The organism is Ellagibacter sp. (assembly GCF_048412355.1).
In the GTDB taxonomy this organism is placed as follows: domain Bacteria; phylum Actinomycetota; class Coriobacteriia; order Coriobacteriales; family Eggerthellaceae; genus Ellagibacter.
Genome location: NZ_DBFSAP010000047.1, coordinates 1 through 57,671 on the forward strand (window position 1 = coordinate 1; position 57,671 = coordinate 57,671).

At 60.6% G+C, this 57,671-nt stretch carries 44 protein-coding genes (1 of these 44 running past the window's edge); 14 read left to right on the top strand and 30 right to left on the bottom strand.

Features of this window, described 5'->3' with window-relative positions; translation table 11 throughout:
* Nucleotides 1-244: 244 nt before the first annotated feature.
* Both yihA and ACMRQN_RS06810 read left to right on the top strand, forming a co-directional pair.
* A complete protein-coding gene (yihA, locus tag ACMRQN_RS06805; protein ID WP_418734351.1) occupies nucleotides 245-832 on the top strand; it encodes a ribosome biogenesis GTP-binding protein YihA/YsxC in 588 nt (195 codons plus the stop codon).
* A 76-nt stretch (nucleotides 833-908) separates the two neighbouring features.
* The gene (locus ACMRQN_RS06810; RefSeq protein WP_418734352.1) at nucleotides 909-2,135 is read left to right on the top strand and encodes a glycosyltransferase family 4 protein; all 1,227 of its coding nucleotides are present in this window, start codon (nucleotides 909-911) and stop codon (nucleotides 2,133-2,135) included.
* A 177-nt stretch (nucleotides 2,136-2,312) separates the two neighbouring features.
* Here the strand turns inward: ACMRQN_RS06810 and ACMRQN_RS06815 are convergent, their stop codons facing one another.
* From ACMRQN_RS06815 to ngr, 3 genes are all read right to left on the bottom strand, one after another.
* Nucleotides 2,313-3,830, bottom strand: coding sequence for an IMP dehydrogenase (locus ACMRQN_RS06815; RefSeq protein ID WP_297153523.1), 1,518 nt, complete (start codon nucleotides 3,828-3,830; stop codon nucleotides 2,313-2,315).
* Between the two features lie 234 nt (nucleotides 3,831-4,064).
* On the bottom strand, nucleotides 4,065-5,540 hold the full coding sequence (locus ACMRQN_RS06820) for a lipopolysaccharide biosynthesis protein (RefSeq protein ID WP_418734353.1): 1,476 nt from the start codon (nucleotides 5,538-5,540) through the stop codon (nucleotides 4,065-4,067).
* A gap of 263 nt (nucleotides 5,541-5,803) precedes the next feature.
* Complete coding sequence (ngr, locus tag ACMRQN_RS06825) at nucleotides 5,804-6,412, bottom strand: nigerythrin (protein ID WP_418734354.1); 609 nt, start codon at nucleotides 6,410-6,412, stop codon at nucleotides 5,804-5,806.
* 225 nt (nucleotides 6,413-6,637) lie between these two features.
* Between ngr and ACMRQN_RS06830 the strand changes: the two genes are divergently transcribed.
* Entirely contained in the window at nucleotides 6,638-8,083 is a 1,446-nt protein-coding gene (locus tag ACMRQN_RS06830; protein ID WP_418734355.1) for an aminopeptidase, read from the top strand.
* Nucleotides 8,084-8,306: 223 nt separating this feature from the next.
* Here the strand turns inward: ACMRQN_RS06830 and ACMRQN_RS06835 are convergent, their stop codons facing one another.
* Nucleotides 8,307-9,677 carry an ATP-binding protein gene (locus ACMRQN_RS06835; protein WP_418734356.1) on the bottom strand — a complete coding sequence of 457 codons (1,371 nt, stop codon included), beginning with the start codon at nucleotides 9,675-9,677 and terminating at the stop codon, nucleotides 8,307-8,309.
* 658 nt (nucleotides 9,678-10,335) lie between these two features.
* Complete coding sequence (locus ACMRQN_RS06840) at nucleotides 10,336-10,878, bottom strand: metallophosphoesterase family protein (RefSeq protein ID WP_418734357.1); 543 nt, start codon at nucleotides 10,876-10,878, stop codon at nucleotides 10,336-10,338.
* A gap of 523 nt (nucleotides 10,879-11,401) precedes the next feature.
* Here ACMRQN_RS06840 and ACMRQN_RS06845 point away from each other — a divergent pair.
* Both ACMRQN_RS06845 and ACMRQN_RS06850 read left to right on the top strand, forming a co-directional pair.
* Nucleotides 11,402-11,851 (top strand): Hsp20/alpha crystallin family protein, encoded by a 450-nt coding sequence (locus tag ACMRQN_RS06845; protein ID WP_158048917.1) that lies wholly within the window; start codon nucleotides 11,402-11,404, stop codon nucleotides 11,849-11,851.
* 170 nt (nucleotides 11,852-12,021) lie between these two features.
* Entirely contained in the window at nucleotides 12,022-12,651 is a 630-nt protein-coding gene (locus tag ACMRQN_RS06850) for an NUDIX hydrolase (RefSeq protein ID WP_418734358.1), read from the top strand.
* A 126-nt stretch (nucleotides 12,652-12,777) separates the two neighbouring features.
* Here the strand turns inward: ACMRQN_RS06850 and ACMRQN_RS06855 are convergent, their stop codons facing one another.
* The 4 genes from ACMRQN_RS06855 to ACMRQN_RS06870 all read right to left on the bottom strand — a co-directional run bounded on the left by ACMRQN_RS06855 (nucleotide 12,778) and on the right by ACMRQN_RS06870 (nucleotide 15,619).
* Nucleotides 12,778-13,071: a YerC/YecD family TrpR-related protein gene (locus tag ACMRQN_RS06855; protein ID WP_158048874.1), complete on the bottom strand. Its 294-nt coding sequence runs from the start codon at nucleotides 13,069-13,071 to the stop codon at nucleotides 12,778-12,780.
* Nucleotides 13,072-13,075: 4 nt separating this feature from the next.
* On the bottom strand, nucleotides 13,076-14,665 hold the full coding sequence (cimA, locus tag ACMRQN_RS06860; protein ID WP_418734359.1) for a citramalate synthase: 1,590 nt from the start codon (nucleotides 14,663-14,665) through the stop codon (nucleotides 13,076-13,078).
* A 185-nt stretch (nucleotides 14,666-14,850) separates the two neighbouring features.
* Entirely contained in the window at nucleotides 14,851-15,342 is a 492-nt protein-coding gene (locus tag ACMRQN_RS06865) for a hypothetical protein (protein ID WP_418734360.1), read from the bottom strand.
* Between the two features lie 58 nt (nucleotides 15,343-15,400).
* Nucleotides 15,401-15,619 carry a hypothetical protein gene (locus tag ACMRQN_RS06870; RefSeq protein ID WP_276996357.1) on the bottom strand — a complete coding sequence of 73 codons (219 nt, stop codon included), beginning with the start codon at nucleotides 15,617-15,619 and terminating at the stop codon, nucleotides 15,401-15,403.
* 1,164 nt (nucleotides 15,620-16,783) lie between these two features.
* On the opposite strand from ACMRQN_RS06870, the gene ACMRQN_RS06875 reads away from it, so the two are divergent.
* A complete protein-coding gene (locus ACMRQN_RS06875) occupies nucleotides 16,784-18,454 on the top strand; it encodes an RNA-binding domain-containing protein (RefSeq protein WP_418734361.1) in 1,671 nt (556 codons plus the stop codon).
* A gap of 172 nt (nucleotides 18,455-18,626) precedes the next feature.
* Here ACMRQN_RS06875 and ACMRQN_RS06880 read toward each other — a convergent pair whose 3' ends face one another.
* On the bottom strand, nucleotides 18,627-19,415 hold the full coding sequence (locus ACMRQN_RS06880; protein WP_418734362.1) for an ADP-ribosylglycohydrolase family protein: 789 nt from the start codon (nucleotides 19,413-19,415) through the stop codon (nucleotides 18,627-18,629).
* A gap of 458 nt (nucleotides 19,416-19,873) precedes the next feature.
* Between ACMRQN_RS06880 and ACMRQN_RS06885 the strand changes: the two genes are divergently transcribed.
* On the top strand, nucleotides 19,874-20,245 hold the full coding sequence (locus ACMRQN_RS06885; protein WP_418734363.1) for a hypothetical protein: 372 nt from the start codon (nucleotides 19,874-19,876) through the stop codon (nucleotides 20,243-20,245).
* A 78-nt stretch (nucleotides 20,246-20,323) separates the two neighbouring features.
* Here ACMRQN_RS06885 and ACMRQN_RS06890 read toward each other — a convergent pair whose 3' ends face one another.
* The 3 genes from ACMRQN_RS06890 to ACMRQN_RS06900 form a co-directional block, all read right to left on the bottom strand.
* On the bottom strand, nucleotides 20,324-22,561 hold the full coding sequence (locus ACMRQN_RS06890) for a carbohydrate-binding domain-containing protein (protein WP_418734364.1): 2,238 nt from the start codon (nucleotides 22,559-22,561) through the stop codon (nucleotides 20,324-20,326).
* A 2-nt stretch (nucleotides 22,562-22,563) separates the two neighbouring features.
* The gene (locus ACMRQN_RS06895; RefSeq protein ID WP_418734365.1) at nucleotides 22,564-23,262 is read right to left on the bottom strand and encodes a DUF4956 domain-containing protein; all 699 of its coding nucleotides are present in this window, start codon (nucleotides 23,260-23,262) and stop codon (nucleotides 22,564-22,566) included.
* Nucleotides 23,263-23,381: 119 nt separating this feature from the next.
* Nucleotides 23,382-24,203 (bottom strand): VTC domain-containing protein, encoded by an 822-nt coding sequence (locus ACMRQN_RS06900; RefSeq protein ID WP_418734366.1) that lies wholly within the window; start codon nucleotides 24,201-24,203, stop codon nucleotides 23,382-23,384.
* A gap of 395 nt (nucleotides 24,204-24,598) precedes the next feature.
* Here ACMRQN_RS06900 and ACMRQN_RS06905 point away from each other — a divergent pair, with 395 nt between their 5' ends.
* From ACMRQN_RS06905 to ACMRQN_RS06915, 3 genes are all read left to right on the top strand, one after another.
* The gene (locus ACMRQN_RS06905; protein ID WP_418734367.1) at nucleotides 24,599-25,300 is read left to right on the top strand and encodes a response regulator transcription factor; all 702 of its coding nucleotides are present in this window, start codon (nucleotides 24,599-24,601) and stop codon (nucleotides 25,298-25,300) included.
* Nucleotides 25,301-25,330: 30 nt separating this feature from the next.
* Nucleotides 25,331-26,719: a sensor histidine kinase gene (locus tag ACMRQN_RS06910; protein ID WP_418734368.1), complete on the top strand. Its 1,389-nt coding sequence runs from the start codon at nucleotides 25,331-25,333 to the stop codon at nucleotides 26,717-26,719.
* Nucleotides 26,720-26,962: 243 nt separating this feature from the next.
* Nucleotides 26,963-28,594, top strand: coding sequence for an S-layer homology domain-containing protein (locus ACMRQN_RS06915; RefSeq protein WP_418734369.1), 1,632 nt, complete (start codon nucleotides 26,963-26,965; stop codon nucleotides 28,592-28,594).
* Between the two features lie 180 nt (nucleotides 28,595-28,774).
* Here ACMRQN_RS06915 and ACMRQN_RS06920 read toward each other — a convergent pair whose 3' ends face one another.
* From ACMRQN_RS06920 to ACMRQN_RS06930, 3 genes are all read right to left on the bottom strand, one after another.
* On the bottom strand, nucleotides 28,775-30,115 hold the full coding sequence (locus tag ACMRQN_RS06920) for a coproporphyrinogen III oxidase family protein (protein WP_418734370.1): 1,341 nt from the start codon (nucleotides 30,113-30,115) through the stop codon (nucleotides 28,775-28,777).
* Nucleotides 30,116-30,273: 158 nt separating this feature from the next.
* A complete protein-coding gene (locus ACMRQN_RS06925) occupies nucleotides 30,274-30,783 on the bottom strand; it encodes a hypothetical protein (RefSeq protein ID WP_418734371.1) in 510 nt (169 codons plus the stop codon).
* Complete coding sequence (locus ACMRQN_RS06930) at nucleotides 30,783-35,936, bottom strand: InlB B-repeat-containing protein (RefSeq protein WP_418734411.1); 5,154 nt, start codon at nucleotides 35,934-35,936, stop codon at nucleotides 30,783-30,785. Before ACMRQN_RS06930 ends, ACMRQN_RS06925 begins: the two co-directional genes overlap by 1 nt.
* An 858-nt stretch (nucleotides 35,937-36,794) precedes the next feature.
* Between ACMRQN_RS06930 and ACMRQN_RS06935 the strand changes: the two genes are divergently transcribed.
* Nucleotides 36,795-37,220 carry a hypothetical protein gene (locus ACMRQN_RS06935; RefSeq protein ID WP_418734372.1) on the top strand — a complete coding sequence of 142 codons (426 nt, stop codon included), beginning with the start codon at nucleotides 36,795-36,797 and terminating at the stop codon, nucleotides 37,218-37,220.
* A 2-nt stretch (nucleotides 37,221-37,222) separates the two neighbouring features.
* Here the strand turns inward: ACMRQN_RS06935 and ACMRQN_RS06940 are convergent, their stop codons facing one another.
* The 7 genes from ACMRQN_RS06940 to ACMRQN_RS06970 all read right to left on the bottom strand — a co-directional run bounded on the left by ACMRQN_RS06940 (nucleotide 37,223) and on the right by ACMRQN_RS06970 (nucleotide 46,671).
* Nucleotides 37,223-38,140, bottom strand: coding sequence for a thiamine pyrophosphate-dependent enzyme (locus tag ACMRQN_RS06940; protein WP_296059038.1), 918 nt, complete (start codon nucleotides 38,138-38,140; stop codon nucleotides 37,223-37,225).
* On the bottom strand, nucleotides 38,140-39,420 hold the full coding sequence (porA, locus tag ACMRQN_RS06945; RefSeq protein ID WP_418734373.1) for a pyruvate ferredoxin oxidoreductase: 1,281 nt from the start codon (nucleotides 39,418-39,420) through the stop codon (nucleotides 38,140-38,142). The genes ACMRQN_RS06940 and porA overlap by 1 nt, the downstream gene beginning before the upstream one ends.
* Nucleotides 39,417-40,388: a 2-oxoacid:acceptor oxidoreductase family protein gene (locus ACMRQN_RS06950; protein ID WP_418734374.1), complete on the bottom strand. Its 972-nt coding sequence runs from the start codon at nucleotides 40,386-40,388 to the stop codon at nucleotides 39,417-39,419. Before ACMRQN_RS06950 ends, porA begins: the two co-directional genes overlap by 4 nt.
* A 273-nt stretch (nucleotides 40,389-40,661) precedes the next feature.
* The gene (locus ACMRQN_RS06955; protein ID WP_418734375.1) at nucleotides 40,662-41,576 is read right to left on the bottom strand and encodes a formate dehydrogenase accessory protein FdhE; all 915 of its coding nucleotides are present in this window, start codon (nucleotides 41,574-41,576) and stop codon (nucleotides 40,662-40,664) included.
* Nucleotides 41,577-41,751: 175 nt separating this feature from the next.
* Nucleotides 41,752-42,525, bottom strand: a complete 774-nt coding sequence (locus tag ACMRQN_RS06960; protein ID WP_418734376.1) for a cytochrome b/b6 domain-containing protein — start codon at nucleotides 42,523-42,525, stop codon at nucleotides 41,752-41,754.
* Nucleotides 42,518-43,462 (bottom strand): 4Fe-4S dicluster domain-containing protein, encoded by a 945-nt coding sequence (locus tag ACMRQN_RS06965; RefSeq protein WP_296059048.1) that lies wholly within the window; start codon nucleotides 43,460-43,462, stop codon nucleotides 42,518-42,520. The genes ACMRQN_RS06960 and ACMRQN_RS06965 overlap by 8 nt, the downstream gene beginning before the upstream one ends.
* Nucleotides 43,463-43,476: 14 nt before the next feature.
* Complete coding sequence (locus tag ACMRQN_RS06970) at nucleotides 43,477-46,671, bottom strand: molybdopterin-dependent oxidoreductase (RefSeq protein WP_418734377.1); 3,195 nt, start codon at nucleotides 46,669-46,671, stop codon at nucleotides 43,477-43,479.
* Nucleotides 46,672-47,222: 551 nt separating this feature from the next.
* Between ACMRQN_RS06970 and selD the strand changes: the two genes are divergently transcribed.
* Complete coding sequence (selD, locus tag ACMRQN_RS06975) at nucleotides 47,223-48,302, top strand: selenide, water dikinase SelD (RefSeq protein ID WP_418734378.1); 1,080 nt, start codon at nucleotides 47,223-47,225, stop codon at nucleotides 48,300-48,302.
* 2 nt (nucleotides 48,303-48,304) lie between these two features.
* Here selD and ACMRQN_RS06980 read toward each other — a convergent pair whose 3' ends face one another.
* The 5 genes from ACMRQN_RS06980 to ACMRQN_RS07000 form a co-directional block, all read right to left on the bottom strand.
* Complete coding sequence (locus ACMRQN_RS06980) at nucleotides 48,305-49,537, bottom strand: aminotransferase class V-fold PLP-dependent enzyme (RefSeq protein WP_418734379.1); 1,233 nt, start codon at nucleotides 49,535-49,537, stop codon at nucleotides 48,305-48,307.
* A 54-nt stretch (nucleotides 49,538-49,591) separates the two neighbouring features.
* Nucleotides 49,592-50,032, bottom strand: coding sequence for a hypothetical protein (locus tag ACMRQN_RS06985; protein ID WP_418734380.1), 441 nt, complete (start codon nucleotides 50,030-50,032; stop codon nucleotides 49,592-49,594).
* Entirely contained in the window at nucleotides 50,025-50,486 is a 462-nt protein-coding gene (locus ACMRQN_RS06990) for a SufE family protein (RefSeq protein ID WP_418734381.1), read from the bottom strand. The genes ACMRQN_RS06985 and ACMRQN_RS06990 overlap by 8 nt, the downstream gene beginning before the upstream one ends.
* Nucleotides 50,487-50,600: 114 nt before the next feature.
* Complete coding sequence (locus ACMRQN_RS06995) at nucleotides 50,601-52,148, bottom strand: hypothetical protein (protein WP_158048896.1); 1,548 nt, start codon at nucleotides 52,146-52,148, stop codon at nucleotides 50,601-50,603.
* A gap of 117 nt (nucleotides 52,149-52,265) precedes the next feature.
* A complete protein-coding gene (locus tag ACMRQN_RS07000) occupies nucleotides 52,266-53,858 on the bottom strand; it encodes a PucR family transcriptional regulator (RefSeq protein WP_418734382.1) in 1,593 nt (530 codons plus the stop codon).
* A gap of 427 nt (nucleotides 53,859-54,285) precedes the next feature.
* On the opposite strand from ACMRQN_RS07000, the gene ACMRQN_RS07005 reads away from it, so the two are divergent.
* A complete protein-coding gene (locus ACMRQN_RS07005) occupies nucleotides 54,286-55,626 on the top strand; it encodes an MFS transporter (protein WP_417062451.1) in 1,341 nt (446 codons plus the stop codon).
* Nucleotides 55,627-55,711: 85 nt separating this feature from the next.
* On the opposite strand, the gene ACMRQN_RS07010 is transcribed toward ACMRQN_RS07005, so the two are convergent.
* Nucleotides 55,712-55,987 (bottom strand): DUF3343 domain-containing protein, encoded by a 276-nt coding sequence (locus ACMRQN_RS07010; protein WP_418734383.1) that lies wholly within the window; start codon nucleotides 55,985-55,987, stop codon nucleotides 55,712-55,714.
* The gene (gene yedF, locus ACMRQN_RS07015; protein ID WP_418734384.1) at nucleotides 55,987-56,601 is read right to left on the bottom strand and encodes a sulfurtransferase-like selenium metabolism protein YedF; all 615 of its coding nucleotides are present in this window, start codon (nucleotides 56,599-56,601) and stop codon (nucleotides 55,987-55,989) included. Before yedF ends, ACMRQN_RS07010 begins: the two co-directional genes overlap by 1 nt.
* A gap of 274 nt (nucleotides 56,602-56,875) precedes the next feature.
* Between yedF and selA the strand changes: the two genes are divergently transcribed.
* Nucleotides 56,876-57,671, top strand: the 5' portion of a protein-coding gene (selA, locus tag ACMRQN_RS07020; RefSeq protein ID WP_418734385.1) for an L-seryl-tRNA(Sec) selenium transferase. The gene runs 665 nt beyond the window's last position; the window shows 796 of its 1,461 coding nt (coding positions 1-796); it begins with the start codon at nucleotides 56,876-56,878; its stop codon lies beyond the right edge, outside the window.

The following is a 57,671-nucleotide window of genomic DNA, read 5'->3' on the forward strand; positions in this document are numbered from 1 at the left end:
CTTTTCCTCCATGCTTCTTCCTTTCTCTCGGGAGGGCCTTCGGCCCTCGCCTCCAGAAAGGAATTCTCGAACTCAGCCGGACATGTCCGGCTGAGTTCGAGAACGAAACTTAAGTGTTCGGATGAACTTGCAAATTAACCCTCGCTTTGTGGACGCCGCCGAAGAGCCCTCGATCGGGTTGCGAGGTCAAGGCGCGGCCGCTTTCTGATACCATGAGTGCATACGCGTAAAGAGAGGCATCCCCATGAATTATCACATCGCATCGTTCAAGGCAGCTTACGGCACCTCGTCGCAGATTCCCGAGTCGACCCGCCCCGAAGTCTCGTTCGCCGGGCGCTCGAACGTGGGGAAATCATCCCTTTTGAACAAACTCATGTACCGAAAAGGCCTGGCCAAGGTGTCGCAAACGCCGGGCAAAACCGCCACGATCAACTTCTACGACGTCGACGGCACCGATTTCGTCGACCTGCCCGGCTACGGCTACGCTAAGGTAGCGAAGTCGGAGAAGGGCCGCTGGTCGGAGCTGATCGAAGGCTACTTCAACCAAGACCGACGCTTCGCCTTGGTTGTGTCACTTGTCGACATCCGCCACGACCCCTCGGCGCTCGACATGCACATGGCGAAGTTCCTCTGGGAAAACGACTTTCCCTTCGCGATCGCCCTCACGAAAGCCGACAAGCTCTCGAAGCAAGCGGCAGGGAAACAGGCGTCTGCCATCCGCAAGAAGCTCGATTTGCCGAAGGACATCCCCTTCGTGGTAACGTCCTCCTCAAACGGCACAGGCATCGATGAGCTGCGACACCTGATCGATTCCTACGTCGCCGAAGCTTAGTCACCGAGGGGCGCAACAAAGATTACGTGAGCGGACGACCGCAGAGGGTTGCCGCGCTTTTGGGAGGAAACGCCGCATGAAAATCCTGGTCATCACTGCGCAAAAGCCCGACAGCACCGGAAGCGGCGTCTACGTCGCCGAAACGGTGCGCGCATTTTCGTCGGCGGGACACGAAGTGACGCTCGTTGCCGGCATCGACATTTCCGACAACGTGACTCTCCCCGAAGGCGTCGCCTTCCATCCCGTGCGCTTCCGCACGCCCGAGCTGCCCTTCCCCGTGTGCGGCATGAGCGACCAGATGCCATACGAGGCGACACGCTATCGCGACATGACGCCCGAGATGTGCGAGCGGTTCAAACGCGCTTTCGACCAGGCGATTCGCGAAGCATGCGAGGAGAAGTTCCCCGACGTGGTGCTCTGCCACCACCTGTATCTGGCGTGCGGCGTCGCCGTGCGCTGTGTGCGCGAGGTTGCCGAGGCGCGGGGGTTCACGTGCCCGAACGTGCGCGGCATCTGCCACAGCACCGATTTGCGCCAGATGGGAAAGCACTCGCTCGAACGCGAGTTCATCGTCGAAGGCGTGCGCGCACTCGACTGCATCTTCGCGCTGCACGAACCGCAGAAGCGCGAGATTGCGGAAATGTACGGCGTACCCGAGAAGCGCGTGCGAGTTGTGGGCTCGGGATACAATGATGAGCTCTTCAACCCGACAGGCCGCACGCCTCACGTTGAGGGCACGCCCACCCGCTTCCTCTACGTCGGCAAGATTTGGCGGAAGAAGGGCGTGGAAAGCCTCATCCGCTGCGCGAAACTGTTGGAAACGGCACCGTCCGATATTACGTTCAACCTGGTCGGAGGCTATAACGACGAGCACGAATATGCCGAGCTGCGCGAGCAGGCCGATGCGTCGCCTTATCGATTCGCCTTCCCAGGAAAAGTCGACCAAAACCAGCTTGCCGGAATATATCGCAACTCCGACGTGTTCGTGCTGCCGTCGTTTTTCGAGGGCTTGCCGCTCGTGGTGATCGAGGCGCTCGCCTGCGGATGCAAGGCCGTGGTGACCGACCTGCCCGGCATCCGTCCGTGGATTTCTGCGAGCATCCCCGCGGCGCCCGTGTGGTATGTCGAGCCCCCGCGCATGGAGAGCGTCGACGAACCCATAGCGGACGACCTGCCCGCTTTCGAGCAGCGTCTGGCCAAAGCGCTCGACGCCGCTGCAGCGGCACCTGCGCCGAGTGCCGCCGATTTCGCGGGAATCGAGCGCGTGACCTGGGCAGGACTCGCGGAGAAGCTCATCGCGTAGCAGCGAGCCAAAACGCACCGTTTTCGTGTCATGGCATAAAGAAAGCGACCAGGAGGTCGCTTTCTTTATGCCTCAGCGGACCGCCGGCTCGCCGACAATCCGCCATCTTGTCAAGACCGCGGAATAGGCTCCCTCGCGGCAGCCTATTCCGCCGATCAAAGGCCCGATGATGCTCGCTTACCTCATGTTAGAAGCGTAGGGAGCCTTGTCCTTCAGAAGGACGTCGTGCGCGCCGCCCTCGACGATGGACGTGGAGCTGATCACCGTGAGCTTGGCCTTGTCCTGGAACTCGGGGATAGTGAGCGCGCCGCAGTTGCACATGGTCGACTTGATTTTGAGCAACGTGACCGCGATGTTGTCCTTAAGCGGGCCAGCATAGGGCACGTAGGAATCGACACCCTCTTCGAACGACAGGCTCTTCTTGCCGCCCAGGTCGTAACGGCCCCAGTTGCGGGCGCGGGCGGAACCCTCGCCCCAGTATTCCTTCATGTAGGTGCCATTCACCATGACCTTGGCCGACGGGGACTCGTCGAAGCGCGCAAAGTAACGGCCGAGCATGACGAAGTCTGCACCCATGGCCAGGGCCAGTGAGATGTGATGGTCGTAGACAATACCGCCATCGGAGCAAATCGGCACGTAGATGCCGGTCTCCTTGAAGTACTCGTCGCGCGCTTTGGCAACTTCGATGGTCGCCGTCGCCTGACCACGGCCGATGCCCTTGGTCTCGCGCGTGATGCAGATGGAGCCGCCGCCGATGCCAATCTTCACGAAGTCCGCACCCGCCTCGGCCAAGAAGCGGAAGCCCTCGCCGTCGACGACATTGCCGGCGCCGATCTTCACGGAGTCGCCGTAGTGCTCGCGCACCCACTCGATCGTCATCTTCTGCCAATCGGAATAACCCTCGGAAGAGTCGATGCACAGCACGTCGGCGCCCGCCTCGACCAGCGCGGGAATGCGCTCGGCGTAGTCACGGGAGTTGATGCCGGCGCCCACGATGTAGCGCTTGTGGGCATCGAGCATCTCATTGGGGTTCGACTTATGGGAGTCGTAGTCCTTGCGGAACACCATGTAGGCGAGCGTGTCGTCGTCGTTCACGAGCGGCAGCGAGTTCAGCTTGTGATCCCAGATGATATCGTTAGCAACCTTAAGAGAAGTGTCCGCCGGCGCCACAATCAACTTCTCGCGCGGGGTCATGAACTCGGAAACCTTCTCGTCGCCGCTCATGCGAGAAAGGCGGTAATCGCGCTCGGTGACCACGCCGAGCAGCTTACCGTGCGCCGTACCGTCATCGGTGACGGGCATGGTGGAGTGGTCGGTGGCCTCCTTCAGCGCGACGACCTCATTGAGCGTCATGTCGGGGGAAAGGTTGGCGTCGGACTCGACGAAGCCTGCCTTGTAGTCCTTCACGCGCTTGACCATGGCGGCTTCCTGCTCGATGGTCTGGTTGCCGTAGATGAAGGAAAGGCCGCCCTCGGTGGCAAGGGCCACGGCCATGTTGTCGTCGGAGACGGCGGCCATGATAGCGGACACCATCGGGATGTTCAGCGAAAGCGGGCACTCCTCTTCGCCCTTGCGATACTTGACGAGCGGCGTTTTCAGGCTGACCGACGCCGGAATGCACGTAGCAGGCGTGTGACCAGGCACCAAAAGATACTCGTTGAACGTGCGTGACGGCTCGTCATAGTAGTAAGCCATGGGGAATATGCTCCTTCGCGAACGGGGACGACTATAGTGTTGTTCGACATTATAGACACCCCGCCGCAGCTTGCGCAGGACGCAGCGGCGAAATACCTACGTTTTCGGAGAAATTCCCCAGCCCTTAACGCGCGAGCAGGAGAAGGCGACGCGGAGTGCGAGGAGAGCTTTGAGACGGGAGCTTGGGGGCGTGCGGCCGGCCTGCCGGCGAAAGGAGGGGCCCGCGGCTCAAGCTTACCGGCGCGGCGTGCGAGATGTGCGCAACTCGGCGGAGGCGTCGCGGGAGCGACGCTGACGCTCGGCGGGATCATCCTCCGTCGGCACGACGCGCCCGACCACGCGCGTTGCGTGCGCGGCGGCCGCCTGCTTGTCGCGCTCGGCCAAAGCCATGCGAACCTTCCCGTATTCCCAAACCAGAAGCACAAGCAGGATGCACATCACGATGAGGTACCCGATGATGGCGCCCGGCAGCCCCGTGAAATTCACCAGCAGAATCGGAACGAACAGCGAGAACCCGAACGTGATCAGGTAAAGCTTCGTCACCGTACGCTGCTGGCGCAGCACCGTGACCACCTGATAGAGGAAGTCGATGCAGGCAGTGACGCCGCCGGCAGCGAGCATGATGAACACAAGCCCGCGGAACTGCTCGAAGTCCACGCCGTAGAGGAAGCTCATAATCGTGATGCCAATCCAGCCCATGATGAGCGCCATCACGACGGTGATACCCACGATCACCGCCACGATCACGACGATGATCATGTCGAAGCGCTTGCGCTTCTCGGGATCGGCCCACACGGCGGCCATCTTCACGAGCATCGGCTTGTAGATGAGCTGCGCGGTGAGCAGGATGCCCATGGCCGGGAAGTAGAGCACGTTGTAATAGAGCTGGTTGTCGTAGGAAAGCACGCCCTCCATAACGAACTTGGGCATGTTGTCGATCAGCGAATAAAGGAACAGCGCGACGAACAGCGGGGCGCACTGCTTGAAAAGCACGACGACACTGTCGAAGTTTGCGCGCGCCGACGTGGGCGTTTCCCAAATCGCGAGCGGCAAGGTGAGCACGATGAACGAAATGCCCGCAGCAACGGCCATTGCGATGCAGGAAACACTGACGCTGCGCGTGACGAACAGCGCGATGGAGAACACCACGAGCACGAGCACCGAGCGGAACGCCTGGGAGATGCCCGCGAGATAGAGCTTGTCCTTCTGCTGAAGGCGGCCCTCGTAGACGTCGGCTAAGCCATCGACCATCTTGTAGACGTACACGCCCATGCTGATCGTGAACATCTCGTCCGCATAACCCCTGATGGCGCAATATATCCACCCGACGATGAGCATCGTCGCGCAGGTGAGCCAGCGGTTGAGCTGATAATCCGAGAACGAGTGCGCCTCGTCCAGGTCGGAAATCTGGTAGGTGCGCACGCCGTAGTTCGCGAGGATCATGAGCAGCGACCCCGTGACAAAGGCGAGCGAGAACATGCCGGCGAGCTCTACGCCCGCGATCTGCGTCACCACGATGGTGAGGACGGGGAACACCATGCCCCATGCGCTCGTGCCGAGCGTGTTGCATATATAGTCGCGCGTGGTGCGGTGCGAAGCATACTCGGCCGGCTGATCGGCGAGCTCGCCTTCCGTCACCGCGCCCAGAAGGCGATTGCACCACCCGTTGACGGCGCGTGTAAGGAAGAATTTATTCGGGTCGAATGCCATGGAATCGCGCGTGCTGTCCCTTCGTGTCGTGTCTCATCCAAGGATTATAGAGTCGCTCTTCCGACGGGTTGCCAATTTGCACAGAAAGTGAAGAAGCCGAGCCCCGAAGGACTCGGCTTCGCATGTTTCACGTGGAACGCGCCGAAGCGCACTCGCATGATGCTGCGGCGGTCGGCCCACATTCCGCAACCGCGCGGAAGACGCCCGCCTTCCGCAATGCGCGGGAATCGCTCGCCGCAAGCCGCACACATCACCGCGAAGAACTAGAAGCGCTGGAACTTCGCCTTCGGAACGCCGCAGATCGGGCACTTCTCGAAGTCCTCGCCCTTGTGGATGTAGCCGCAGCCCGGGCAGAGGTAGTACGCGTCGTCATCGGCAGCGTCGATGTTGTTGTACGCCTCGAGGTACTTCTCGGCATGGACGGCCTCGGCAAGCTTTGCCCTGGTGAACACCTTGACAGCCTTGGCGTGGCCCTCTTCCTGCGCCTTCTTGATGAAGGTGGGGTACATGTCGGAGGTCTCGAAAATCTCGCCGTTGGCGGAGGCGATCAGGTTAAGGTCGATGGCTTCGGGAGCCGGAGCCTCGGCGATCGGGCGGGTGTAGGAGGGATCTTCGGCCTCCACGAGGGAAGCTTCGAGGTTGATGTGGATCTGCTCGGCAGCAGAAGTTGCCTCCCACAGACGTGCGAGCTGGTCGAAGCCCTGCTCTTTGGCGGCCTTGGCGAAGGCGGCGTACTTGGCGGAAGCGCCGGTCTCGCCCGCAACGGCGGCCTTCAGGTTCTCGAGCGTGGTGCCCGCCTTGGTGGCGGCGTCGGCGACAGCGTTGAAGTTGCTGGAGTTCTCAGCGGTGGGAAGTTCGGTACGAAGGTTCATAACGTGCCCCTCTCAATTGTTTTTGCTAACTGTTTTGTTAACCTCATCTTATTGAGAATTTATCTCAATAAGGAACTATAACGAGTTGCCGAACCTTATGCAAGTCGCCTCCTCGCATTCCCCGCCGCAATTCGCAGAACGTTCACATCCGCCGAGGCGCGGGCGTCGTGCACTATAATTGGCCGCATCACGATACGCCTTGGGCAACACGAAAGGTCGAAGGACATGGAACACGAAGTAGCTTGGAAGAAGTACGACGAAGTGGACCTCGAGGCCCTCGAAGGCCTGGCCAGCAACTACATCGACTTCATTTCGGAGAACAAAACCGAGCGCCGCTGCGCCGCAACCGCCATCCGCATGGCCGAGAAAGCGGGCTACATCTCGCTCGCCGACGCCGTCCGCGAGAGGCGCGCGCTTTCCACGGGCGACAAGGTGTGGGCGCATTCCCACGGCAAGGCGCTCATCCTGGTGCAGCTGGGAAGCAAGCCCCTGAGCGAGGGTATGAACATCCTGGGCGCGCACATCGACAGCCCCCGCCTCGATTTGAAGCAGAATCCGCTCTACGAGAGCAACGGGTTCGCGCTTCTCGACACGCACTACTACGGCGGCATCAAGAACTATCAGTGGGTCACGCTCCCGCTCGCCATGCACGGCGTCATCGCCAAGAAGGACGGCACGGTCGTGGACATAAACGTGGGCGACGACGAGGGCGATCCCGTTTTCTGTGTGTCTGACCTGCTTATTCACCTTGCAAGCCAGCAGATGGACAAGAAGGGCAACAAGATCGTCGAGGGCGAGGACCTCGACATTCTCATCGGCAACCGCCCGCTTTCCCTCAATGGCGAGGGTGCGGAAGGCGAAGGCGCAGACGAAGGCGGCGAAGACGCGAAGAACAAAGACGCCGCGAAGGAGCCGGTAAAGGCGTTCGCGCTGAAGCTTCTGGCCGACAAGTACGGTATCGAGGAGGCCGACTTCCTTTCCGCGGAAATCGAGATGGTGCCGGCAGGGCGCGCCCGTGAGCTGGGCTTTGACCGAAGCATGGTCATCGGCTACGGCCAAGACGACCGCGTGTGCGCCTACACCTCGCTCATCGCGCAGCTCGAGGCGCCGGCGGATTTGGCGAAGACGGCGGTCACCGTGCTCGTCGACAAGGAGGAGATCGGCAGCGTCGGCGCGACCGGCATGGCGTCGAACTTCTTCGAGAACACCATCGCCGAGATCATGGAGCTTGCCGGCGAAGGCGGCATGCTCCCGCTACGACGTGCGCTTTCCGCATCGAGCATGCTCTCCTCCGACGTGTCGGCTGGCTTCGACCCCGCCTACGCGAGCGTCTTCGAGCCGAAGAACGCGGCGTTTCTCGGGCGCGGACTCGTGTTCAACAAGTACACGGGCGCACGCGGGAAGAGCGGCAGCAACGACGCGAGCGCGGAATACGTGGCGCGCGTGCGTCGCGTGATGGACGATGCAAGCGTGTCATTCCAAACCGCTGAACTGGGCAAAGTCGATGCAGGTGGCGGCGGGACGATTGCGTATCTGCCCGCGAAGTACGGCATGGACGTCATCGACTCGGGCGTGGCCGTGCTTTCCATGCACGCGCCTTGGGAAGTGACGAGCAAGGCCGACATCTACGAGGCCTACAAAGGTTACCTGGCGTTTTTGAAGAACGCATAAGGACGAGAAGGCGGGCGACAGCTGGCGTTCCCAGAGCGAGGTGGCTGCTGACAGCTGGCGCCCGCAAAGCGAAATGACTGGCGGCGGCGAGCAGCCGCGCCCGCAGAACGAGGGGGTTGCCCAAATATCGATCAACCCCCTCGCATTCACAGAGGCGAGCGAGCGAACCGCAATAATCGCCCGACTCGCATTCACTCGCCTACTTGAAACGTGAGGAGCTCCTTTAAGCGCCAAGCATCGCTGCAGGAATCACACACACGCCGTCGTCGCGCCGATATGCTACGCTTCCACGGCCAACTACCACTGCCAAAAATGCTGGTTCTGCGTTTTTGGCTGCGGGGTTCGACGCAACCTTATCACGAAGCGAAAGCAGGGACTTCGCCCCCTCGTCGGCTTTGGTGTCAGACAGCTTGATCTCGACGCCTCCCCAGACGCCACCGCACTCCACGATTGCATCGACTTCAAGACCAGTATTATCTCGGTAGTAGAATAGTTCGTTTCCTATACCCGAATAAGAGGAGAGGAATACGCGCAAATCGCGGATGACCAAATTTTCGAATAGCATTCCGAGCGTTTGAGTGTCTCGTAAAAGCCTCGTGGGCTCAGCTCCTAAAAGAGCCGCCGCCAACGATGGATCGCAGAAGTAACGCTTCGGCTTTACTCGAGCGCGCGCCTTTCCACGCATGGGAGGCGACCAACCGCGCAGCTCTTCCGTTATGCTCAACCGATCGAACAGCTCGAGGTATGACGCTATCGTCTCATCGGTCGGCACGGCCTCTCCATTCGACATGTCTTTTGCGAGGGTTTTGTAAGTAACAGCCTGACTCTCGTTAAGCGCGAGCGCTCGCATGAGAGCGAGCGCAGTTGCAGGTGATCTGCCTTCCTCGATTACATTGACGTCAAGCACTGACTGGATATATTGCGATGCAGTCTCGCCTGCGGCCTCGTCGGAAAGACCGAGGTTTGCCGGCCAACCGCCACGACAGCACCACCGAGCAACATCAAGGAGCCCCGACTCTTTTCTTGCGGGGACAACCGCTTCGCCGTTGAGCAAGGACGAAAGCGACACCATCGCCTCGCCCTCACCTGATTCGCATAATGCCATGGGGCGCATTGACAAGCGAGCAATTCTACCAGCTCCTGAATGGCGGACCTTTTGCCGCTCATCCTTCTTCAAGGCGGTTGAGCCCGTAAATAGAAGGATTCCACGCTTATAGCCCGACTCGTCCACGAAACGACGCGCAGCGTCCCAAACCTCAGGCACCTCTTGCCATTCGTCAACGAGATGCGGGGGGTCACCAAGCAACGCAAGCGTTGGGTCAAGTTCAGCCGCTTCCCGTTGCGCAGGGTCATCGAGCTTGGTCATGCTGGCGCTTCGCGACATTGCTGTCCACGTCTTCCCGCACCATTTAGGACCATTAACCTCAACGCAGCCAAATGCTCCCATTAATGAGTCAAGCCGTCGCTCGATCAAACGAGGCCTATAGCCTTCCGGCGTGAGGGTTTTTGTTCTGCTCATAACGCCATCCTTAGCCGTTGATGCTCGATTTTGGCCTTTCCGAAATTCCAAGTAGCTATTGTACCGCATTGTCATTCGGTATTTTGCAATGTTTTCAACCGCGGTTTTGCAATTTTTTCATTCGGCATTTCGCAATATTTTCAACCGGAGTTTTGCATAACGAGGATGGGGTTGATCGCGCAGTCTCTGCACCCCGCGTCCCTAGCCCCACGAGTCGATTCTCGCCCTTCCGTCCCCCGTCCCACGACTGAGACAAATCGCCCGACCCATCCTAGGAAGCGAGTCGACCATCCCCAGACAGCCGGCCGCGCTCCAAGATCCCAACGCACGCGCAGCAGCTACTGCTGCAGCAACCATAGCCCCGCGAAAGTCGGCCTTCATTCGCCCGGGAATAATTCTCAATTGTTCAATAAAATGCCCTCGGGGGGAGCACACCCCCGAGTTCGTGGTCAGTTGGACGAGTTGTGCGACGTTTCGATCGCGGAAAGTCGGCGTTTTCGCGCTCCTGGAAGCCGGCTGGGAAGCCCTTGCTGGGAAAAGGCCTGGTCGCGATTTTTCCACGCGAGCGCGAGGAGAGAAGCAGGGGCGCACAACTCGCTCAGTTGACCACGAACTCGGGGATGTGCTACAGGAGTGAGGCGAATCACCCGATCCCGTCCCGTTCGTAGACCCCGATGGACCGCGCCCCACACGCTTTCGCCGCAAAGCCCCGCGAGCGCGAAAGCAGCCGGCTTTACGCGAAGTCGCGGCGCAGCACGACCGCACCGCAATGGGGGCCACGCGTGGTCCGCTCGACCCAGGCGCGCAGAATGCGGCCCTCCCACACGTCGATCTTCGCCACGCATTGCGGGAACCCCCCGCGGGGGCTGGTGGGCGAGCCGGGGCAGAGCAGCAGGTCGGCCGGGCGCGCTTCCTTCCCCACCACGATCTCGGGCACATGGGTATGCCCATGAACACACACGTTCGGCAGCGGATCGCCCGGCGCGAGCGCGCCCGACCCCGCAAACGTGATGCGCACATCCCTCGGGTAATGCGCCACAAGAAAGCGCACGCCGTCGATGACGGGCCGGGCGTAGCGGCGCACCGAGGTGCCGTACTCGTTGAAGTCGTTGTTGCCGAGCACGGCTGTCACAGGCGCAAGCGTTTGCAGATCGCGGATAATCTCGGGGCTGCAGATGTCGCCCGCATGGATGATATGCTCGCAATCAGCGAGTGCATTGAATGCCTCAACAGGCAAAACGCCATGCGTATCGGAAATCACGCCGATTCGAGCCATGCCACACCCCGCTTCCTTTCGCCCTTTGCTCCCCAAAGCATACTCGTTTGATGAGCGCTCGAGAATACCTGTTCGCGATTGCAATACGAAACGGGTCGCGCCGCTATCGCGGCACAGGGCGGAATGACGGAGGAAACCCAAGATGCGAAGCGCGCATTAAGACGCGGAAGGGGCGCAAGCGACGTGCTGAGAACGAGCGAACACCCTGCCCCTTCCCCTTCTCTTCGGCATCGCCTTTCAATTATCTAAGCGTAGTCCACTCAAGTTACCTTCTATCAAATGTGTCAGGTTTGTGACGAACTAGCACTCTCCATTGACGAGTGCTAACGAGGAGTCTATAACGATAGTCGAACCAAGAAGGGACGCCGAGAAGAAGCGAAGGCAAGGCGCCGCAGGGTTTTAGCCCACTGCAGGCGGGCACGACAACGTTGCCGCCCACCGCTAAAGCGAGCGAACAACCTCGGCAGCAGGCTTCCGCCGATTCCCAAAACAGAGCGCCCCCCGTTATTAGGAGATGACAATGATGACCATGCTTATGCCGACTCGTAGGAATTTCTTTAATGACCTGATGGCCGATCCGTTCGACGCATTCTTCAACACCCCGTTCACCCCGGCGCCGAAGTCTTCCTCCACGCTGATGCGCACCGACATCAAGGAGCATGACGACGGTTTCGAAATGACCATCGATCTGCCTGGATTCAAGAAGGAAGACGTTCAGGCCGAGCTTAAGGACGGCTACCTCACCGTAAACGCCGAGACCAAGACCGAAACCTCCGAAGGCGACGAGAAGAAGGGCACCTGGGTACGCAAGGAGCGCTTCGAGGGCAAGTGCAGCCGTACGTTCTATGTAGGCGAGGATGTCAAGGAAGAGGACATCAAGGCTCGCTTCGAGAACGGCACGCTCGTGATCGACGTCCCCAAGCCGCAGCCGCAGCCCAAGCTTGAAGAGAAGAAGACCATCGCCATCGCGTAGCCTTTCCTCTCGATTTTCCTTTCCCTCTCTTTTTCTCCGATTGACGCCGGGCGCGTCCGATAAGCCCAGCGCGAAAGCCCGTAAGGATCCTCCCCTTGCGGGCTTTCTTTTTCTCGCCCCGCACCTGGTGTATCATGGCGCCGAACAACAGCGAGGCAAAGGATGGGCAGATGGACGCAGCAACGACCCGCGGCATTCCGCGACTGAAGAACATCGAGCAGGTCAGCGAGGGGTGGATCAACAAGTACATCCTCACCTACGAGCTGCCCGACGGCACCGACTACGTATACGAGAGCACGTCGCGCAAGAAGCTGGAAGCATACCGCGCGGGCCTTATGGCGAATGCCCGCGGCGAGGCACCGCGCGTGGACGCCGTTTGCATCGTGGGCGAAACGCGCGAAGGCACGCTGCTCATGATCCGTGAGTTCCGCTACCCGCTTAATTCCTGGTGCATCGCATTCCCCGCAGGTTTGAAGGAACCTAACGAAGGCATCCTCGAATGCGTTGACCGCGAGCTGCGCGAAGAGACGGGATACCGCCTGCGCACCGATGTCGATGAGCCCGTCCGACTTTTGCCCCAGGCGGGATTTTCGTCGACAGGGCTGACCGACGAGACAATCCAGATTGTATTTGCCCAGGTGGAGAAGGTGGGCGATGCGCAGCCCGAGGAAAACGAGCTCATAGCGCCCTTCCAGCTTCCCCTAAGCGACGTGCGCCGGTTCCTCAACGAGAACACGACGCTCATCGGGACGCGTGCCCAGCTCATCCTGGAAGTATTCGCCGCGCGCGCCGAGCGCTAGGCGATTTGCGAGAGCCCGGCGCCCGTTCGCTTCGGCGGACGCTGCAAGTACGCCGGGCGCCTTGGGCGTCAGGCGGCTTGCGCCAGCGCGCCGAGCACCTCGCCGAGCGTCAGGGCGGCTTGCGGGCTATTCTTTCTTGTCACCAAGCGCTTCGAGCGCGGCGGCGTAACCGCCCGACCCGTAAGAGAGGCACTTCGACACGCGGGCGATGGTCGTCGCCGAGGCGCCTGTTGCCTCCTCGATCGCAGAATAGGGCTTACCGGAGGAGAGCAGACGGGCCACAGCCAAACGCTGCGAGGTTTCGCGAATCTCGCGAATCGTGAACAAGTCCTCGAGCAGGGCAAATACTGTGTCGTTGTCGTTTAGCTTGGCGAAGACGGACAGCAGGTTCTCGACTTCGGGGGTTCTCAGCTCGCTCATTTCACTACCCTTCTGCTCGTATGAGGCCGTACTCGATGGAATCGACAAGCGCGTTCCACGATGCCTCGATGATGTTCTCGCTCACACCGACCGTGCCCCAGCTGCCGCGCTTATCGCTCGTCGTGATGATGACGCGCGTCGTAGCGCTCGTGCCGGCGCCTTCCTCGTCCAAAATGCGCACCTTGTAGTCGGTGAGCTCCATGTTCGCCACCTGGGGCAAGTACTCAGTGATCGCCATGCGAAGCGCCGCGTCGAGCGCGCCGACGGGGCCTGTGCCCTCACCCGTGGCGACGATTCGGCGATCACCCACATGAATCTTGACCGTAGCCTCGCTCGCCGCATCCTTCGCGAGGGCGCCCGTGTCTTCCCGATCGTCCACGATGACGCGGAAGCTCTCCAGCCTGAAATGGGGCTCGTATAAGCCGAGGTGCCGCCTGATCAGCACCGCGAGCGATCCGTCAGCCACCTCGTAGGAGTAGCCGTGCGCTTCGCGTGCCTTCACATCGTCTAAGATCGCCTGGAGCGTGCGCGCATCGCCCGAAAGGTCGATTCCCAGGCTCTTGGCCTTCGCGGCAAGCGACGCCTTCCCCGCAAGCTCGCTCACGAGCATCCGCGTCGCGTTGCCGACGTTTTGGGGGCTCGTGTGCTCGTAGGCTTCCGGGAAGCGCGCGATGGCGCTCGCATGGAGGCCGCCCTTGTGCGCGAACGCCGAGGCGCCCGTGTAGGGATGGTGCGCGGGAACGGACAGGTTGCACGTTTCGGCGACGAACTGGGCGGTCCGCGTAAGGTCGCGCAGGTTGTCGGAGCCGACGCAGCGGAGCCCCATTTTGAGCTCCATGTCGGCGATGGTGGTGAGCAGGTCGGTGTTGCCCACGCGCTCGCCGATGCCGCCGACGGTGCCCTGGACCTGCAGCGCGCCCGCGCGGACGGCGGAAAGCGCGTTGGCCACCGCACAGCCGGAATCGTCGTGACAGTGAATGCCCAGCTGCTGGTCGGGAAGCGCACGCGCAACGACGCCGACTATCTCCTCCACCTCGAAGGGAAGCGCGCCGCCGTTCGTCTCGCAAAGATCGATGGAGTCGGCACCGGCCTCGCTTGCCGCGCGGATGCACGCGAGCGCGTAGTCGGGATTTGCCTTGTAGCCGTCGAAGAAGTGTTCGGCGTCGAACACGACGGTGAGCCCGTGGGCCTTCAGATACGCGACCGAGTCGGCGATCATGCGCAGGTTTTCCTTGAGCGTGGTCTGCAACGCGCGCGTGACCTGGGCATCCCATGTTTTCCCCACGATGGTTGCCACGGGAGCGCCGCACTCGACGAGGTCGGCGAGCCCTTGATCTTGATCGGCCGGCATGCCCTTCTTGCAGGTGGACCCGAACGCGGCGATGCGCGCATGGGCAAGCGGCATCTCCTTCACGCGGCAGAAGAACTCGATGTCCTTCGGGTTCGACGCGGGGAAACCGCCCTCGATGAAATCGATGCCGAACGCGTCGAGCCGCTCCACAATGCGCAGCTTGTCGTCGAGTGAAAGCGAGATGCCCTCGCACTGCTCGCCGTCGCGCAATGTGCAGTCGTATGTGAAGATGTGCTGAGCCAAACCCCGCCTCTTCCCGGCGAAAACGCCGATTGAATAGCCGTTCGTCCACGGGCTATTCTACTCCAACAGACTAGAGCGGAAGAGCGCTTTTCGGGAAAGGTTCCGCCGCCAAACACGAAGTGCGGTTGAGCTGGCTATACCGCCCGCCGACCCAACCCATAGGCGCGGACGGATGCGTTTGGCGCTTACTTCGATCCACCGCCACCAAGCCCGATGAGCAGATAGAGAATCCAACCTGCGGCAATGATACCGTACCTAGCCTTTTTGCTCATGTCTTCCTTGTTCAGCATGATAATCGTGAGCGGAACGGGGAAAATGCAGATCCACCCCAGAACCCACAACCACGTTTTGCGCTTCTTCGGGGGCTCTTGAGAGGCTGGCTGGTAAGAGGCCTGCTGGGGTTGGGAAGAAGCTTGAGGCTGGATAGTTGGCTGGAAGGCTGGTTGATAGCAGGCCTGCTGAGGTTGGAAAGACGCCTGTGCCGCTTCCGCCTGCGCCCTTTGACGGCCCTTCTCGAATTCGTACCCAGCCTTCTCTGCCCCGTCGAGCTGGACTTTCTGAATCTCAACATCCACTGGCAGGGCGGCACCGCAATAGCTGCAGAAAGCCATTTTCCTATCCATGTCGACTTCAAGCCGGGCGCCGCAGCCTGGGCAGGTAGGGTTGACGATCTTCACGAAAATCCCTTTCGCATCACGAGCTCCGAGACGAAAATCAGGAAATCGAGCACCAGCTTCATTGCGAACCGTTCTCACTTCTTTCCCTGTCCTCGCGAATGAGCCGCTTCAGGTATGACGACATGCTTTCCTCTCGATTCCTCGCGAATTCGTACAAATCGTAATCGGGCGGAAAGAAATTGCACTGGATCTTCTTCTGCTTCGCCTTCTTGTACTTGTTTTCCGCCGCGCGCTGCGCATCGGTGCGCTTCACGGCACGCTTCTTCGGTTCCGGCATCGCAAACCCTCCCTAGAAAAACGGCGAAGTCAGGGTTGTCCTGCACGTTCGGGGAGACACCTGCGGAGGGCGTTGGCCCCAGGGCCCGCGCGCTGAGATTGCCGCGCGGGGAGCGCTTAATGACTCGCTACCTCTTCGCCGCGCCCTTTGTTGGGTTCACTATACTCAGCCCGCAGTGATTGCATGTCCCCACCATAGTACAGGTGTGAAAACCGTCCGTCTGGCACGCATCGTCCCTGAATGGAGTTATTGCGGCCGCCCTATACGACGGCATAAAAGAAGCCTGCGAGCTGTTCATGCGCGACGGCTTCGACAACTAGCAGGCCGTATCGCTCCGCCGCGCCTGTGCGCAGCGGGGTGCTGGGGAAAGCATACTACGGGAAACATGGACGAACGATCCCGCACCATAAGATCATCGGTCGCGCTGACGCGCTGCGAAGCCAAGATCGGGCGACGATGCGAACGCCCCAACCTGCCAGAAATCGGGCGGTTTTCATCAACGAGCGGCCCTTGGAAGGCGATACCCGCGCCCTGCGGCAGGTCACCGCGAACGGCATGCCAGCATAAGGCCAGGTCGGCGAATGCCGCCGCCCAAGTCACCTTCCCCGACTTCCCGCGTTCGCTCCCCGAGATGATGAAGAGCGCCCAATTTCTGGCATGTCCCCCTCCCGAAACGCGCACCTTGCCGAGGGGGGGCGAACTCTCGGCCTCGGCCGACCCGCACCGCGCCGCGAAAGAGACGCGACTCTCGACCTCGGCCGACCCGCATCGCGCCGCGGAGTTGCGCCTTCACCGAGTTGTTGCCTTCTTCCTGTGCCTCATCCGTAGGCCCTTCCGCAGAACGAACCATCGAGGGTCGCGGCGACGAGGCCCGCGCGGCTATAGGGAATAGGGGAAACGCAGAACGTGGGACTAGGAACATGAGCCCCGTGGGGCGTGCGCGATAGAAACGCATATCCCCCCGCGAGGGCGCTAGGGAAACGCGTTCGCGGGGACGTGGTGCCCCAAAGCCGCCGCCGGGCGAAGCTACCTTTGGGCGGCTAAGGAGAAGTAATTATGAACGAATCAAATTGCGGATTCAATGACGAGACGCTATGTGAATCAAACGCACGATAGACTAAAATGAAATAGAATTAGTCTATCCTCTAGTCTATGGGGGACATCATGATTAGACCTCTTAATGAAATGCCGTCTCTGATCAGGTCACTGCTTGTTGATGTCGAAACCGAAGTAGTCGAATATAAGGAAGCCAAGCAAAACTTCGACTTCGACAACATCGGCAAGTACTTTTCCGCTCTCAGCAACGAGGCGAACTTGAGGAACGCTGAATGCGGATGGCTCCTTTTCGGAATCACGAACAAACGGGGAGTATGTGGCACCGCCTATCGAAAAGAAGCGTCCCGTCCAAGCGTTGGGTTGAGGAAGCTCAAACAGGAGGTCGCCCAGCATCTCAATGCGGGAATGACTTTCGAGGAAATTTACGAGTTCGACCTCGATGAAAAGAGAGTTGTCGCATTCCAAATACCGCCGTGCGAGTTCGCAACCCCCACCACATGGAAAGGCGTCCCCTGGTCACGTGAGAATGAGTCACTCAAAGAGATGCCCAGGTTCAAACTGGAGGCCATATGGGGGCAGTCCCGCCCAGACTGGTCTAAGCAGATTTCCTTCGAGGCGAATATCGACGACCTTGAACCTGAAGCCGTAGAGTTCGCCTGCGCCAAGTTCATCGAGAAGTACGGCACAAGCCAGCCGGCAATCGAACGTCTCTCACAAGAAGAGAAGCTACGCAAGATGGGGTTCATAATCCACGGAAAGGTAACCAACGCTGCACTCGTCCTCTTGGGTCGCCCCGAATCCACGGCGTTCCTTAGCGGTTCGGCGCCACGAATCACCTGGACCCTTTACTCTTCGGACGGCAGGCCTGAAGCGTACGAGCATTTCGATCCGCCCTTCATTCTCCAGGCAGACAAGGTCCTGAAGAAAATCAGAAATGAACGCTATCGCTATTTCAACAGCGAGGCCACTTTGTTTCCGACACTTGCCAACAAGTACGAACCCGAAGTCATTCGTGAGCTGCTACACAACGCCATAGCCCACCAGGACTACCGACGCACTGGCAAGATCAACGTGCTCGAATATGAAGATCGGATCGTATTCATTAATGAAGGATCGTTCATACCCGGGAGCATCGAAAAAGCAATAGAGCCCGGTTACAGGCCACCTTACTACCGAAACAGGCTGCTGTCTGACGCAATGGCAAAAACCAGCATGATCGACCAAAACGCCATCGGTATACGAAACGTCTACGAAATTCAGAAAGGACGGATGCTCCCTCTTCCGACCTATGACCTGCTGGACTCCAATAGGGTGAGCGTCACTATCTACGGCAAGGTTTTGGATGAATCGTATACCCAGCTATTGGCGGCAGATCCGAATATGGACCTTGGCACAGTGTTTCTCCTCGATCTCATTCAAAAAGGAAGGCCCATCGGCAAAGATCAGGCGAAGATGTTGCGAAATCGCGGATTGGTGGAAGGCCGCTATCCGAACCTCATCGTCTCTTCGAAGGTCGCTGGAATCATCGGGACCCATGAGGAATACGTCAGGCAGAAGGGCCTGGATACGAGCATCTGCAAAGAGCTTATCGTCAAGCTGCTCAGGACTCGACCTTGCACACGCGCGGAAATTGTGTCAGCCATCGATCACGCTCTCCCCGACGGGATGAGCAAGGACCAGAAGAGGAAGCACGTGAGTTACCTCCTCCAAGAGCTCAGGAAGGACAAGCGCATCGAACCCGAAGGTAATAGGGGGAGCGCCGTTTGGACTCTTCGCTAGATAGACTAACCGTTTAGTCTATCTAGTTTAGGAATTAGTCTATAAAGGGCTGTCTAACGCCTTGCCCAAGCTCCATGAAAAGGTTCCGAATAGCGCTTGGGTTTACTAAGTTAGCCATCTGGCTCGCCGTCAGACTCAAGTTAACCAAGCGTTGCCACGCGCCAGGTCGACCTCAGAATAGGCAGCGCTCGATGACGTCCTTGCCCCTGAGGGCTTCGAGCCATTCGGCGGGTATCCCGTCCACCCCGTAGACTATGCCGGCGAGCGCACCAGCGACGGCGCCTGTCGTGTCGGTATCGTCGCCAAGGTTGACGGCAAGAAGCACGCAGTCGCGATAACTCGTCGTGTTGGCAAGGCACCACAGCGCCGCTTCGAGCGTATGGCGCACGTAGCCACTTGAACGAATGGCGCTTCGGGGCCTATCCGGATCGACACCATAAGCCAAGGCCACTTCTCTCGCCTGCTTGCCCGAGATAAGGGAGCGGGCGGCGCCGACCATCCCTACGCAGGCTTCGGTCGACGTAGCGTGAGCATGCGTGATGGCAGACACGGCCCGCACCTCATTGTCGGTGGCTTCGGTGAAGGCCAGTGGCACAGTTCGCATGAGAGAGCCGTTGCCGTTATCGCGCTCGCCGGAAAGACCATGGCCAAGCCTTAAGGCCGTGGCAGTAGCGTTGCCGATGTCGAACAGACCGTCGCAGGAATACGCGCCATCCCGATACCAGGCGAGAAACTTCTCGCGAATGTCGGCGACGTCGATACACCCAAGCTCACGATAGCTATCGCATATCGCGAGGGCCATCGACGTGTCGTCGCTCCATGTGCCCGGCGGCTGGTTGTGCGTGCCGTAACCGACCATGCCGATACACTCGAACGTATCGCGAGGCATGAACTCGTAGGGCACGCCCAGGGCATCGCCAACGGCCTGACCGTAGATGCAGTCTCGAAGCATTGCAACCATGATGAGCTCGCTCGCTTTCCTTCGCGCCTTCTGTTGCGCCCACTATACCCAATTCGGAGACGTCGTATGTCCTGACCATAGTACAGGTACGGGAAATTGCGCTACTGCGCACTCGCAAGGGGGGCTGACAATTTGAACGCCCCAACCTGCCAGAAATCGGGCGGTTTTCATCAACATGAGGCCCTTAGGAGACGTTGTTCGCGCCCTGCGGCGAGCCACTGCGAACGGCATGCGGGCATAAGGCCAGGTCAGCGAATACCGACACCCGAGTCGCATTCCCCGACTTCCCGCGTTCGATCCCCGCGATGATGAAGAGTGCCCGATTTCTGGCATGTCCCCCTCTCCAAAAGCGCACTTCTTCCCGCAAGAACCAACCCGTAAAGAACTTGCACGCACCTTCTAGATTTATTGATAACATTTCTATAGTATTTATCCTCAAACAGAAAGGATAATCCCATATGATTACGACTAGGCGGGTCGTACTTCCAGCGCTTCTTGTCGTCGCGATTGTCGTAGCAATCGGCGCGGCAATCGCCGTCATGCAGCCAACCGCTCGCTATGTCGCTTTCACCCTGCAAATCGTAGATGCGTCAGAACAGCCCATACCCTATGCGGAGGTCGACAGCACTCCTTGGGACTGCCCCAGCCATGAAGCCATGGATCGGCAATTCGCCGACGAAAACGGCCGTCTCGCTATTCCGAAAGCACTTGTCTGCACGCACACCATAGATATCTGCTCTGGTGATACTTGCTTATTGTCACAATACGAACTTCAGATAACGAAAGAAATGGACGGGGGAACCGTCACCGTTGTCGCGGGCGGAGAGTAAGCATCCCCGCCCAGTAAGGCTCGCCCGTCAAAAGGGGGCGGCGTCCTCTCCTCGTCAGAAGCGCCGCCCGCCAGTCATTTACCGACCCCGCGCCCCAGGCCCCGATCCCATGCCTCCTACGCTCGACGAAGGCGTGGTGCTCGCGGTTGCAGAAATCGAGCTACCGCCCGTAACGGTCCCGGAATCGGTATAGCCATGCGCATCTGCGTTCCTCAGCGTCCCGCCTATCACCAGGGAATATTCCCCACCTTCGGTAAACTTGGGGCTGCTTGCCAGCACCATGCCGAATTGCTTGGTTGCCGTTATCGACGCAATCACATTGCCATTCGCGTCCACAATTGCGACCGTCTCGCCCGCGCTGCCGCTCACGTTCGCGGTGTAGAGAAACGGCTGCGTGCCGCTCGAGAAACTCTGCGCCATGCGCGATGAGCCGATCATGAGCACCGTACCACCCGAGACGGTCGCCTCGCTATCGTAGTCAAACGCGCCATCGCCATCGTTCGACGGGCCGTTGACGAGCACCGCACCACCTGTGATCTCCACGCTGCCGTTGCTGTCGATGGCATCGCCCGCCGAGTCGAGCACGAGCGTTCCGCCGTTGATCTGGATAAGGCAGTCGGAAGAACCTGCGCCAGGGGCACCGCCCTGATTGCCAGCACCCTGGGGAGAGCCACCTTGGCCGCCCTGGGGAGCATCGCCCTGGCTGCCAGCCTCCTGGGAGGGCCCGCCTTCACCTTGCATGCCGCCTTGGTCACCCCGCGGTGCGTCACCTTGGGCCGCTTCGCCTTGAGGGGTGCCGTTCTGAGCCTGCTCCTCGCCCTGCCCCTGGGCACTGCCTTGTGGAACCTGGCCACTCCTCGCTCCACCCTGGTCACCGCCTTGGAAGCTGCCACCATCCGCAGGACTTCCACCCGCTGTGGGCCCGCCTTCGCCTGGCGTTTTTCCATTGACAGCAATACCGTCCTCGCCAGGAGCGCCACTATCATTAGCTTCCTCATCATCAGCCGAGCTATCCGAGAGGTCGGCAGCGCTTGAGTTCACCGCGTCATCGGACGCCACGATGGAAGTATCGCCGCCGTTCACGTACACTTTTTCGGCCTCGAGGCCTTCATAGCAGCTGGTCACGTTAATGGTACCGTCGTCGACCGTGAGCTCGGTTTCCGCATGGAAAGCGTCATCGCCCGCGCTCACCGTGAATCCACCGCCCGCAATCGCCATCTGCAAGTCGGAATGGAACGCGTCATCGGCCGAGGTCACGCTGAACGTTCCGCCCGTAATTCCGATATAGGTCTTCCCCTGCACCGCGTCGTCGCCCGCATTGATCGTGAAGGTACCGCCCGTAATGCTCACGAACCCTTGCGTGGCCTTCGTGTCCTTGTTCGACTTGATGCCGTCGCCGCCCGCCACCAGGTTGAACGTGCCGTCAGCGATCTTCACGCAATCGCGACCGCGCAGGCAATCCTCGACTGCCGTCACGTTCAGCGTGCCACCCGTGACAACCAAGTCGTCCTTCGAGCAGATGCCGTGGCGATAATTCGCCGCCACGTTGAGGGCCCCCGTGCCGTTGATGGTGAGGTCGCAGCGGCAAAAGAGCGTCGCGTATGGCTCATCGGAGTCATCTTCGAGCGTGTAGTCGGTGCCGTCGGAAAGCGAGTTTTGCGTACCATCGGCCAAGGTCACGAAGCATTTATCGGCGTTTTTCGCATAGATCGCGGGACCGTTCTCGTTGTGGATAGTCGCCCCCGCAAGTACCAGCTGAACCTTCGCGTCATCGGACGCGTCGACCACGATCTGCCCCGACGAAAGCTCACCTGAAATAATGTAGGTTCCTTCCGATGAGATGGTCACCGTCGAACCATCGACTGCGGCACCCGAGCCGTCAACACTTGCGGACGACCCCGAAAGCGCGATGCGTGTGGCAGATGCCTCGTCGTAGCTTGCGTCCAGGTCGCGATTCGAATAGTCCAGGTCAAGAGCTGAAACGTCGAAAGCTACGGCAACGTCTTCAAAGGCGGAAGACTCCGAGTCGGCCGTTGCGGCAGTGCTGCTCGACGCCGTAGAAGAAGACCCCGCGCCCGCGCAGCCGCCCAACCCCGAAAGCGAGAAAACGAGCACGGCAGCGATGCAGAGCGCGGCAAGACGCCTCATGCGACCCGACCGGGCCCCTTCCGCGACGCCCACAAAGCGAGTTCCGCAGCGCAGCGAGGACTGTTTGAGCGACTGGGCGTCGGCGAAGAGCTCCTTCTCGCTGTCCGGCTGAACGTTGCCGAAGAGCCCCCTCTCGCAGCTCGCCTTCTCAACCGTACGCTTCCCCATCTCTACAACACCCCCTGCGGCTTGAGCTCGCATTTCCCAAGCGTCACCTTCAAGTTCCCGTTAAGGCAGCGCACCTCGTCGATCAGGCGTTTCTCCATGCCGGGCTCGCGAAGGCGCAGCGTGTATTCCAGCGTGTAGAGGCTCCCCATGTTCGACGTGGTCACTTCGGTGAGCTCGTGCTCGGCAGCAAAACGATCGAGCACATCGTCAAAGATGCCGTCGAATTCCAGGTCCTCGGGAACGACGATCTTGAGCGTCTTCTCCGCTTCGCGCGGACGACCGAGGGGCGAAAGCACATACACCACGTTCACGACCGCGATGATTGCGGTGAACAGCACCGCCAGGCCGAGAAAGCCCATGCCCGTAGCAAGGCCCACCGCCATCGCCAGAAACACGCTGCCGATGTCCTTCGCACTGCCGGGAATGGAGCGGAAACGCACCAGATTGAACACGCCCATGACGGCGATGCCCGTAGCAAGATTGCCGTTGACCAGGGTAATCACCATCTGCACGATGAGCGGCAGGAGCGCCAGCGTAACCACGAAGTTCTTCGAGTACCGATGGCGGAACATGTAGACCCCGGCAATCACGAGGCCGAGGACGATAGACACGACGGAACACAAAAGAAAGCTCGACGCCGAAACCGACGAGACGAGCGAGTCGGCGGTTCCGAACACCGACGAGAACATAAGATCCGACATGGGGAATCCTTTCTTGAGGAGGAACTATTGAGGCAAAGCGGGACGAAGGTCGGAATATGGCGCACGCCTTCCGCAACCGTATCGCCTTTCCCTGCGGAGCCTTTCCCGCAGCGCCTTCCTTACGACGCCTTGCGCATGCTCGCCTGATAGGCCGCACCGTATTTGGAAAACGACGAGGGGTACGCCTCGCAACCGTCGAGCGCATCGACGAGCCACAGCGGGAAGGGACCAGCGCACTTCACTTCCATAATCGACTCGTCAGCAGGCAGAAGCGGGCGCGGCATGCCGAACCCGACGGGCGGGCGCCTATGCGAAGCCCGCGCGATGAGCGCTTCCTCGAACAGGTCGCGATACGACACGTTCTCGTCGAAGGTGATACGCAGCGTCGAGGGAACGCCCGCCGCCTCGCCTTCCCCGCCAATCGCGAGAGGCGCATACGCCGTGCGGTCGCAAATCGTCATCATCGATGCGCGCAGCGGGGTATAGCGCTCCTTGAAGGCGTCGATTTCGCGAGCGATTTGCAAACTCCGCGGCGAAAGCGACGCTTCGGCGAGAATCGGATCGGGCAGCGGAAACTCGCAACATGCCTGCTCGTAGGGCATGCCACCCATATATGCCCGCGCTGCCGCGTACGAGCAACCGACGCAACGCTTGTACACGATGCCCTGGTACTTCTTCTTGAGCTCGACGAACACCTGGTCATCCTCGCCGGGGATGCCGTAGCTGCGCACGCGGAGCTTCTCCTTATAGAGGGGCTTGTCCAGCGATCGCTCGATAAGCGCCCGGTCGGGCGTGTCGAAATAGCGGCTGACGATGCTCGTCGTCCCGTAATCGTCGACAGCCATGCGCCCTTCGAGCGCCGCAAGCATCGCATGGCGCTGAGCTGCATCGAGACGGTACTTGACTTCCTTGCGCTCGAAAACCTCTTGGTAGCTCGTCATAGAAAATGCCTCCTTTTGAAGAGGGACGGAAAGCCGTCCCTTTGGCGGTCGTGTCGTCGGCGGCGCGGAGCCGATCATCGATACAGGAAAGGGAGGAGGGGGAGGAGGATGGCCCGCCTGCCGACACCCCGAATGCTACGGAGCACCCCTGAAAGAACCCTGAAAGAAACGCTCAAACCTAAAAATCGGGCAGTTTCTTTCAGGTTGTTTTCAGGGTCGTCCCCGACAATAACCTCACGGCCGCAACCGCCCCATCCACGATCCCCAGCGCGGAGGCGGTGGCGGCCGTTCGCGTCTCGGCGAGGCGCCCGCAAGGACCCGCGTCGAGGCGTTTTCTTAGCAAAACCGTGCTAGTATTCCAATCAAGAAAGCACCGAACGTGAAAGAGGAGCGCTGTGCAGATTCTCGTAGTCGAAGATGATGTACGCCTTGCCCAGGCACTTTGCCGCATCCTCGAGGAAAGCGGCTACAACACCGACGCCGTGCACGACGGGCAATCGGGGCTCGATTATGCGGAAAGCGGCATCTACGACGTCGTCATCCTCGACGTGATGTTGCCGAAGATGGACGGGTTCACCGTCGTGTCGAACCTGCGACGCGCCGGCGTGAACACGCCCGTGCTGCTCCTGACCGCGCGCGACGCCGTGCCTGATAAGATCTGCGGGCTCGATTCGGGCGCCGACGATTACATGACCAAGCCGTTCTCGCCAGCCGAGCTCATGGCGCACCTGCGCGCGCTCACGCGCCGCCAAGGCGAGGTGCTCTTCGAGGTGATCGCCTCGGGGGACGTTTCGCTGAATCTGGAAAGCCACGACTTGACCTGCGGCGACCAGTCGATCCACCTCAGCTACAAGGAGTTCTCGCTCGCCCGCGTCCTTATGGCGAACGCGGGCGCCGCGGTGTCGAAGGCCACGCTGATCGAGAAAGTGTGGGGCCTGGAGGCAGCCGCCGACGAGAACAACGTAGAAGCCTACGTATCCTTCCTGCGCAAGAAGCTGAAGTTTCTCGGCTCGGCATCGCGCATCGAGACGTTGCGCGGCGCCGGGTACCGCTTCGCCGCGGAAGGCACCGAAACCCACAATCGCGCGAGCGCGTAAGACTACGCCGCATTCCCCGAAGAGATTCCCATGCTGAAAAAGCTCCGCATCAAGTTCATCGTGCTCAACATGGCCACCGTGGCCGTGGTGCTCGTTGTGATCTTCTCCGCCATCTGCGTTATCAACTACCAGCAAAGCGTGGCTTCCGTGCACGAGGCGATGAGCAACGCCATCGCGTTCACGGAGTCGAAGGGTCGCGTGCTGACCGACGGCGACGCCCAGGGGCAGGAAGGCGCACAGGAACAAGACGCGGGCGACCCTGGGCAAAGTCAGGGGCAGGACGCGGGCAACCCCGACGACCAGGCGAACGGGGACCAGGAAGACGACGGCGCGCGACATGGCACCCCTCCGCAAATCGGCGGCGGACCTGCGGGAAGTGGGCCGCATGTCCCTGTGGCCGTGTATCGCATCCTCAAGAGCGGCAGCTACGCGCTCGCAGGGTCGGCGGCTTCCGCGTCGATTGCAGACGACGTGCTCGAGAAGGCGATATCCCAGCTCGCGGACACCCCCGATGGTTCGGGAGAGCTCTCCGAGCTGGGATTATTCTACGAGAAGCACACTTCCGACACTGGCATCGCGCGCGTCGCGTTCGCCGACGTCAGCTCTGCGAACGGATGGCAGACCCTTGCGCTCACCCTCGCAGCCGTCGGCGTGGTCGCGCTCGCCATCTTCTTCGTGATCAGCGTGTTCTTCTCGCGCTGGGCCCTGCGCCCGGTGAAGCGCGCGTGGGAGCAGCAGCGGCAGTTCGTGGCCGACGCCTCGCATGAGCTGAAGACCCCGCTCACCGTCATCCTCGCGAACACGTCGATCCTCATGTCGCATCCCGAGCGCACCATCGCAAGCCAAAGCCAATGGGTCGAAAGCACGCAAGCGGAAGGCGAGCGCATGCAGGGGCTCGTGGCCGACCTGCTGCTCCTCGCGCGCCTCGACGCCGAGGAGACCGACATCGTGAAATCGAAGCCGAAAGAGCGCATCGACCTGTCGAACCTGGTGGAAGGCGAGCTTTTGCAGTTCGAATCGGTGGCATTCGAGCGCGCCATCGAACTGGAAAGCGACGTGGACGAGGGCATCGCCGTGCAGGGATCGATCGAGCGCCTGCGCCGCCTGGTCACGACGCTTCTCGACAACGCGTGCAAGTACGCGGGCGACAACGGCAAGGTGCGCGTCGAGCTGCATGCGCAGAATGGTAGCGTGCGATTCGTCGTGCACAACACGGGGTCGCTCATCTCGGCGGAGGACCTACAGCACGTGTTCGACCGCTTCTATCGCGCCGACAAGGCACGCACGAGCGGTGCAGGCGGCTTCGGCCTGGGACTTTCCATCGCAAAGGAAGTCGCGGAGGAGCACGGCGGAACGATAACCGCGAAGAGCAACGACGAAGAGGGCACCACCTTCACGGCAACCCTGCCGACCGCGTAAGCGAATACCCGAAAGCAGCTTTCCGGGTGAAACACTACATGGAAAGCTGCCGCCAATTCTTCACATTCCCACTTCGCCATATATGGCGATTCGCGATATATGGCAACATCGCTTGCATTTTTGCCTCTGTTTCGAAAAATGACGGCGATAAGCGTGCGCACGGAGAGAGCCTACGCTACAATCAGGGGAAACACGGTCACGTCACGTTAACCATAAACACAGCCTAAACGAAACGAGGACCCCATGACCGACCTACGGATGAAGATTATCTCCATCGCGTGCGCGCTCACACTTGTTGCCGGGTGCATGCCCGCTGTGGCGTTTGCACAGGAAGAAAGCGAGGACGCCTCGCCTTCCCCTAAGCAACAGGCGAATTCCCTTTGCGACGAAGCCGCCAGCTCGACCTTGGCCGCAAGCGAGAACGCCCCGTCCCCTGCGCCCACCCGCATCCCCATCGACAGGCAGACATTTGCCCAGGCAGAAGATGAGGGCATCACCCTGCAAAGCGTCAACCTCAACGCGACCGTCGCACCGCACGACGCGTTCTCCGACGAATTCCTCTACTTCACGAAATACGAGAGCGGCAACAGGCTCACGAGCGGCGAGGGCTACGACATGCTCCTCTCCGCAGGCGACAATTACCACGCCATGGGCTGCTACCAGTTCGACAACCGCTACGGCCTGCAAGATTTCCTCGTCGCCTGCTACAACTACAGCCCGACACGCTACTCCATGCTCGCGTGGTTGAAGGACGCAAGCGTGGACATCTCGAACGTGAAACTCTACGACTCGAGCAAGAAGGCCTTAACCGACACGGGGAAGAGGCTGAACGATTCGTGGTCTGCCGCATACCAAGCGAATCCCGAGGAGTTCTCGCGCCTGCAGGACGGCTGGTTCTACCAGGAATACGTCGAATACGCGCTGCGCCTGTGCAACAACAGCGCGCACAACTTCAATATGGACAACCGAAGCGATTGCGTGAAAGGCCTGGTCAGCGGCATTTGTAACCTGTTTGGATCGGGCGGCATGCAGTTCTTTGTCGGCGGCACGCTCTACGGGAAGCACTACGACGGTGCGGGTCTCTCCGGCACGATGAGCGACCGAGAGTTCGTCACCACGCTGTGCAACTACATCGTCGACCACGTGGCGGAATTTCCCTACGTGAACAGCCAGTACGTGTCCAGCTACCAGAATCGCTACCGAAACGAGCTCGCCGACTGCCTCGCCTACCTCGACAGCAAGCCTGAGCCCAGCAACCCGACGCCGACGCCCGGCGGCTCTACCACCCCGACACCCGAGCCCAACAAGTCGTTCAGCGATCTGGAAGACGGCGCCTGGTACCTGCAGGCCGTCGAGTACGTGTCGAGCCGCGGCATCATGAAAGGCTACGATAACGGCACGTTCGGGCCCAACGACACGCTTTCGCGCGGGCAGCTCATCACTATGCTGTGGCGCCTTCAGGGTTCCCCGCAGGCGGACATGTCCACGGCCGCGTTCGCCGACGTCGACTACGACAGCTATTACGGGGACGCCATCCGATGGGCGCGCGCGACCGAGATTGTGAAGGGCTATGGCGACAGCAACGACTTCTGCCCCGACGCATCCATCACGCGCGAGGAAATCGCCGTCATGCTGGCGAACTTTGCCAAGCGGATGGACGGGAAGAATCCCACGAGCGACGGCGTGAAGCTTGGGCAGTTCCCCGACGCCAACGCGGTTGACTCATGGGCGAAAACGGCCCTGAGCTGGACTGTCGACAAGGGAATCATCTCAGGCAAGATCGACGCGAACAACAAGGCATGGCTTAACCCGATCGACAACGCGACGCGCGCGGAGGCGGCGACCATCCTCATGCGCTACCTGCAAAACCGCTAGAAGGCGATAGCGAGCTCGCTTGCTACGTGCTGGACCTGGGACAACGCAAGCGCCGCAAGGCCGAGTCCCCGCATCGGCGGCAGGAAGCGAATCGAGCCCGAAACCAAAAGCGGGCGACCATCCCGATCGCCCGCTTCGTTTCCGCTATAAGGTTATCCCGCTCGGAAGAAAAGCCCTCCCCTAGCACGCCATCTGGATTTCCGGCTCGCCGTCTCCGAAGAGCAGCTCGCGCTCGGGGCCAGAAAGCGCCGCGCGCGCCTGATCGCGCAGGTTATTCATGCCCGAAAGGAACTGGCGGTACATGACAAGCGTCAGGTAGCGGCCCTTCGTCGTCAGCGTGAGCTCGTCGTCGTTGTCAATCGCGAACGACCTGTTTGCGCGCATGAACGCCAGCTCGATCGGCAGCGCCAGCTCAAGCGGCTCGCCGAATTCGCGCTCGAACGCGCGCTTGTCGAGATGCAGCTGGTAGAGATGCAGAAGGAAGTAGTAACGCTCCAAATCGCGCTTCGCCATGACCGACTTGCCCATGATGGACATGTGCCCCGCCTGGATGGCGTCGTTGTATTCCTGCAGGCTGAACGAGTTCACGTACAGGCAGCCGTTCAAGTGCGTGATCGAGCCCGAACCGATCGCCGGGTACTCGTTGTAGGATACCTGCAACTCCTCGAACGGCAGCTCAACGTCTTTTTTCCCCTGGTCATTCAGGCGCGTGAACGTCCAAATGGTGTCGCGCTCGAAGAACGGGTGGTCACCGCCGGCAAGCACGCCATCGAGAATCTGGTAGTAGCGGTACTCGCGGTTGTAATCCATGCGCCCGAGCGTCTCGACCATCTTGCGCGTGGTTGCAGACGAGATGTAGAGCGGCGAGAACGTGGTCTGGCGTGCGCCGCATTCGACGATCTTCTCCAGGTCGTTGAAGAGGATGTCCTCGGTTTGCGAGGGGAAGTTGAAGATCATGTCCACGTTGAGCGAGTCGAAATACGGAACCGCCTCGCCGATGCGCTCGAAGATTTCCTCGCCCGAGCCGTACTTGTGGTAGCGGTCCATCTGCTTGAGCAGGTCGTTGTTGAAGCTCTGCACGCCAACGGACAGACGCTGGACGCGGCCCTTCAGTTCGTTGAGCCACGGCTGCACAAGGTGGTTGGGGTTGGTCTCCGACGAGACTTCCTTGATGTTGAAGTTGTCGCGCGCAAGGTCGATCGTCTTGCACAGCTCGTCGAGCATGATGGTCGGCGTGCCGCCACCGATATAGAGGCTCTCGAAGTCGTAGCCCAAGTCCTTGAGCATCATCATTTCCTTGCGCATGTTCTCAAAATACGGACGCGCAACGGACTCGCGGAACGGATAGCGATTGAAGCTGCAATATGGGCAAAGCACTTGGCAAAACGGCACGTGCATGTAGAGCATGTACTTCTCGCCGGGCTTCGGGCCGGGGAAGAACTTCTCGTCGGTCGGATGCAGGTCAAGGTGCTGCTTGGCGATGCCCTTGACCAGGTTGGTGAGCACTCGTTCGGATAACATGGGTCCCCTTCGTGACTTTCTCAAAATCAACGCCACATGGTAGCGCTTTTGCACCCCCAAACGAGCAGGAACTATTCGCTTTCTACGGGAACTGCAAGAAGGGGACCACGCTGCAGGCGGCAACTCGAACAGGAAGGCAAGCGGGAAGACGGCGCCTCTTACGCGAGGGCGGCCGCCAGCTCGCTGCGCGAGGAGAACGGTGTCTCCCTGTTGCCCGCCTCGCGGTCGATTGCGACAACGGTCCCCTTCCAGGTCGGCTCGCCGCCTTCCCCGCCAGCCGCCTTGTACTCGTCGGTCTGCACGACGTAACGGCAGTCGAATTCTTCCGGCTTCGGCATCTCCTTCAGGTCGAAGCCGTACTCCATATCCTTTAGGATGCGCTCCATGACGCTCGGCGCCGCCGCCGCGGACCCGAGCGACACGAGGCCGCGCTCCTTGTTGAAGACCGCCGTCGGCGACACGTAGATGGTGCGCAACCGCTTCTCGCGCTGGCGCTCGAGGCGATTGACTCCCACGATAACCGCGACGATAACCACCAGCCAGATGATGGAAATCACCAGGTCAAGCGGGCTGTCAACCCGATTAAAGCCCAGGAAGAACCACAACCACAGAAGGAATACGTCAATCAGCACGGCAATGGCGAGGCCAATCCAGTTGCTCTTCTTCATTATTTGCCACTTCCTTCCTTGGCGCCCGACAAAACCGCGTCCATCTCCTTGTCGAGATCGGCGGTCATGCGGCGGCGGCGCAGCAAGACGACCGCACCGTAAACCAGCGTTGCAATGGTGCCGAAAAGCATGAGCCAATGCACCCAGCAGCTCGTCGGCTGCTCAGCGCCCGATGCGCTATCGGGACTCTGCCTCTCTTCCGACTGAGCGTCGTTTCCGGAAGTTGCCTTGTCGGCGCTCTTCGGCGCAGTGGTCGCCTTCGGATCGGCAGCCGTGGAGTCGGAGCCCGTATCGCTCGGCGTCATCGAGCCCGACGGCGTCACATCGGAAGAATTCGTCGGGCCATTCGGCGTCGACGGATTCTTGCCGGGGCCGGGCGTCGGCTCATCCGTGCCAGGGCCAGGTGCCGGCGGCGTGTACGCGATAACTGTAAGCGTGCCGTTCACCTGGGTAATCTCGTAGTTGTCGAGGCTCGTGTTCGCGCCAGCTTTTACGGTGAAGGTGTTGTCGGAGGCGCCAACCGCCGTCTGCTCGCCCGTAAAGTCGTAGCCGAAGCTCTCGCCTTCGACGAGCGACCCAGCCGTCACCATTGCCTCGTGCTTGGTGAGCGCGGCACCGTCATACACCTTGGAATCCGTCGCGGAAGTTACCGTCACGGGACGCTTGGTCACGACGAGCGGGGCCTTCCCGCACGTCACATTGGCGAACTGGGCGGTGACGTCCTCGCCGGCGGCATTCTTGATCACGATGGTGGAAGCGTCGATCTCGGCCAGAAGCTCGCCGGCGTCCGTGATGGTGCCCTTGGTCGCGGCCTCGAGCGTGAAGCCCGCAGGCAGACCGTCGACATCGATACCAGCGCTGGTCAGCGGCTTGCCGTCGTAGACCTTGCTGCCGTCGCGCGGCGTGACGGTGATTGCCACCTGGCTCGGGGTGACCTCGAGGGTACCGATGGCGCCTTCCACGACGCTATAGTTCGACTCCTTAGCAGTGCCGTCCCATGTGATGGCATAGGAGTTGGCGCTCGTGCCGACAAGCGTCTGGCTGCCGGTGGCGGCGAAGCTGGCGGTCTCGCCGTTCACGAAGCCCGAGATCTCCCCCGAAGCCGTGAGCGCCGTGCCATCGTAGGGCTTCGACGCGCCGTGCGTGGTGACAGTGAGAGTCGCGGGGTCAATCACAAGGCGGCCGTCCTCCACCTCGAAGCTGACGTTCGAGAAGTTCTTGCCGGCGTAGCCGAAGTCGCCCGCCTTGAGGCCCATGGGGTAGCTGCCCGCGTCGATGCCCGTTACCTTCGCCGTGCCCGAGAACGCGATGTCGCCCGCGTCGAAGCCGGCGGGCGCGTCGGCGCTCGCGGTGCCGCCGATGACGTAGGAGACGGCGTAGCCCTCGACGCTATGCGCCGTGCCGTCGTAGGTGGAGGAGCCGCGGTTCCCGACGACCTTGACGACGACCTGCTGGGCGTTCGCGGCCACCTTGAGCTTGCCGCACTTCGCGGTCACCAGATAGTCATCCCCGCTCGTCCCCTCGTTGAACGAGAAGAAGAAGGTGTTGTCGCTCTCGCCAGCGTCGGTCTGCGAGCCCGTGACGGTGATGGTCACGCCCTCGCCGTCGACGAAGCCGACCCCTTCGCCCTTGGGCGTGACGCTGACCGCGTCGTTGGTGAGCGGTGTGCCGTCGTAGGTCTTGTCCGCGCCCCCGGACTCCAGCGTGACGAGGCGCTTCGTGATGGCGACGTTCTCAGAGCCCGTCGCGTACTCGCCGGCCGCGTAGTTGGCCCCCGTCGCGCGGAGCGCAACGGGCAGGTGACCGAAATGCGTCAGCGAGACCTTCGAGGGGTCGCTCACCCAGTTCACGCCGTCGACGCTGTACTCGACCGAGAGCTCGTTGCCGTGCTTGTCCCAGGCGCGCGCATGGTAGGCGGAAAGGGGCTCGCCGCCGTAGACCTTCTGCACGTCATGGGCATCCCACGTGACGGCGTTCTCGTCAATTGCACCGGGGACGATGTGCAGCTGCCCGTCTTCAATCGCAAAGACCACGTTCGAGAAGTTGGCGCTCCTGTTCTCGAAGTCGCTGGGGAGCAGGCCCATGTCGTAGTCGCCGGCGTCGGTAGCGGTGACGCTTCTATGCGCGGCGTCGCCCGCGAAGGCGAAGTCACTCTCCTTGTAGAGGGCGGAGGAAATCTTTGCGACCTCGTATCCCTCGACGGTCTTAGCCTCGCCGTCGTAGGGGAACGTCGCGCTGTTCTCCCTGATGGTTACGACGACCTTCTCGGCGCTGGCGGTCACCTTGAGCTTGCCCTTGCCCAAGGTGATCCGGTAGTTGGTGAGCTTGGTGGAGCCTGCCGCCGCGAACCCTGCGATGGTGCTCTCGCTCTCCCCGGAGTTGAGCTGCGACCCGCCGTAGGTCACGCCCGTGACGCCGTCGCCTCCGACGAAGCCGGTGGCGGTGAACTCGCTCGCCACAAGCGACGTGCCGTCGTAGGGCTTGCTCGCGTCCTTGGGGCGGATAGTCACCTCAGCGGGGTCGATGACGAGCGAGCCATCCTTGATCTCGACGTCGAACTCGCTCGTCACATCGTTGCCGGCCGCATCGATCACCTTGGCGGTGCCGGTAATGTTGTTGGTGTAGGTGCCGACGTCGGTCGCGCTCGGGTCCTGGGTGGAGAGGCCAGAGACCGTATACGTCTTCCCGCCGACCACGAACTCCGTAGTCTTGAGGCCCACGGCGGAATGAATCTTGCCGTCGTAGGTCGCCGGCGTCGAGTTCGCCTCGACCGTGATGGTCTCGGTCGCTCCGCGCGAGGTCACGTTCAGCGTGCCCTTCTCAGTGCGGATCTCGTAGTTGCCGGCCCTGGTGCCCTCAAGGTAGTCCCACCCGACGATGGAGCTCTCGCTCGTCCCCGGCGCGATCTGCGAGCCGGAGAACACGGGGTTGGAGATGCCCTGGCCTGCGAGGAACTGGTCGGGCGAGCTCTCGGCGACCTCCCACTCGCTCGCCGTGAGCGCCTCTCCGTTGAAGACCCTGGAGGCGTCCTTGGGCTTGATGATCAGCACGCGCTTCGAGATGTAGAGGCGGCCGTCCTCCACCTCGAAGCTGACGTTCGAGAAGTTCTTGCCGGCGTAGCCGAAGTCGCCCGCCTTGAGGCCCATGGGGTAGCTGCCCGCGTCGGTGCCCGTCGCCTTCGCCGCGCCCGCGAACGAGATGTCGCCCGCGTCGAAGCCGGCGGGGGCGTCGGCGCTCGCGGCGCCGCCGATGACGTAGGAGACGGCATAGCCTTCGACGCTATGCTCCGTGCCGTCGTACTTCTCGCCGCCCGTGCTGCCCTTGATCTTGACGACGACCTGCTGGGAGTTCGGGCTGATCACGAGCTTGCCGTCATTCGTTTTCGCGACAATGTACTTGCCATCGGCGCTCACCGTGCCGACCGCTCCCGCAGCAAAGGTATAAGGATAATCGCCCGCATCGGTACCCCTGCCGCCGAGAAGCGAGACACCCGCGAACGTGGCCTCTGCAACATCGCAGGTGTAGCCTTCGACGCGCTGCTGCTCGCCCGTGTATTCCCTCGTTGCAGAATTCGCCGTGAGGGTCACATTCTGGTAATAGTAGACGTTGATGACGGTGCTGCCATCGAGCTCGACAGTTGCAGTTGCCGTCTGACCAGGCACTACGGTGTAACCGTCGATGCCCTTCGCAAGGTCGGAGGCCGCAACCTCGCTTCCCCACGGGGCGCTCAGCGTCTCGGAGTTGGCAACTTTCTGCTCGGTGCCGTTGAGGTAATAGTTCACTTGATAGTTGGCAGCGTCCTTCTCGTAGTAGAAGACGATTTCGGGCGTCTCGCCTTCGACAAGCGTCGCCTTCCCGGACGCCTGCGTCGGATCGACCAGGTGGTAGCCCTCGATGTCATCCTTCGCGTCCGCCGTCACAACATCGCCGGCGTGCCCGTAGAGCATGTCAGAAGGAGAAAGTTCCTTGTCGGTGCCCTGCTCCAGGTACCTCACCTTGCAAGCGGGCAACTCGTTCCATGTCGCCGTGAGCGTGACGTTGTTGTTGGGCATGGTGAAGCTCGCGCCGCTTTCAAGCGTCGTCACGCCATCGAGACCCGAGACGGTCCAGCCAGCGAACTCGTACCCTACGCGGGTAGGCTCGGCTTTCACCGTCTGCGTCGAGCCCTCTTGGGCAGCATGCACGAGAGCGTCGCCGTTGTTCCAGCTTCCACCCGCCAAATTGTAGATAACCTGGCGCCCCGAAAGGTACTTGGCATAGAAGTTCACGTTCCCGTCTATCGTGTAGGGAAGCTCCACCTGCTGAGTTAAGGCCTGGTCGGTATACCACCCATTGAAGGTATATTCGATGCCGCCAACCTTCTTGGAAGGCGGAAGGCTCACGTCAGGAAAGTCGGCGATGTCGGTGGTATCGCCCTCGCGATACGTCAGCTTCGAGGCGACAAGCTGGAATCCCTCGCCCGGCGTCGTCGGGTCGTCAACGTAATAGCGAGCGTTGAAGAGGTTGCGGCATGTGATGGACACGGAGCAGTCGACATGGTAGCCATCGTTGTTGTTCGTCAGCTTATACGGCTTGATGCTGATGGATTCCACGTCATCATCGGTCACCGTGACGCCCGGCAGCATCCCCTCGATTACCGATTTGTACGCCTTGAAGATCTTGTTCCAGTCACTGCTTCCGCGAGCAACCTGGTACTCGTCCCCCGTGGAGCCGTCGGGCCAGGTGATCACACGATCGGAAACGCGATCGAAGATGGCTGTATCACCGTTATCTTTTGGGAAATTGCTGCTGTTGAGCCCCGTGAGGTTCACGCTGCCGCTACCGAGGCTGGTCCATTGGGTTGTACTGGTGGAATCGAGCGACCCGTTCGGGTTGTTGAGGTAATAGAAGAGGGCGCTATGGGTCGCAGCCGTTGGGGAAGTTACCGTCACTTCGTGCGTCGCCGTAAGCGTGGTGCTGCCGTCCGGGCTCGTATAGCTCAAGGTGACCGTCGCGGCGCCTTGGCGGACGCCCGTCACCGTTCCGCTTTGATCGACCGTGAGAATGTTGTCGTTGTTCGAGGACCAGACGTAAGTTCCCTCAGCATTTGCGGGACTCGTCGTTCCCGTCAGTTGTGCGGTTGAGAACTGGGCAACGGTGTCAGCGCCGGTGATGGAAAGAGACTGCGCAACCGCTGCGTCCGAGGCGGCGGAAGGATCTGCAGCCCCTTTGCTGGTTGTGCTGCTAGCAGTTGAGGGGGGGTGTTGGGGTCACCGCTATCGCCCGCAGCGTCAGATTCCATGCCCGCGAGGGCAGGGGAAGAGCTCCCAGCAGATTCACCGTCTGCACGAGAGGCGGTGTCGGCCCCTTCGCCGGTCGATGTCGCGTTGCTTGCGGAGTCGCCGGCCAGCTGGTAGCTCCCTCCGACGTTGGCCGCGCCATCTTCCGCATACACCTCGGCAGGATTCACGGCAGGCCAGCCGAAACCCAGCAAGACGGCAGACAGCACGACAGAGACAACCTTGTTGCCCCATGATGTGCAATTGGCCGAGCTTTTAGCCTCTCCCATGTGCTTTATCGTATTGTTCATGTTCCTCACCCCGTCAGCCTTCGCTTCTAATGAAGCTCACGGCCTAACTATCTCCGCAATTTCAGCTGGTCATACTTACCTCTCGTCACAGGCAAGCCCTCTGTGATGGAGGGACATTTCCAGATGCGGGTTTACGAATTCAATATACTAGCACTTTTTGGGTATTTGCAGGATGACAATATCGCAAATAGTTACCTCAGTATATTGTTCGCTATTTATCGCCACCTGCTGTTTCATTGATTCACGTACCAATTATTAGTAAGGTGACGAGGTGATTCACCATACCCATTGCTTCAATTCGACGTAATGGAATTTGGGCGGGGTGACAAATAGGTTTCAAAACCACCTTTACGGCAAGGCTCGCTCGACGTCCCAGTGCCAAATATGGGACAATGGCAATCGATGGAAGCCGCTCGGAACGGAGGCGACGATGGCAAAACACATGACGAGAAGGGCATTTGTGACGACAGCGTGCACAGCCGTGGCCGCAACGGCGCTCGGCTGCAGTGCCTCGAACGACGCCAAAGCCACGTGGACCTGGACGCAAGACGACGACCTGCCCGTATTGTGCATGCAGGTTTCAGGCGGCGCCATCGTTGCCATGCCAGGTGCAGGATGGAAGCCGCAAGACGGCTGGATTCAAGTGCAGCTTTCGGGAGGGTCGATTCCTGGGAAAGAAATCGAGTCGATCACCCAAGAAGGATCGACCCTCGTTGTAAAGCTGAAAAAGCCGACGAGCGAAATCGAGACCATGGACTTGCGCCTCACCGAATACCGAGTCGAAGGCGGCGAGGTCTCAAGCATCGAGTCGGTCGACATCATCGACAAGGGCGAGCGCCACGAGGCGCAGCTCGGAGTGGACGGTTAGCGTTAAGCCCAATCGCGTTCGATCATTTCCCACTTCGCATCGCGCGAGCGCTCGACCAGGGAAATCTCCTCGTCGCTAAGAGCACGGAAGCGGCCTTGGCTCTTCAGGTAATCGCGCACGCTCGCGAACTCGCGGGGCTTGCGGTTGAGCGTGAACTTCCCGCCAGGGACGCCGCTTTCCTGCTCGCCCTCGTATTCGGCGAGATACCACAACCCGCAATCGACCACGTCGCGGGCGAGATCGACCATCTTCGACTCGGGAGCGCCCCATCCTGTCGGGCACGGCGCGATCACGTGGATGAACCGCGTGCCGTGGATGCCCTTCGCGCGCTCGAGCTTTTTCAGGAAGTCGTTCATATACCCGACGCTCGCCGTTGCGGCATAGGGAAGCCCGTGAGCTGCGATAATCTCGAACACGTTCTTCTTCTGCGTGAGGCACCCGTGGGCGTTCTTCCCTGCGGGGGTCGTTGTGGTCTTAGCGCCGAAGGGGGTGAGCGAGCTTTTCTGGATGCCCGTGTTCATGTACGCCTCGTTGTCGTAGCAGATATAGAGGACGTCGTCGTTGCGATCGATCGCGCCCGAAAGCGCCTGGATGCCGATGTCGGCCGTGCCGCCGTCGCCCGCAAAGCCGACGACCGTGCAATCGTCAGGCTTCTTCCCCTGCGCGCGCAAGCCAGCCTCGATGCCCGTAAGCACTGCCGCCGTGGCCGCGAAAGGCGTGATCATCGCGTTGTTCGCAAAGCACAGCTGGGGGAAGTTGAAGCCGACGGCGCTCATGCAACCCGCGGGCAGTGCCGCCACCGCGTTCGGGCCGAGGACCTTCAGCGCTGCGCGGACCGCAAGCGAGCCGCCACAGCCAGCGCATGCCTTATGCCCGAAAAACAGCTCGTCAGCAGGCATGTTCTTCGCATTCATCGCCATTATCGCGCACCTTCTTCGCAATCGTCGCCGCATGCAGGCTGGCTTGCAACGGGAAAGTCTATCCCAAGGAAGCTCACGCGGCCGAGCCCGGCTCTCTGGCCGGTAGAGACATCGTCGTAGCTCCGCCCGGCGGCAGCATCATCGCGCCCTCGCTCGCCCGCACTATCGAGCAGCGCGTCGAACATGGCGTCCATCTGGGCACTCGTGATGTCGTCACCGCCGAGGCCGCCGATGAAGTTGAACGTCGGCATCGTGCACCCCGCTTGCTGGAGCGCAGAATTCACGTTCGTGAACACCGTGCCCTCGGCCCCGAAGGAGATGTCCTTCTCCAGCACGCCGACCGCCGCCGCATCCGCAAGCGCTTCGGCGATAAGCTTCGCTGGGAAGGGGCGCATGTAGCGGATGCGCAAAAGGCCCACGCGCTTTCCCTGCTTGCGCAGCCTTGCGAGCGACTCGCGCGCAAGCCCCGCGATTGAGCCCAGCGTCACGAGCACAACTTCGGCATCGTCGCAGTTCACCGCTTCAATAGGACCCGTGTACGCTCGCCCGAAGCATTCCGCGAAGCGCGCTTCCACGCAATTGATCGTCTCGAACGCGCCGAGCATGTCTCTGTGCTCGTAGTACTTGAAATAGCGGTTGTAGTCGGGGCCGGCGGAATACCCGATGTTCTTCGGATGCTCGAAGTCGAAGCAGTTCGTCGCCTGATACGGCGGCAAGAAGGCATCGGCGTCTTCCTCGGCGGGCACATCGACCGTCTCGTAGGTATGCGTGAGCGCGAACCCGTCGAGGTTCACCATGAACGGAGTGAGCACCGCGGGGTCTTCAGCCACCGCATATGCCATAAGCGCCAGGTCAAGCGCCTCCTGGTTGTTTTCCGCATACGCCTGGATCCACCCATGGTCGAGCAGCGCCAGCGAATCGCGCTGATCGCCGTAGATGTTCCACGGGAGCGCCGTTGCGCGGTTCGCGTTCATCATCACGATGGGAAAACGCCCGCCCGCGGCGTAGGTGAGGACCTCCGCCATGTAGAGAAGGCCCTGGCTCGAGGTCGCCGTAAACGTGCGCGCGCCCGTGGCGGATGCGCCCATCGCGCAGGAAAGAGCCGAGTGCTCGGACTCCACGTGTACGTATTCGGCGTTGAGCGAGCCTTCTTCCACCATCTCGGAAAGCCGCTCGACCACGACGGTCTGCGGCGTGATGGGGTAAGCGGAAATCACCTGCGGTTTCGCGAGACGAACGCCTTCGGCGAAGGCCTCGTCACCTGAAAGGAAACGCTTCATCGCTCATCACCCTCGCTTTCGGGGACCATGGCAAGCGCGCCGAAGCGGCACACCTCGACGCACACGCCGCACCCCTTGCAGAAATCGTAATCGATAGCCACGGCTGCCGCGCCCGCTGCATCTGCCGTCTGCCGCGCAGGACGGAAGATGCAGCCATCGGGGCAGTACAGGTAGCACTGCAGACAGCCCGTGCATTTCCCGGCATCGAGCACCGGACGCATATTGCGCCAGCCTGCGTTCTTCGCCACGAGGTAACCGCCGTCGTAGCAGGTAGTATGGGCGAAGTCGGCGGGATTGAGCGCAGCGGTTTGCAGCGTGGGAATGAGCGCCTCGCCGCGGGAAGCGGGCGCAAGAGCAGACTCCCCCTCGGCCGTTTCACGTGAAACAGACTCGCTGACCTGGTGTTCTGTGGACTCGTCGGCATTTCCAGCCACTTCCCCGGCACAGGTCTTCCCCACCGCCTCAAGCGCCGCATCGACTACGCGCTTGTTCTTCTCGTGCAGCTTCGCGGGCATATAGCCCTCGATGGCTCGCTTCACGTCGTCGGCGCTCACGTAGTCGCACACCGAGCACAGCGCACCGAGAAGCGCCGTGTTGGGAATCGGCCTGCCAAGAATCTCTTGAGAGATCCCGTTCGCATCGATGGACACGATGCGCGGGTCATCGAACGAGTGCACCGAGTTCACGATAACCTTGCCGCCGGGAAGCAATTCATCCTCCCAACCTTCGCCAAGCAGCGTATCATCGAGGTAGATAACGTAGTTCGCCCTGTTCACTGCACTGCGATCGCCAATCGGCTCGCGCGACATCTTAGTGAACGCGCGCATAGGGGCGCCACGGCGTTCAGGGCCGAACGAGGGGAACGCCAGCGCATAGGCGCCATCAGCGAACGAGGACGCCGCGCCCAAAAGCCGTGCCGCTGTGAAGGCCCCCTGCCCGCCGCGACCGTGCCAAAGCACTTCGATCATGTAAAACTCGCCTTCTTATTAGTTTGTGAGATGAGCATCAGTATAGGCGAACCAGGCCGCACCTGCGTGGTTTCGACGATTCAATACGAGCAAGGCAAAATCGAGAGGGTTTTGGTGACTTCATTTTGACGCCACGGCATCTCTGGGTGGACCGTCGTCAGGGAAATAACGAGGGCGCCGACAACGTCGACGCCCTTGAACGAGACCCCCGCATCAGCGAGAAGAAAGCTCACACCACCCGCGGTTCGCTCTACTATTCGCCTGTTTGCTCGCCTATTCTCCCGTGCGCTTGGCCGACCCGCCCGCAAAAGAGGGATCCATCGCCACGGCGTCGAGGCGGGCCATCACGACGTCTTCGATCTCAGGAGAATATGGCGCGCTGTCGCCTTCGCCTGCAAAGCGCGTGCGGATGTAGCTGCCGCACTCGTCGCACGTGCCGATGCGATGGCCCTCATCGCCCTCGATGTTGAAGTAGTGCAGGTTTCCCTGGTTGCGCGTACCGCAGCGAGGGCAGCGGATGCGATCGAATTCCCAGCTCGTCCCGCACTGCGCGCACCACAAGGTCTTGTTGCGGCCGTCGCCCGAGCCGCCCTCGCCCACACGCGCGAGCGCCGCGTCGCCGCCGCATGCGGGGCAGTGCATCTGATGATCGTAAAACACCTTCGCCTTCTTGCGGGCGCGGGCCACCGCTTCGGCCGGACCCTCGAGCTGCCAACGAAGCGCGAGCGACGCGAACAGCTGACCCATCTGTGCCTGAAGCTCGGTCATACCGCCGTCCACCAGCTGCTCGGCGAATGCGGCCAGATACTCCATCGGCCTCTTGCCCGCCAGGGCGACATCGCTTGCAGCAATGGCATCATCCCAATTGACGCCCGTAAGCGCAGCAGCCATCTCGTCGTCGAAGCCGCCCAGCTCGGCAGCGCGGGCGATCACCGCTGACATTCCGCGAGCAAGCGCCTCGGCGTCGATTTCCACAGGGGCGTTCGAGAACACGGGAATCTCCGCCTCGGAAAGCGCGGCCACGCGCTCCGCAGGAGGCGCCTCATAGCCCGCAGCAGTCTGCCCCGCCGCATCGGCGCCATCGAGCGCCGCCCACAGGCTCATGAAGAAATCGATGCGCGAGACTTCGACCTCATCGAGCGTTTTCCCATAATGCTCCGCCGCAAGCTTGGCAGCCTTGTTGTTCATGTTCACGCCTTTCTCGTCGATCGTATTTGCCTGCCTCGACCCAACCCAAGCGTTTGACGCGAGGCGGGCAAATAGCGAGCCGTCTATCTCCACAGAGAACGGGGACCCACCCGAGATTGTCGGATGGGTCCACCGAATCAAACTTTCCACCAGCCTCAACGGCTAATAGAATCAGTTACTTGGCTGCAGGCTTCTCAACCACGTTCTTGCCCTCGGTGATCTCCTTGCGAGCCCAGTGGCCCCAGTGGTAGATCGCGTCGGACTCGGAAACCATGCCGTTGCCGAACATGAGCTTGTAGGTGCCGCGATACGGCTGGAAGATGCCCGCGCCCAGGAAGATGTGAGCCAAGCCGAACACGGCGATCATCAGGAAGCCGAAGTCATGCAGGAACAGCAGGACGCCATGAACCGTCGTGCCGAGAGCAAGACCCAGCTCGCCGATGAGCAGGATAACACCAGTAACAGCCATGAGCAGGCCGAACAGCCACAGCATGCCGTCGGCGAAGCGCTGACCGGACTTCACCTCGTCCTGATCGGGCATGTGAATCCACTTTGCCAGGAACAGGTAGGGGAAGAACAGCGCCATCCACTTCTTGTCGTCGGAAGTCCACTTCGCAAAGAGGTTCTTAAAGATGTGGCCAACACCCTTAGGCGATGCGATAGCGCTGAACAGCGGAACCACAACGAAGATGATGCCGCACACACGGTGCACCATGCGGAAGACGAACACGACGTCGGAGCCCACCATCTGGGCCAGAGGCGGAATGAACACGAAGCAACCGCTCAGGCACAAAAGGATGCAGGCGATAACTGCGATGCCATGCGTCAAACGAGCCTGCAGCGAGTGGCGCTTGATGTAGCGCTCGGTTCCAGCGGCTTCGCGATCTTTGAGGAACTGCTTGTCAGCGGCAAGCTGCTCAGGAGAAACGTTTACTGCTTCGTTACTCATCGCTGCCTCCCTTCCCGATGCCGAACGGATGATTCTCGAGGATGTGCTCCTTGATGGACTTCTCGTCCTGAGCGTCGCCATGCTTGACGACGTCGCCGGTGATCAGGCTGACGGTGTCCTCGGTCTCGGGGTTGTACACGAGCTTGTCGCGCTTGTAGCCCACGCCCAGAGCGAACATCGCCGCGAGGCCCACAACCGTGAGGCCGGTGACGACGCCCGTGACGGGCTTCATGACGCGGGTCATGCCCACCGTTGCCGGAGCGGACGGGTTGGCCGGAAGACCCGTGGCCTCGCGCCCGTACTTCAGCACGGAGATCACATGCAGACCGCCCATCTCGTTGGCGCCGTAGATCTCGGCGTCCTCGTAGCCGCGACCCTTCAGGATCTCAAGGCGCTCCTGGGCAAGCTCGAGCATCTCGTCTCGCGGCCCGAAGCGAAGCGCGTTGGGCTGGCAGGTGGAAACGCAGGCCGGGTCCATACCCTGAGCCACGCGATCCGGGCAGCCGGTGCACTTGTTAACGTAGTCGCGGATGCCCTCGGTGCGGTAGCGCGGCACGTCGAACGGGCACACGCCTTCGCAGTAATGGCAGCCGACGCACTTGGAGTCATCGACGTGGACGAATCCGGTGTCCTCGTCCTTCGTGATGGCACCAGCAGGGCACACCGTGGCGCAAGGAGCCTCGGTGCAGTGCTGGCAGGAACGACGGTTGAAGATCCAGTCGACGGGCTTCTGCCCGCGAACCGCGTCGCGCTCCTGGAACGTCTGAATCAGGCGCGTGTTGCCGTTCAGGTCTGCCGGGTTTTGGAGCGAACCGGAGAACTTGTTCTCGTTGGTGCCGATCGGGGACGGCAGGTTATTCCACACCTTGCAGGCAACCTGGCAGCCCTTGCAGTTCGTGCACAGGGAGGTGTCGTAAAGAATAGCCATTTCAGTCATGTCTTACCCCCTCCTTATGCTTTCTCGATGTTGACGAGGAACGCCTTGTACTCGGGCACCATGGTGTTCGGGTCGCCGACGTTCGGGGTCAGGTCGTTTACGGTGTCGCCCGTGCCGTACAGGTGCGTCCAGCCGAAGTGATGCGTAAGGCCCACCTGGTGCTGTGTCTTGCCGTGAATCGTGAACGGCTTCAGGCGCTTGGTGACGTAGGCGTCGACCACGACGGAGCCGCGCTTGTTCCACACGCGGACCTTGTCGCCGGGCTTGATGCCCTTCTCAGCAGCGAACTCTTCGGACATCTCGCAGAACTGCGACGGCATAGCCTCCACGAGCGCCGGGCAGGAGCGGCTCTGGCCGCCGGTCTGCCAATGCTCGGTGACGGAGTAGGTGGTCGCGATGATCGGGTACTCGTCGGTTCCACCATGGGCGGTGGACTCGTATTCCGTGAACTTGATCATCGGGTTGTTCTGCGAACCGTTGAGCGCGTTATCGAACGGGCTCTCGAACGGCTCGTAGTGCTCGGGCATCGGGCCGTCTTCCATACCGTAGGATTCCAGACGCGCGTTCTGCTCCCACAGCATGAAGAACGTGTTGTTGTTCGGCGGAACCGGCTTGCCGTTCTTGGCGGACACGAAGTCGCCCTGGTCGACCAGATCCCACTTGCTACCGTCCCACTCCATGAGCTTCTTGTCGGGATTCCACGGCTTGCCCTTGGTGTCGCAGGAGTTGCGGTTGTACAGGATACGACGGTTGGAAGGCCAGCTGAACGCCCAGTTGGAGTTCAGGCCAAGGCCCGACTTGTCGTTGTTGTCGCGGCGGCCGATAGGCTGCTGGGCCGGATCGAGCGGAGCGTCGTTGTTGTTGTAGAAGCCCGAGTAGATCCACATCGCGCAGGAGGTGGAGCCGTCGGCACCGAGCTCGGAGTAGCCCTTGAGCAGGTCGACCTTGCCCGCCTTGAAGTCGGAGTTGGCCGTACGGTAGCCGTTGAGCGCCCAGGAAACCGGACGGAAGTCGATCTTACCGTTGACGTAGTAATCCCACTTCGTGTTGAGGATCGGGTCGGGGTTCGCGCCGCCTTCCTCCTCGTACAGACGGCAGATTTCCGTCCACAGGAGGTCGCACATCTCGAGGTCAGGCTTGGCCTGGTCCCACGGCTCGACTGCCTGGTAGCGCCACTGCAGCCAACGACCGGAGTTCAAGATGGTGCCCGGCTTCTCGTAGATGAGCGCGCAGGGGAGGAAATACACCGTCGTCTGGATCTCGGCCGGGTTCATGTCCGGAGCCTTCCAGAAGGCCGCCGACTCGGTTTCGACCTGGTCGGCCACGACGAGCCAATCGAGGTTCGCCATCGAGCGGCGCACATTGCCGGCGTTCGGGGCCGAGTGGCAGGGGTTCATGCCCCAGTTGAAATAGCCCTTGATGACGCCCTGCTTCATGAGCTCGAACGTGGAGATATGCGTGTAGTCCTGGTCGCCCTTCTCGGAGGGAACCTTCGGCCACCAGTCGTAGCCGTAGTCGTTCTCGACGGTTGCGGCATCACCGAACCACTCCTTGAGGGAGGACACGATGAACTTCGGCTTGTTAGTGTAGTAGCCGGCGGAATACGTCTGGGATTCCAGCCACTTGCGCAAGCTGGAACGATCGGTGGTGTTTGCCCACTTCAGATAAGCGGGATGCTCGTTCACCATCATGCCCATGTCGGTTGCACCCTGAACGTTGGGCTCGCCGCGCAGAGCGTTCACGCCGCCGCCGGGGATGCCGATGTTGCCGAGGAGCAGCTGCATAACGCACATGGCACGCGTGTTCTGGGCGCCATAGGAGTGCTGCGTCTGGCCCAGTGCATAGAGCACCATACCGGCACGGCCGGGCTTTGCGGTGGAACCGTAGGTGGAGTACACCAGCTCGAGCGTTTCCTTGTCCATGCCGCAGATGTCGCACACGGCGTCGAGGGTGTAGCGCTCGTAGTGCTTCTTCACCTGCTGGTAGACGCACATCGGGTCCTGAAGCGTCATGTCGCGCTTGGGGAGGGTGAGCGTCGGCGTGGTGAACTCGGGAACGCCGTCCTTCTTAACCCAGGCGTAGTCGCCCGAAGCGGAGGTGTCCCAGTTCTCTTCCTTCTCGGTCTGATAATGCCAAGAATGGTTGGAGTAGGTCTTGGTCTTCTCGTCCCAACCGGAGTAAAGGCCGGTTTCGGGGTCGAAGTCGAACTCGGGGTCGAGCAGGTAAGACGCGTTGGTGTAGTTGAGCAGGTACTCGTAGTTGTAGTCGCCCATCTCAGCAGTGGCGAGGTACTTCTCGAGATTCGGATCGATCAGGTTCTCGATGATCCAGTGATACATGCCGCCGTAGAAGGCGATGTCCGTGCCCGAGCGGATGGGGCAGTAGATATCCGCCTGCTCAGCAGTACGGGTATAGCGGGGATCGACGACGATCCACTTCGCTCCGCGGTCGTGGGCCTTGCCAAGCCACAGCGAGCTGACCGGGTGGTTCTCAACGGAGTTGGAACCGCAGTGGAGGATGACGTCGGTGTTTTGGAAGTCGCACCAGTGGCTCGTCATAGAGCCGCGACCAAATGATGCTGCCAGACCGGCAACGGTGGGGCTGTGTCAAACACGCGCCTGATTGTCGATGGCGATCACGCCGAGCGATCGCATCATCTTGAGGATCAGGTATTCCTCCTCGGAGTTTTCCTGGCTACCGCCCAGGCTGGCAATTGCCGGGGTGCGGTTCACGGTGAGGCCGTTCTTGTCGGTTTCCTCGAACGTGGCGTCACGCGTGTCCTTAACCTTGCGCGCGATTTCCTTGACGGCGTCCTCCCAGGTGATGTCTTCCCACTCGGAAGCACCGGGGCGGCGCACCATAGGCTTAGTAACGCGGTCGGGGTTCTTGATGACCTCGCGCGTTTCCGGATCCACAATGTTGCGGAGCTGGAACATGGCCGCGCCCTTCGGGCACAAGCCACCTTGGTTGATGGGATGGTCGGGGTCACCTTCGAGATTGATCAGCTCGCCGTCGCGCACCGAAAGAAGCGAACCGCATCCGCCTGCGCAATAGCAGCAGATGTTGGTGTACTCTTCAGTGTTCACGAGCTTCCAGTCGCTGTTCGACTCAACAGCCAAAGCAGGCGACTGCTGCGTCAACTGGAACGCCATGCTCGTCGCGAACGCTGCGCCGGTGGCTTTCATGAAGCCCCTGCGTGTCAGGTTCATAATCTCGTCTCTCCTTCCAAATTCTCGTCTTCCCTCGTCTATACCGCGTCAGGGCATACGCTGCCCTTTCGTCAATTGCTCATGGTACGAGACTTGTCGACACAAATTCAACAAATGAGACCGCAAAAGGGCTATTTGTCGGGGGAACGGCCTTTCCTTTGCAAACTGATACTTGACCTGGGATAACGCATCTTTCTCTCCAACATTTTCAAAGGAAGCTCAGAAAGTATTTTTTGCAATGTGAAGGTTTTGTAAGATATTGTTGAATTGACCTGCACTATCCTATTCGAGAATAGCCCACTTTATGGACAGGTTGAATCTGGCACGGAAATGGGTTGATTTCCTCTCTTTCATCAACCTTGAGGAATGATGCGCGCAAATTCCCCGCGACGATGCCTTCCCAATTGCGAAATGGCAGGGCTTTCGAATAGACGACGCCTCCCCCGGCGACGTCGGGTGGAAAGGAGCAGAGCGGCATCGGAGGGAAGGCAAGGACGCCGTCGTCCCGCACGGCGCTGGTATACTGAATTCGACTCGAAAGGAGATTGCCCATGAGTGAGAAGGAAAAAGTTGCGCTAACGAAGCTCACCAGCAAGGGCGGTTGAGCGGCGAAATGGGGTCCGGGCGACCTCGAAGATGCGCTGCACTGCCTCTCACCGGCAATCGATTTGCCCGACAAGGAAAAGCTCCTCCTCGGGTTCGAGACGAGCGACGACGCGGCGGTGTGGGAAATCAATAATACGACGGCAGCCGTGCTCACGGTCGACTTCTTCACGCCCGTCGTCGATGACCCCTACGAGTTCGGACGCGTTGCGGCGGCGAACGCGCTCTCCGACGTGTTCGCGATGGGGGCCCGCCCCCACGTGGCCTTAAACCTGCTCGCGCTCGACAGCGAGCTCGGTGCCGAGGTCGCGGGGGAGATCTTGCGCGGCGGCGCCGACACCGCGCATGCGGCGGGGGCGTTCGTGGCGGGCGGCCACACGATCGATGATGAGGAACCGAAATACGGCCTGTGCGTGTTCGGCACCGTCGATCCGAGCAAGATCGTGCGCAACGGCGGCGCGGCTGCGGGAGACGTCCTCTACCTCACCAAGCGAATCGGCACGGGAATCATGAGCGCGGCCGTGAAAAACGAGCTCGTCACCCAGCAGGAGTTCCGACCTGCCGTCGAGTCGATGATGGAGCTCAACATCGCAGGCGGCGAGGCCATGGTTGCGGCGGGCGTCCACGCGGCGACCGACGTGACGGGCTTCGGGCTGGCGGGACACCTCCACGAGATGCTCGAAGCGTCGAATGCGGCGGCCGAGCTGGACTTCGGCGCCATTCCCACCTTCGATCGCGTATGGGAGCTCTCGTGCGCGTACTGCCGCCCCAACCGAGCGTTCTCCATCATGGACCTCGCGGAAGAATACGTGCGGCAGGGCACGCTCGACGACGATGAGTTCGATAACCGCATGGGAGTGATCTGCGACCCGCAAACCTCGGGCGGCATTTTGGCAGCCATCCCTCCCGACCAGGCAGAAGTGTTCGAACGGGAATTCGAGCGGCTCGCGGGGCGCGCGGCGTGGAAGATCGGCCGCATCGTCGATGGCGACGCGGGCACAATCTCGTTCACCGACGGAGCGTTGTAGTTTTACATGCGAGACCGTGCGGCCCGGAGCATCTGCGCGGCACGGCCTATCTGCTGCGCGGCAAAGTCGATTTCGGCTGTTGTGTTGTAGAATGCCGGCGACAGTCGCGCCACGCTGCTCGTTCCCAGCCAATCGAGCACGGGCTGTGCGCAGTTGTGTCCGCTGCGCAGGGCGACACCGCGCGCGTCGATGAGCGTGCACAGATCGAGCGGGTGCACCCCGTCGATTGTAAACGACACAAGACCCGCGCGCTCCTTCGGCGAACCAGCGATATGGAGCCCCTCGATTTTCCCAAGCACGCCAATTGCATGGTTGACCAGGTCGGACTCATACGCCGCAATCTCCTCGCGACCCAAAGCGCACAGGTAGTCGCATGCCGTACCGAGCGCGATCGCGCCCACGTAGTTCGGCGTGCCCGCCTCCAAGCGCAAAGGAAGCTCTTCCCAGGTGGTTAGCGCTTGCGTCACCTTCCCCACCATCTCGCCCCCGAAGTCGCGTGGTGCGAGCATCTCGAGCGCCTCGCGCGTGCCGCAAAGCGCGCCGATGCCCGTGCCCGCCATCATCTTATGGCCAGAAAAAGCCAGGTAGTCGACGCCCAAATCCGCGATGTCGACCACGCCATGGCGCATGATCTGCGCGCCGTCGAGCACGAACAAGGCGCCCGCATCATGGGCCATCTGGGCAAGCCTCTTCACGGGGGTCACGGTGCCGAGCACGTTCGAGCATCCCGTCATCGCGACGATCTTCACCTTCCCGTCGGCGAGCAGCTCCGCATAATGTGCCTCATCGAGGTCGCCCTCGGCGGTGAGCCCGGCGACGCGGAAGTCGGCGCCTGCGGCAAAACACGCCTGCTGCCAGGGAACATAGTTGGAGTGGTGCTCCATGAGGCTCACCACGACGGCATCGTCTGGCCCGAGTTCGTGCGCCAGGCCGCGGGCAACCATGTTCAAGCCGTCGGTCGTGCCGCGCGTGAACACCACGCACGACGAATCGGCCGCGCCGACGAAGCGGGCGACCGTTTCCCGCGCGCGCTCGAGCGCGTCGGTCGAGGCGTGCGCCAGGTAGTGCATTCCACGATGCACGTTCGCGTTGCTTGTCCGATAGTGCTCAGCAACAGCGGAAAGCACCTGTTCGGGAACTTGCGTCGTCGCCGAGTTGTCCAAATACACGAGAGGATGGCCGTGAACCTGCTGTCCCAAAATCGGGAAATCCTCACGTACGCGTTCCACATCCATGTTCGCCATCCCTTTCGCCCTGGTACCTCGTTGCATGCCGAGCATTCTAGTTCATCAGGCATCTCGGCGCATGGACGGGTCATCTTTCGCATCGAAGAGCGCGTCTGCGAGCTGTGTAATCGTCTCAAGGTCGGCAGACTGCTCGGGCGTGAAGCGCACGTTCAGCGCGCGCTGAAGCGTCAAGGACAAAAGCACTTTCTTGATGTCGGTCGAGCTTTGGTTGGTGCACGTGGTCGAGCCTTCCGCAAGCTTCACGCTCTTGTCGTTTTGGCGCAGGAGTTTCTCGACGCTCTCATCGGCAAGCTTCAAGATGTCGTCGGTGCCCAAAGCCCGCACCTCGTCTTCGGTCAGGAAAAACTTGGCGAGCGTGTAGTTGCGCACCTCCTGGCGAAACGCCTCGCGACTAAGCGTGCCCGACGTGATTTTCTCCTGAGCAGCTTGCGCGTCCTTTGCCGCGATATCGAGGCGATCTTTCAGCGTCATCGTGCTAGTCATGATGAGGTTCCTCCTTATCGGAAAGCGCCTTGCGCGCAAAATCCTTGATGGTTGACGCGATTGCGGAAACGCCCGCCTGCCGCTTCGCGTCGAAAATATAGACGAGCTCGGTCTCTTCCACGAAACGCACGGGGCACTCAATAATCGCCCGTGCATCTTGCCCCGAGAACATTTGCTGGAACAGGTAAATCACACCGCGCACCATGAGCGTGTCGCTGTCGCCGTCAAGCGCGAAGCCCTCCCCTGGCACCGCACCCGCCCACGAGGGGTAGAGCCACACCTGCGACTGGCACCCCTCAACGAGCACTTCTTTCACTTTGCGCTCCTCGGGAAGTTCCTCGAGCTGCGCCGACAGCTGCAAAAGGTAGTCGAACTGCTCGAACGTGTCACCGGCGGCGACGAAGCCGTCGATGAATTCCTGCTGGATCTCGTCAGGAGCCTTCACGTTCCCCATCCCCTTTCTTGCCGACCCGAGCCCCGAACTCGGGAAAGAACAAGCCCGCGACGTCGATTGCGGCGCCGCGGGCTTTGGCGTTCGGCGCGTGATACGCCTTCTCGTTGGCTCGATTTACGCCTGGACGATTTCCAGACCGAGCAGCTCGCCGAGCTCGATGACCTGCTCTTCGAAGTCACCATAGATCAGCGGCATGTGGTTGCCGATGGCGGCTTGCTTCTTGAAGAAGTCCTTGGAATCCTTCACCTGGAAGAACACGCCCATGGAGCAGTTGGTCTGATCGTAGCCCATGGAGGTGATGATCTTGCCCTTCGCGACGAAGAGCTTCTCGACGTTCGGGTCGACACGGCACATCGTGATCGTCTGGCCGGCGTCCTCTTCGAACTTGTAGCGCAACGTCGCGCCGAAGCCGGAGCGGGCGAAGGATCGAATCGCGTAGGGGCGGAAGTCCTCGTCGAAGGATTCCCAACGGCGGTTCGGCACCGAGTGGAAGGTCAGGACGACGTTGGGGATGTCGCCGAGCTCTTCCATCTTCTGGTCAACATGCTCGGGCGTGAAGAACAGCGCCTTGGGCAGCTGGGCGCGCACGCCATGGCGCACCGGGCTCGTGAAGCAGTTGCCCATGTAGGACGGGCGACGGCCGATGGCTTGCAGCATCAGCTTAGAGACGACGGCGCCCAGGTCGTACTCGCATGCGGACGGGATGCCCTGCTCGTTGTTGAGCGAGTGGTTCAGGCACATCGTGAACTGCTTCTGGTTCAGGCGGCGCGTCGCGCACAGATCGGGGCACGGAGCAGTGAAGCAGTTGCACTCGTAGGCGTCGAGGAACTTCTGGATGCCGTAGTTGGCTTCGACGGACTTCTTGACCATCTCGCGCGTCATCTCGCACTCTTCGGCGCCTGCGATGAGCTCGTCGGTTTCCTTGTCGATGATCTTCTCGTCCTCGGCGGTGAGGTTTAAGCCCTTGCGGCCCGGCGTGCAGTAGTTCTCCATCGGGTCGTCGTAGGAAATCTGGTCAAGCAGCTCATGAGCGGAGACGTAACGGATGCGGGTGCCGAAGCGCTCAGTGATCTTCTCGGGGTCGATGATCGAGTCGGGCGCGCTCACCGAGACGGTGCTCGTCATGCGGGTCGCGGCGAGGATCTTCGAGTCCTTCATGACCTTGCGAGCACGCAGGACGGTCATGTACTCGGTGGCGTCCTCCCAATCCTCGAAGGAGTAGAACTCAAGGCCGCGGGCAAGGAACTCGGCGGACGTGATAGCAGAGGCGCAGCATGCCTGGGTGATGGCGCAGGGCTTGCCGACGCGCTGAGCAAACTCGAGAGCCAAATCGTAGGGGCGGCTCGCATACCCGATAAAGTACAGGTCGACTTCTTCGCTTCCCTCGGCAAGCTTGTCGATCATCTCGTCTTTGGTGAGGAAGTTCTCGTCGCGCTCGACTTTGACGGGCTCGAGCAGGTTGACGACGTTCTCCGGCATAGCAGCCTGGAGCTGAGCATACCAACCCTTGAACTTCTCGGCGGCCATGTGGAGGTCGAATTCCTTCTCAAGCTGGATGCCCTCACCGAAGCGGCACGGTCCCTCGAACACGTACTCGTGATACAGCGTCAAGAAAATCGGCTTCACGTTGAGACGAATTTCCTCATGTTTTTTGATGGCCATGATGACTATCCTTTCCCCTGTTCTGCGGCACTCTCTCCCGTGCCGTGCTGACATCGAGAAGAGTACGGCGCGCCGCAGCGTAAATCATGGGGCCGGAATCACCGTCTTCGATAAATTCTATTGTGCATTTTGCATAATCTCGATGTCGTCGAAGCGGTACGCAAAGAGCAGCGCGAAGCGAAGAGCAGGATCGGACGTGTCGATACCGTACGCACCCTCGATACGGTCGATGCGGTACTTCACGTTGTTGCGATGCATATGAAGCTTCTCGGCAACGATGTTCGCGCGGCGTTCGCACATGAGGTACTCGTAGAGGAACTGATAGTTGTCAGTGCCCCGCTCGGCGTCGTCTTTCGCGATAGAACGAACGACGACGCTCGCGTAGGTTGAATTCAAAAGCGGCAGGTCATCTCCCATTTTGTCGGCGATAAAGGCGATTTGGGCTCGATCGAACGAGAAGATACGGTTCCAGTTGAACGAAATCGGCAGCTTATGAGCGCCCGGCTTGGCCTTCGCCCCAAGCCGTGCAGCCTCGCGCGCCTGTCGATAGGCAACGGAAGCCTTAGCGAGATTCGTGAATTTGGAGCTGCGTCCGCAGATAAGGTCCATTTTCTCCATGAGCTCGTTGATGCGCGATGAGATGGATTTATGCCCCCTTGGGCACGAACCGACCTCGCAATGCAGCGCGCACTGCGGAGAGAGGCAGTTGAAGCACAGCACCGTGATGCAGCCGTCGAAAAGGACAACTTTCGCCGGTGCCACCATCGTGGCCAGGTCGGAAAGAAGCCGCGAGGGAGACATATCCTCGTTAACGGGAATCGTGAACAAACAAAACCGCGCTTCCGGCGGAATGCCCACGAGCTTGCACCGCTCGCGAACGATGGTTTCGTTGCCCTCGTGGCCCAAAAGAAGATCATGGAGAAACGTGTCGACCGCGTTGCCCGAAGGCTTGTCTTCCGGGTATTCGCGCTCGGCGATACGCTTGACGCGCGTCAGGAAAAGGTCGAACGTGTCGTAGAGATAGTCGCAGGGGGAAAGCTTGTTGCACATCATGACGACGATGAGGCTGAAGCTCGTCTTGGTTTTGAACGACCTCACGACCGTGACGTATTTGCAGATGGAGAGCGTATCGTTGACGATGAAGCCGTCCTCTTTCGCCCATGGCTTGAAGCGCTTGTGCAGCTGGAATTTCCGGATGTTCTCCTCGGTATGGTAGCCGTGCCCGATCAGCTCCATCGTAATCGGATCGTCACAGGGAGTCCCCTTGGTGTAGGCCAAAAGCTTGAGAGCCGGATCCACTACGACGACGTTGTTGCGCAGCATCTTCTCGCTCACATCCATAAGCTCTTGAAGCCCGCCGCCGCGGCCGAGCACCGCGTCCATATCGCGCTCCCACATCCCGAATCGATAGAAGATTTCGAGCAACGCGTTGAATACCTGGAGCGTTCCCTCTCCCCCCGTGACGGAAAGCACGGCGGTCTGGTCGGGCTTGGTCGCGTGATGGTCCACGAAAGCTGCGTGGCGGCCGTAGCCTCGGACGCTTTCGCAGTCTTCGCTCGTCGAGCAAACGTAGAGGATATCGTCCCCCGCAATCGACGATTCCCCCAGATAAAGACGGGCATTTTCAAAATTAAGACTCCCGTCAGACGAGATTGAGACGTTCCCCATAGCCTCAAGTTCGCGCTTCATGATGTTCAGCGAAACACCCATGACCTACTCCCCTCAGATAAAGCCATTGCGCCGTATCCCATAATGGACTATCTCCCGTCCGATTGCTTTAGTCGAAAGCCAGGCTTTTCGATAATCTTATTATGCAAGATGCACAATAGTATTTCACTCCCATCGTGCACGTCTTGCAAGAAGCACAACAGTTTCCCTTTCTTTCGTATGCCCCATGCCCACTGACTCATGTGCGCGAGGCCTATAAGCTAAGCCCGAGCGAGAGACCATCCCCTCCGCTCTCTAAAAGCCCCTTCTTCCCTCGAATTTCAACGAAGGGGCAGCATCGCTGGGGCGGGTGCTCTTTATCCCAAAACCCGCCCCTCCAAAAAGCTTACCCCGTCTGCAAAGGCGGTTGACATACACAGCTGAAAACGGGCGCATAAGGGGATAGCGCCCAATCTAAGGAGGAGAAACTATGCCAAGAATCAACACTGCTATACGTTCCGTCTGGGGGGTGTCCGAGATAGGCTTCTCGATAGCCGCGACTCTCGAGACCGCCTTCTTCCTATTCTTCCTGACCGACGTGGCACAACTTCCGCTTGCCATCTCGGGCGTCATCGCCGCAAGTGCGTCGGCCGTCGACACCGTATCTGCCCTTTTGGCGGGCGTGTTCATCGACAAGTTCCACTTCAAGAAGGGTAAGTACCGCCCCTGGCTCATCATCGCTCCGATCATCGCCATGGTGTTCTTCATCATGTGCTTCACCAAGGTGGGCGGCGACGTTGTGGCAGGCATCGTCATCAGCATCGGTTATGTCGTGAGCCACTTCTGCTGGAACATCACGTACGCGGGCATTCGCAGCATGACCAACGTTCTCACCGACGAGCCTTCCGAGCGCGCGTTCCTGTCGGGCCGCCTGGGCGCCGGCGCCGCACTCGGCCGCGTGATTGCGTCGAAGCTCGTGCCGCTGATCACGACCTCCCTCGCCGCGCTCGTCAGCGGCGTACTTGCCTACTCCATTTGCGCCGCTGTTGTGTCAGTCATCTACATTATCGCGATGGCCATCTGCTTCTTCGCGACGAAGGGATACGACACCGAAACCAAATCGGAAGGCAAGAAGATTTCTTTCAAGGCGATGGGCAAAAATATCGTCACCAACCCGAATCTCATCGGCGTCGTACTCCACGACATCCTGCGCCTCATCGCCTACTACACGGTCGCTGCAGGCACAGCGTACTATGCGAAAGTCGTCCTGGGTGATGCGTCCGCTTCGGGAACCATCCTCATGATGTTCTACCTGGGCTGTTTCGTGGGCTCGTTTATCGCCGCGCGCGTCGCTAAGAAGCTCGGCACCAAGAACACCACCATCGTGGGCGTCGCAGGCTGGCTCGTGATCTGGGTCATCGCCTACGTCCTGCAACCAGGGTATGTGCTTCTGAACGTGCTGCTCGTGCTTTCGCAGGTGTTCTTCGGCCTTTCCTATGGCCTGTCCGCAAACCTGTACTCCATGTGTGCGACCTGGAGTCACTGGAAAACTGGCGAGAACACGCTCGGCACCACGATGTCGATCATGACCGTGTCGGTGAAGCTCGGCGTCACCCTGCGCGCGATTATCCTGCCGGCGTTCCTCTCGCTTGTCGCCTATGACGCCACAGCAACCGTCTTCGACGCTGCCGCTATCGCAGGCATCGAGCAGATGTACTTCCTGCTGCCGATCGGGCTGCTCGTTGTGTCACTTATACCGTTCCTGCTGCTGTTCAAGATTAAGGACTCCGACGTCACGAAGATGAACGAGGAGATCGCCCAAAGGGCATAGTGGGAAGAACCGAGGACTGCTGAGGTTTTCCGCCTCAGCATGCAAAGAAGGGGCCGAACGATTTCGGCCCCTTCTTGTTGTTCGACTACGAGAGCTTCGTGTACCCTGTCGCCTCGTAGAGCGTAGCGCATTTCGCGGCGTCGCCCGTTACGGTATCGGCGACGAAGGCTTGCGCTTCCGCCGCACCTTCCGCCTTGAACTTGAGCGACATGCCGCACCCCGCGCTGATCTCGCGCGGAGTCGGGATGAGCGCGAAGGAGGCGCCCGCCGCTTTGAAGGCCACCTGCGCCGCCATCGCGGCATGCGTCGAGTCGAAGGCGAGCACGAATGGTTGCGCGTCCGCCACCTGAGTTTCCCCCATTACAGCGTGATGGTCTTTGCAGACTCGCGCATGCGCTCGAGGATGTCGTACATGTTGGAAACCTCGCCGACGGAGAGCTCATCGGCGATGCCGAAGAAGTTCAGGCACGTGCCGCACACGAGCACCTCGGTGCCCTGCTCCTCGAGCTTTTTCACCGCCTCGATGACCTGCTCCTCGCCCGGTGCGACCAGCTTCACGCCAGCGTTCATGAACAGAAGCGACGTCGGCGGGTCGCCCGCCTCGGAAAGCGTGTAGAGAGCCATCTTCATAAGGTTGCGGCCAAGTTCAAGATCGCCATCGCCCACGAAGTCCTTGCCGACGAACACGGAATACCCGCAACCGCCCGTGGTCGTGCATGCGCTTCCCGCTTCGGGAATGACGGCAGGAGCCTCGACCTCGGTGCCGTCGCCCTCACCGAAGGTGATAAGCCAGCCGCCCTCGATCTTGTCAACCGACGTGGCCATGTTCTTCTTCTTGCCAAGACGCGTGAGGTTCTTCACGGCCGTCTCGTTATCGACCTGGATAGCGAGCTCCGTCGCGCCCGCGTCGAGCTCCTTTTTCGCCATAACGAGAGGCATAGGGCATTGCTTGCCAAAACCGTCGAGGATTTTCATGGGGAATCCTTCCTTGCTGAGGCCCGCGCGTGCGGGCACGGTGAATTGCGCTTGTTTCACGTGAAACAAGCTTCTAAGCAGGCGAAAATGCAGAATGTCGCGCGGCGGCAGAATCACGCGGCGAAAAATCGCTCTGTCAAGGATGAGTATAACGCAGAAACGCAGAGAGAGCCCCATCTGGCGGACGCGATGGCCGCAATCACGTCCGAGGGCGACGGAAAAGCCGCTCACTGTTACAATCTGAGTCACCGTTTCTCGCAAGAAAGGCGCATTCATGACTTCGCAGTCCCCGAACGACAAACTCCGCTCGCTTCCTCAGGTTGAGGAAGTCCTCCACGATGCCTCGCTCGAGACCCTCACCGAAAGCGTTCCCCGAGACTTGGTATGCGACGCTGTGCGCACGAGCATCGACGAAGCGCGGCAAGCCATTCTCGCGGGGAGCGACGCCGACACATCCATCCCGAGCATCGTGCGCGCGACCCGCATGAGGCTTCTCGCGCTGAACCGTCCTTCCCTGCGGCGCGTTGTGAACGCAAGCGGCGTCATCATCCACACCAACCTCGGACGAAGCGTTCTCGCGCCCGCCGCCGTGCAGGCCGTGAACGAGGTCGCAAGCGGGTACTCGACGCTGGAATACGACACCGACGCGATGGCTCGCGGCTCGCGCCATTCCCACTGCGAGCAGCTCATCTGCACGCTCACCGGCGCCGAGGCCGCAATTGCTGTGAACAACAACGCCGCGGCGGTCATGATGGTGCTCTCCGAATTCGCCGCAGGTCACGAAGCTATCGTCTCGCGCGGCGAGCTCGTCGAGATCGGCGGGTCGTTCCGCATCCCCGACATCATGGCGCAATCGCATGCCACTATGGTGGAAGTCGGCGCCACGAACAAGACGCACCTTTCCGACTACGTGCGAGCGGTCACGCCCGACACGGCCATGGTCTTGAAGGTGCATCCCTCGAACTACCGCCTGATCGGTTTCACGGAATCGGTAGCTATCTCCGAGCTGCGTTCACTTGCCGACGACGAGAACACCGCCCGTGAGCAGGCAGGCGGAACGAGCGGGGACA

Bases quoted from the DNA above. Each gene is read 5' to 3' on its own strand.
- ACMRQN_RS06915 (WP_418734369.1), top strand. From the start codon at position 26,963: ATGACCGACCTACGGATGAAGATTATCTCCATCGCGTGCGCGCTCACA.
- ngr (WP_418734354.1), bottom strand. From the start codon at position 6,412: ATGAACCTTCGTACCGAACTTCCCACCGCTGAGAACTCCAGCAACTTC.
- ACMRQN_RS06885 (WP_418734363.1), top strand. From the start codon at position 19,874: ATGATTACGACTAGGCGGGTCGTACTTCCAGCGCTTCTTGTCGTCGCG.
- ACMRQN_RS06880 (WP_418734362.1), bottom strand. From the start codon at position 19,415: ATGGTTGCAATGCTTCGAGACTGCATCTACGGTCAGGCCGTTGGCGAT.
- ACMRQN_RS07005 (WP_417062451.1), top strand. From the start codon at position 54,286: ATGCCAAGAATCAACACTGCTATACGTTCCGTCTGGGGGGTGTCCGAG.
- ACMRQN_RS06895 (WP_418734365.1), bottom strand. From the start codon at position 23,262: ATGTCGGATCTTATGTTCTCGTCGGTGTTCGGAACCGCCGACTCGCTC.
- yihA (WP_418734351.1), top strand. From the start codon at position 245: ATGAATTATCACATCGCATCGTTCAAGGCAGCTTACGGCACCTCGTCG.
- ACMRQN_RS06900 (WP_418734366.1), bottom strand. From the start codon at position 24,203: ATGACGAGCTACCAAGAGGTTTTCGAGCGCAAGGAAGTCAAGTACCGT.
- ACMRQN_RS06875 (WP_418734361.1), top strand. From the start codon at position 16,784: ATGATTAGACCTCTTAATGAAATGCCGTCTCTGATCAGGTCACTGCTT.
- ACMRQN_RS06820 (WP_418734353.1), bottom strand. From the start codon at position 5,540: ATGGCATTCGACCCGAATAAATTCTTCCTTACACGCGCCGTCAACGGG.
- ACMRQN_RS06990 (WP_418734381.1), bottom strand. From the start codon at position 50,486: ATGGGGAACGTGAAGGCTCCTGACGAGATCCAGCAGGAATTCATCGAC.
- ACMRQN_RS06890 (WP_418734364.1), bottom strand. From the start codon at position 22,561: ATGGGGAAGCGTACGGTTGAGAAGGCGAGCTGCGAGAGGGGGCTCTTC.
- ACMRQN_RS07000 (WP_418734382.1), bottom strand. From the start codon at position 53,858: ATGGGTGTTTCGCTGAACATCATGAAGCGCGAACTTGAGGCTATGGGG.
- ACMRQN_RS06965 (WP_296059048.1), bottom strand. From the start codon at position 43,462: ATGACTGAAATGGCTATTCTTTACGACACCTCCCTGTGCACGAACTGC.
- ACMRQN_RS06815 (WP_297153523.1), bottom strand. From the start codon at position 3,830: ATGGCTTACTACTATGACGAGCCGTCACGCACGTTCAACGAGTATCTT.
- ACMRQN_RS07010 (WP_418734383.1), bottom strand. From the start codon at position 55,987: ATGGGGGAAACTCAGGTGGCGGACGCGCAACCATTCGTGCTCGCCTTC.
- ACMRQN_RS06870 (WP_276996357.1), bottom strand. From the start codon at position 15,619: ATGCCGGAACCGAAGAAGCGTGCCGTGAAGCGCACCGATGCGCAGCGC.
- ACMRQN_RS06985 (WP_418734380.1), bottom strand. From the start codon at position 50,032: ATGACTAGCACGATGACGCTGAAAGATCGCCTCGATATCGCGGCAAAG.
- ACMRQN_RS06855 (WP_158048874.1), bottom strand. From the start codon at position 13,071: ATGAGCGAGCTGAGAACCCCCGAAGTCGAGAACCTGCTGTCCGTCTTC.
- ACMRQN_RS06935 (WP_418734372.1), top strand. From the start codon at position 36,795: ATGACGAGAAGGGCATTTGTGACGACAGCGTGCACAGCCGTGGCCGCA.
- ACMRQN_RS06950 (WP_418734374.1), bottom strand. From the start codon at position 40,388: ATGATCGAAGTGCTTTGGCACGGTCGCGGCGGGCAGGGGGCCTTCACA.
- ACMRQN_RS06810 (WP_418734352.1), top strand. From the start codon at position 909: ATGAAAATCCTGGTCATCACTGCGCAAAAGCCCGACAGCACCGGAAGC.
- ACMRQN_RS06955 (WP_418734375.1), bottom strand. From the start codon at position 41,576: ATGAACAACAAGGCTGCCAAGCTTGCGGCGGAGCATTATGGGAAAACG.
- ACMRQN_RS06940 (WP_296059038.1), bottom strand. From the start codon at position 38,140: ATGGCGATGAATGCGAAGAACATGCCTGCTGACGAGCTGTTTTTCGGG.
- ACMRQN_RS06910 (WP_418734368.1), top strand. From the start codon at position 25,331: ATGCTGAAAAAGCTCCGCATCAAGTTCATCGTGCTCAACATGGCCACC.
- ACMRQN_RS06830 (WP_418734355.1), top strand. From the start codon at position 6,638: ATGGAACACGAAGTAGCTTGGAAGAAGTACGACGAAGTGGACCTCGAG.
- ACMRQN_RS06845 (WP_158048917.1), top strand. From the start codon at position 11,402: ATGACCATGCTTATGCCGACTCGTAGGAATTTCTTTAATGACCTGATG.
- ACMRQN_RS06850 (WP_418734358.1), top strand. From the start codon at position 12,022: ATGGACGCAGCAACGACCCGCGGCATTCCGCGACTGAAGAACATCGAG.
- ACMRQN_RS06925 (WP_418734371.1), bottom strand. From the start codon at position 30,783: ATGAAGAAGAGCAACTGGATTGGCCTCGCCATTGCCGTGCTGATTGAC.
- ACMRQN_RS06980 (WP_418734379.1), bottom strand. From the start codon at position 49,537: ATGGATGTGGAACGCGTACGTGAGGATTTCCCGATTTTGGGACAGCAG.
- ACMRQN_RS06960 (WP_418734376.1), bottom strand. From the start codon at position 42,525: ATGAGTAACGAAGCAGTAAACGTTTCTCCTGAGCAGCTTGCCGCTGAC.
- ACMRQN_RS06995 (WP_158048896.1), bottom strand. From the start codon at position 52,148: ATGGCCATCAAAAAACATGAGGAAATTCGTCTCAACGTGAAGCCGATT.
- ACMRQN_RS06840 (WP_418734357.1), bottom strand. From the start codon at position 10,878: ATGGCTCGAATCGGCGTGATTTCCGATACGCATGGCGTTTTGCCTGTT.
- porA (WP_418734373.1), bottom strand. From the start codon at position 39,420: ATGAAGCGTTTCCTTTCAGGTGACGAGGCCTTCGCCGAAGGCGTTCGT.
- yedF (WP_418734384.1), bottom strand. From the start codon at position 56,601: ATGAAAATCCTCGACGGTTTTGGCAAGCAATGCCCTATGCCTCTCGTT.
- ACMRQN_RS06835 (WP_418734356.1), bottom strand. From the start codon at position 9,677: ATGACAATGCGGTACAATAGCTACTTGGAATTTCGGAAAGGCCAAAAT.
- ACMRQN_RS06920 (WP_418734370.1), bottom strand. From the start codon at position 30,115: ATGTTATCCGAACGAGTGCTCACCAACCTGGTCAAGGGCATCGCCAAG.